The organism is Dellaglioa sp. BT-FLS60 (assembly GCF_054941065.1).
In genome coordinates this window covers 230687-286211 of the sequence record NZ_JBSOLI010000036.1, presented here as the reverse complement: position 1 = coordinate 286211, position 55525 = coordinate 230687, and the positions used below count along the sequence as shown (strand labels likewise).

74 protein-coding genes (1 of these 74 only partly in view) are annotated in these 55525 nt (G+C 35.0%); 69 read left to right on the top strand and 5 right to left on the bottom strand.

The features are described 5' to 3' along the window. The 37 genes from fusA to rpsI all read left to right on the top strand — a co-directional run. On the top strand, positions 1 to 745 hold the 3' end of the coding sequence (gene fusA / locus ACVQ8P_RS08745; RefSeq protein ID WP_462298823.1) for an elongation factor G. The gene continues 1349 nt to the left of window position 1, outside the view; the window shows 745 of its 2094 coding nt (coding positions 1350-2094); its start codon lies beyond the left edge, outside the window; the stop codon is at positions 743 to 745. A gap of 344 nt (positions 746 to 1089) precedes the next feature. Next, the gene (gene rpsJ / locus ACVQ8P_RS08740; RefSeq protein ID WP_057974643.1) at positions 1090 to 1398 is read left to right on the top strand and encodes a 30S ribosomal protein S10; all 309 of its coding nucleotides are present in this window, start codon (positions 1090 to 1092) and stop codon (positions 1396 to 1398) included. A 45-nt stretch (positions 1399 to 1443) separates the two neighbouring features. After that, on the top strand, positions 1444 to 2076 hold the full coding sequence (rplC, locus tag ACVQ8P_RS08735) for a 50S ribosomal protein L3 (RefSeq protein WP_462298822.1): 633 nt from the start codon (positions 1444 to 1446) through the stop codon (positions 2074 to 2076). 20 nt (positions 2077 to 2096) lie between these two features. Continuing rightward, the gene (gene rplD, locus ACVQ8P_RS08730) at positions 2097 to 2720 is read left to right on the top strand and encodes a 50S ribosomal protein L4 (protein WP_462298821.1); all 624 of its coding nucleotides are present in this window, start codon (positions 2097 to 2099) and stop codon (positions 2718 to 2720) included. Further along, entirely contained in the window at positions 2720 to 3004 is a 285-nt protein-coding gene (gene rplW / locus ACVQ8P_RS08725; protein WP_462298820.1) for a 50S ribosomal protein L23, read from the top strand. Before rplD ends, rplW begins: the two co-directional genes overlap by 1 nt. A gap of 31 nt (positions 3005 to 3035) precedes the next feature. Next, entirely contained in the window at positions 3036 to 3869 is an 834-nt protein-coding gene (rplB, locus tag ACVQ8P_RS08720; protein WP_462298819.1) for a 50S ribosomal protein L2, read from the top strand. Between the two features lie 42 nt (positions 3870 to 3911). After that, complete coding sequence (gene rpsS / locus ACVQ8P_RS08715) at positions 3912 to 4193, top strand: 30S ribosomal protein S19 (protein ID WP_462298818.1); 282 nt, start codon at positions 3912 to 3914, stop codon at positions 4191 to 4193. Between the two features lie 14 nt (positions 4194 to 4207). Continuing rightward, complete coding sequence (gene rplV, locus ACVQ8P_RS08710; protein ID WP_462298817.1) at positions 4208 to 4561, top strand: 50S ribosomal protein L22; 354 nt, start codon at positions 4208 to 4210, stop codon at positions 4559 to 4561. A gap of 13 nt (positions 4562 to 4574) precedes the next feature. Next, positions 4575 to 5231, top strand: coding sequence for a 30S ribosomal protein S3 (gene rpsC, locus ACVQ8P_RS08705; RefSeq protein ID WP_057974636.1), 657 nt, complete (start codon positions 4575 to 4577; stop codon positions 5229 to 5231). 3 nt (positions 5232 to 5234) lie between these two features. After that, positions 5235 to 5669, top strand: coding sequence for a 50S ribosomal protein L16 (gene rplP / locus ACVQ8P_RS08700; RefSeq protein WP_462298816.1), 435 nt, complete (start codon positions 5235 to 5237; stop codon positions 5667 to 5669). Further along, a complete protein-coding gene (gene rpmC, locus ACVQ8P_RS08695) occupies positions 5659 to 5853 on the top strand; it encodes a 50S ribosomal protein L29 (RefSeq protein ID WP_057974634.1) in 195 nt (64 codons plus the stop codon). The genes rplP and rpmC overlap by 11 nt, the downstream gene beginning before the upstream one ends. Before the next feature lie 25 nt (positions 5854 to 5878). After that, the gene (gene rpsQ / locus ACVQ8P_RS08690) at positions 5879 to 6145 is read left to right on the top strand and encodes a 30S ribosomal protein S17 (RefSeq protein ID WP_057974633.1); all 267 of its coding nucleotides are present in this window, start codon (positions 5879 to 5881) and stop codon (positions 6143 to 6145) included. Between the two features lie 52 nt (positions 6146 to 6197). Further along, entirely contained in the window at positions 6198 to 6566 is a 369-nt protein-coding gene (gene rplN / locus ACVQ8P_RS08685; protein WP_057974632.1) for a 50S ribosomal protein L14, read from the top strand. A gap of 32 nt (positions 6567 to 6598) precedes the next feature. After that, positions 6599 to 6907: a 50S ribosomal protein L24 gene (gene rplX, locus ACVQ8P_RS08680; protein WP_462298815.1), complete on the top strand. Its 309-nt coding sequence runs from the start codon at positions 6599 to 6601 to the stop codon at positions 6905 to 6907. Positions 6908 to 6934: 27 nt separating this feature from the next. Next, positions 6935 to 7477, top strand: coding sequence for a 50S ribosomal protein L5 (gene rplE / locus ACVQ8P_RS08675; protein WP_462298814.1), 543 nt, complete (start codon positions 6935 to 6937; stop codon positions 7475 to 7477). Positions 7478 to 7495: 18 nt separating this feature from the next. Next, positions 7496 to 7681: a type Z 30S ribosomal protein S14 gene (locus ACVQ8P_RS08670; RefSeq protein WP_057974629.1), complete on the top strand. Its 186-nt coding sequence runs from the start codon at positions 7496 to 7498 to the stop codon at positions 7679 to 7681. Between the two features lie 33 nt (positions 7682 to 7714). Continuing rightward, positions 7715 to 8113: a 30S ribosomal protein S8 gene (rpsH, locus tag ACVQ8P_RS08665; RefSeq protein WP_057974628.1), complete on the top strand. Its 399-nt coding sequence runs from the start codon at positions 7715 to 7717 to the stop codon at positions 8111 to 8113. 30 nt (positions 8114 to 8143) lie between these two features. Further along, positions 8144 to 8680: a 50S ribosomal protein L6 gene (gene rplF, locus ACVQ8P_RS08660; RefSeq protein ID WP_462298813.1), complete on the top strand. Its 537-nt coding sequence runs from the start codon at positions 8144 to 8146 to the stop codon at positions 8678 to 8680. 53 nt (positions 8681 to 8733) lie between these two features. Next, positions 8734 to 9090, top strand: coding sequence for a 50S ribosomal protein L18 (gene rplR, locus ACVQ8P_RS08655; protein WP_462298812.1), 357 nt, complete (start codon positions 8734 to 8736; stop codon positions 9088 to 9090). A 19-nt stretch (positions 9091 to 9109) separates the two neighbouring features. Then, on the top strand, positions 9110 to 9610 hold the full coding sequence (gene rpsE, locus ACVQ8P_RS08650) for a 30S ribosomal protein S5 (RefSeq protein ID WP_462298811.1): 501 nt from the start codon (positions 9110 to 9112) through the stop codon (positions 9608 to 9610). Positions 9611 to 9622: 12 nt separating this feature from the next. Further along, positions 9623 to 9805 carry a 50S ribosomal protein L30 gene (rpmD, locus tag ACVQ8P_RS08645; RefSeq protein WP_057974624.1) on the top strand — a complete coding sequence of 61 codons (183 nt, stop codon included), beginning with the start codon at positions 9623 to 9625 and terminating at the stop codon, positions 9803 to 9805. Between the two features lie 45 nt (positions 9806 to 9850). Then, positions 9851 to 10285 carry a 50S ribosomal protein L15 gene (gene rplO, locus ACVQ8P_RS08640; RefSeq protein ID WP_462298810.1) on the top strand — a complete coding sequence of 145 codons (435 nt, stop codon included), beginning with the start codon at positions 9851 to 9853 and terminating at the stop codon, positions 10283 to 10285. Continuing rightward, positions 10285 to 11580 (top strand): preprotein translocase subunit SecY, encoded by a 1296-nt coding sequence (gene secY, locus ACVQ8P_RS08635; protein WP_462298809.1) that lies wholly within the window; start codon positions 10285 to 10287, stop codon positions 11578 to 11580. Before rplO ends, secY begins: the two co-directional genes overlap by 1 nt. Before the next feature lie 76 nt (positions 11581 to 11656). Then, positions 11657 to 12319, top strand: coding sequence for an adenylate kinase (locus tag ACVQ8P_RS08630; protein WP_462298808.1), 663 nt, complete (start codon positions 11657 to 11659; stop codon positions 12317 to 12319). A 196-nt stretch (positions 12320 to 12515) separates the two neighbouring features. Then, positions 12516 to 12734, top strand: a complete 219-nt coding sequence (infA, locus tag ACVQ8P_RS08625; RefSeq protein ID WP_057974621.1) for a translation initiation factor IF-1 — start codon at positions 12516 to 12518, stop codon at positions 12732 to 12734. Positions 12735 to 12769: 35 nt separating this feature from the next. Continuing rightward, on the top strand, positions 12770 to 12886 hold the full coding sequence (rpmJ, locus tag ACVQ8P_RS08620; protein ID WP_057756760.1) for a 50S ribosomal protein L36: 117 nt from the start codon (positions 12770 to 12772) through the stop codon (positions 12884 to 12886). A gap of 24 nt (positions 12887 to 12910) precedes the next feature. Continuing rightward, positions 12911 to 13276, top strand: a complete 366-nt coding sequence (gene rpsM / locus ACVQ8P_RS08615; protein ID WP_057974620.1) for a 30S ribosomal protein S13 — start codon at positions 12911 to 12913, stop codon at positions 13274 to 13276. A gap of 28 nt (positions 13277 to 13304) precedes the next feature. Next, positions 13305 to 13694, top strand: coding sequence for a 30S ribosomal protein S11 (rpsK, locus tag ACVQ8P_RS08610; protein WP_057974619.1), 390 nt, complete (start codon positions 13305 to 13307; stop codon positions 13692 to 13694). A gap of 85 nt (positions 13695 to 13779) precedes the next feature. Further along, entirely contained in the window at positions 13780 to 14718 is a 939-nt protein-coding gene (locus ACVQ8P_RS08605; protein WP_462298807.1) for a DNA-directed RNA polymerase subunit alpha, read from the top strand. A 27-nt stretch (positions 14719 to 14745) separates the two neighbouring features. Next, positions 14746 to 15126, top strand: a complete 381-nt coding sequence (gene rplQ, locus ACVQ8P_RS08600; protein WP_057974617.1) for a 50S ribosomal protein L17 — start codon at positions 14746 to 14748, stop codon at positions 15124 to 15126. A 257-nt stretch (positions 15127 to 15383) separates the two neighbouring features. Further along, positions 15384 to 15875, top strand: a complete 492-nt coding sequence (locus ACVQ8P_RS08595; RefSeq protein WP_462298806.1) for a GNAT family N-acetyltransferase — start codon at positions 15384 to 15386, stop codon at positions 15873 to 15875. Between the two features lie 112 nt (positions 15876 to 15987). Continuing rightward, positions 15988 to 16833 carry an energy-coupling factor ABC transporter ATP-binding protein gene (locus tag ACVQ8P_RS08590; RefSeq protein WP_462298805.1) on the top strand — a complete coding sequence of 282 codons (846 nt, stop codon included), beginning with the start codon at positions 15988 to 15990 and terminating at the stop codon, positions 16831 to 16833. Then, positions 16809 to 17690 carry an energy-coupling factor ABC transporter ATP-binding protein gene (locus tag ACVQ8P_RS08585; RefSeq protein WP_462298804.1) on the top strand — a complete coding sequence of 294 codons (882 nt, stop codon included), beginning with the start codon at positions 16809 to 16811 and terminating at the stop codon, positions 17688 to 17690. The genes ACVQ8P_RS08590 and ACVQ8P_RS08585 overlap by 25 nt, the downstream gene beginning before the upstream one ends. After that, entirely contained in the window at positions 17674 to 18477 is an 804-nt protein-coding gene (locus ACVQ8P_RS08580; RefSeq protein ID WP_462298803.1) for an energy-coupling factor transporter transmembrane component T family protein, read from the top strand. The genes ACVQ8P_RS08585 and ACVQ8P_RS08580 overlap by 17 nt, the downstream gene beginning before the upstream one ends. A gap of 12 nt (positions 18478 to 18489) precedes the next feature. Next, positions 18490 to 19254 (top strand): tRNA pseudouridine(38-40) synthase TruA, encoded by a 765-nt coding sequence (gene truA, locus ACVQ8P_RS08575; protein WP_462298802.1) that lies wholly within the window; start codon positions 18490 to 18492, stop codon positions 19252 to 19254. Positions 19255 to 19456: 202 nt separating this feature from the next. Beyond that, positions 19457 to 19900, top strand: a complete 444-nt coding sequence (rplM, locus tag ACVQ8P_RS08570; RefSeq protein ID WP_462298844.1) for a 50S ribosomal protein L13 — start codon at positions 19457 to 19459, stop codon at positions 19898 to 19900. 13 nt (positions 19901 to 19913) lie between these two features. Beyond that, positions 19914 to 20306 carry a 30S ribosomal protein S9 gene (rpsI, locus tag ACVQ8P_RS08565; RefSeq protein ID WP_462298801.1) on the top strand — a complete coding sequence of 131 codons (393 nt, stop codon included), beginning with the start codon at positions 19914 to 19916 and terminating at the stop codon, positions 20304 to 20306. A 257-nt stretch (positions 20307 to 20563) separates the two neighbouring features. Here rpsI and ACVQ8P_RS08560 read toward each other — a convergent pair whose 3' ends face one another. After that, the gene (locus tag ACVQ8P_RS08560; protein WP_462298800.1) at positions 20564 to 20872 is read right to left on the bottom strand and encodes a helix-turn-helix domain-containing protein; all 309 of its coding nucleotides are present in this window, start codon (positions 20870 to 20872) and stop codon (positions 20564 to 20566) included. Between the two features lie 443 nt (positions 20873 to 21315). Here ACVQ8P_RS08560 and ACVQ8P_RS08555 point away from each other — a divergent pair, with 443 nt between their 5' ends. From ACVQ8P_RS08555 to ACVQ8P_RS08495, 13 genes are all read left to right on the top strand, one after another. Then, entirely contained in the window at positions 21316 to 23172 is a 1857-nt protein-coding gene (locus tag ACVQ8P_RS08555; RefSeq protein WP_462298799.1) for an AAA family ATPase, read from the top strand. A gap of 16 nt (positions 23173 to 23188) precedes the next feature. After that, entirely contained in the window at positions 23189 to 23770 is a 582-nt protein-coding gene (locus ACVQ8P_RS08550) for a hypothetical protein (protein ID WP_462298798.1), read from the top strand. A gap of 102 nt (positions 23771 to 23872) precedes the next feature. Continuing rightward, positions 23873 to 24238, top strand: coding sequence for a hypothetical protein (locus tag ACVQ8P_RS08545; protein ID WP_462298797.1), 366 nt, complete (start codon positions 23873 to 23875; stop codon positions 24236 to 24238). Between the two features lie 497 nt (positions 24239 to 24735). Continuing rightward, complete coding sequence (locus ACVQ8P_RS08540; protein WP_462298796.1) at positions 24736 to 26223, top strand: DUF6287 domain-containing protein; 1488 nt, start codon at positions 24736 to 24738, stop codon at positions 26221 to 26223. Positions 26224 to 26359: 136 nt separating this feature from the next. Further along, on the top strand, positions 26360 to 28237 hold the full coding sequence (locus ACVQ8P_RS08535; protein WP_462298795.1) for a glycoside hydrolase family 2 TIM barrel-domain containing protein: 1878 nt from the start codon (positions 26360 to 26362) through the stop codon (positions 28235 to 28237). Then, positions 28221 to 29177, top strand: a complete 957-nt coding sequence (locus ACVQ8P_RS08530) for a beta-galactosidase small subunit (protein ID WP_462298794.1) — start codon at positions 28221 to 28223, stop codon at positions 29175 to 29177. Before ACVQ8P_RS08535 ends, ACVQ8P_RS08530 begins: the two co-directional genes overlap by 17 nt. 155 nt (positions 29178 to 29332) lie before the next feature. Then, a complete protein-coding gene (locus ACVQ8P_RS08525) occupies positions 29333 to 30172 on the top strand; it encodes a PRD domain-containing protein (protein ID WP_462298793.1) in 840 nt (279 codons plus the stop codon). A 182-nt stretch (positions 30173 to 30354) separates the two neighbouring features. Further along, entirely contained in the window at positions 30355 to 32232 is a 1878-nt protein-coding gene (locus ACVQ8P_RS08520; protein ID WP_462298792.1) for a beta-glucoside-specific PTS transporter subunit IIABC, read from the top strand. Between the two features lie 15 nt (positions 32233 to 32247). After that, the gene (locus ACVQ8P_RS08515) at positions 32248 to 33708 is read left to right on the top strand and encodes a glycoside hydrolase family 1 protein (RefSeq protein WP_462298791.1); all 1461 of its coding nucleotides are present in this window, start codon (positions 32248 to 32250) and stop codon (positions 33706 to 33708) included. A 618-nt stretch (positions 33709 to 34326) separates the two neighbouring features. After that, a complete protein-coding gene (gene abc-f, locus ACVQ8P_RS08510; protein ID WP_462298843.1) occupies positions 34327 to 35805 on the top strand; it encodes a ribosomal protection-like ABC-F family protein in 1479 nt (492 codons plus the stop codon). Between the two features lie 223 nt (positions 35806 to 36028). After that, complete coding sequence (locus ACVQ8P_RS08505) at positions 36029 to 36172, top strand: hypothetical protein (protein ID WP_057974603.1); 144 nt, start codon at positions 36029 to 36031, stop codon at positions 36170 to 36172. 72 nt (positions 36173 to 36244) lie between these two features. Continuing rightward, complete coding sequence (locus tag ACVQ8P_RS08500) at positions 36245 to 36871, top strand: endonuclease III domain-containing protein (protein WP_462298790.1); 627 nt, start codon at positions 36245 to 36247, stop codon at positions 36869 to 36871. 65 nt (positions 36872 to 36936) lie between these two features. After that, positions 36937 to 37206: a hypothetical protein gene (locus ACVQ8P_RS08495; protein WP_462298789.1), complete on the top strand. Its 270-nt coding sequence runs from the start codon at positions 36937 to 36939 to the stop codon at positions 37204 to 37206. A 77-nt stretch (positions 37207 to 37283) separates the two neighbouring features. Here the strand turns inward: ACVQ8P_RS08495 and ACVQ8P_RS08490 are convergent, their stop codons facing one another. Continuing rightward, the gene (locus tag ACVQ8P_RS08490) at positions 37284 to 38456 is read right to left on the bottom strand and encodes an MFS transporter (RefSeq protein ID WP_462298788.1); all 1173 of its coding nucleotides are present in this window, start codon (positions 38454 to 38456) and stop codon (positions 37284 to 37286) included. A gap of 557 nt (positions 38457 to 39013) precedes the next feature. Between ACVQ8P_RS08490 and ACVQ8P_RS08485 the strand changes: the two genes are divergently transcribed. From ACVQ8P_RS08485 to ACVQ8P_RS08400, 18 genes are all read left to right on the top strand, one after another. Next, positions 39014 to 39229, top strand: a complete 216-nt coding sequence (locus tag ACVQ8P_RS08485; protein ID WP_462298787.1) for a helix-turn-helix transcriptional regulator — start codon at positions 39014 to 39016, stop codon at positions 39227 to 39229. A 1-nt stretch (position 39230) separates the two neighbouring features. Then, the gene (locus ACVQ8P_RS08480) at positions 39231 to 39668 is read left to right on the top strand and encodes a hypothetical protein (protein WP_462298786.1); all 438 of its coding nucleotides are present in this window, start codon (positions 39231 to 39233) and stop codon (positions 39666 to 39668) included. A gap of 31 nt (positions 39669 to 39699) precedes the next feature. Beyond that, on the top strand, positions 39700 to 40404 hold the full coding sequence (locus ACVQ8P_RS08475; RefSeq protein ID WP_462298785.1) for a hypothetical protein: 705 nt from the start codon (positions 39700 to 39702) through the stop codon (positions 40402 to 40404). A gap of 134 nt (positions 40405 to 40538) precedes the next feature. After that, on the top strand, positions 40539 to 42290 hold the full coding sequence (recQ, locus tag ACVQ8P_RS08470) for a DNA helicase RecQ (RefSeq protein WP_462298784.1): 1752 nt from the start codon (positions 40539 to 40541) through the stop codon (positions 42288 to 42290). Positions 42291 to 42310: 20 nt separating this feature from the next. Next, a complete protein-coding gene (locus tag ACVQ8P_RS08465; RefSeq protein ID WP_462298783.1) occupies positions 42311 to 42772 on the top strand; it encodes an ASCH domain-containing protein in 462 nt (153 codons plus the stop codon). A gap of 5 nt (positions 42773 to 42777) precedes the next feature. Beyond that, positions 42778 to 43158 carry a VOC family protein gene (locus ACVQ8P_RS08460; protein WP_462298782.1) on the top strand — a complete coding sequence of 127 codons (381 nt, stop codon included), beginning with the start codon at positions 42778 to 42780 and terminating at the stop codon, positions 43156 to 43158. Positions 43159 to 43275: 117 nt separating this feature from the next. Continuing rightward, positions 43276 to 44235 (top strand): Gfo/Idh/MocA family protein, encoded by a 960-nt coding sequence (locus ACVQ8P_RS08455; RefSeq protein ID WP_462298781.1) that lies wholly within the window; start codon positions 43276 to 43278, stop codon positions 44233 to 44235. Positions 44236 to 44615: 380 nt separating this feature from the next. Next, on the top strand, positions 44616 to 44939 hold the full coding sequence (locus ACVQ8P_RS08450) for an amidase domain-containing protein (protein WP_462298780.1): 324 nt from the start codon (positions 44616 to 44618) through the stop codon (positions 44937 to 44939). Between the two features lie 35 nt (positions 44940 to 44974). Next, the gene (locus tag ACVQ8P_RS08445) at positions 44975 to 45223 is read left to right on the top strand and encodes a hypothetical protein (protein ID WP_462298779.1); all 249 of its coding nucleotides are present in this window, start codon (positions 44975 to 44977) and stop codon (positions 45221 to 45223) included. A gap of 16 nt (positions 45224 to 45239) precedes the next feature. Further along, positions 45240 to 45875 carry a hypothetical protein gene (locus ACVQ8P_RS08440; RefSeq protein WP_462298778.1) on the top strand — a complete coding sequence of 212 codons (636 nt, stop codon included), beginning with the start codon at positions 45240 to 45242 and terminating at the stop codon, positions 45873 to 45875. A 290-nt stretch (positions 45876 to 46165) separates the two neighbouring features. Continuing rightward, positions 46166 to 46522, top strand: coding sequence for a hypothetical protein (locus ACVQ8P_RS08435; RefSeq protein ID WP_462298777.1), 357 nt, complete (start codon positions 46166 to 46168; stop codon positions 46520 to 46522). Positions 46523 to 46782: 260 nt separating this feature from the next. Continuing rightward, the gene (locus ACVQ8P_RS08430; RefSeq protein ID WP_462298776.1) at positions 46783 to 47400 is read left to right on the top strand and encodes a hypothetical protein; all 618 of its coding nucleotides are present in this window, start codon (positions 46783 to 46785) and stop codon (positions 47398 to 47400) included. 357 nt (positions 47401 to 47757) lie between these two features. Next, entirely contained in the window at positions 47758 to 48516 is a 759-nt protein-coding gene (locus ACVQ8P_RS08425) for a primase C-terminal domain-containing protein (protein WP_462298775.1), read from the top strand. A 116-nt stretch (positions 48517 to 48632) separates the two neighbouring features. Then, a complete protein-coding gene (locus ACVQ8P_RS08420) occupies positions 48633 to 48764 on the top strand; it encodes a hypothetical protein (RefSeq protein WP_462298774.1) in 132 nt (43 codons plus the stop codon). Beyond that, entirely contained in the window at positions 48743 to 48877 is a 135-nt protein-coding gene (locus ACVQ8P_RS08415) for a hypothetical protein (RefSeq protein ID WP_462298773.1), read from the top strand. The genes ACVQ8P_RS08420 and ACVQ8P_RS08415 overlap by 22 nt, the downstream gene beginning before the upstream one ends. A gap of 102 nt (positions 48878 to 48979) precedes the next feature. Then, the gene (locus tag ACVQ8P_RS08410; RefSeq protein WP_462298772.1) at positions 48980 to 50785 is read left to right on the top strand and encodes a glycoside hydrolase domain-containing protein; all 1806 of its coding nucleotides are present in this window, start codon (positions 48980 to 48982) and stop codon (positions 50783 to 50785) included. Between the two features lie 25 nt (positions 50786 to 50810). Beyond that, positions 50811 to 51272 carry a DUF805 domain-containing protein gene (locus ACVQ8P_RS08405; protein WP_462298842.1) on the top strand — a complete coding sequence of 154 codons (462 nt, stop codon included), beginning with the start codon at positions 50811 to 50813 and terminating at the stop codon, positions 51270 to 51272. Positions 51273 to 51452: 180 nt separating this feature from the next. After that, entirely contained in the window at positions 51453 to 52028 is a 576-nt protein-coding gene (locus ACVQ8P_RS08400) for a recombinase family protein (protein WP_462298771.1), read from the top strand. Between the two features lie 55 nt (positions 52029 to 52083). Here ACVQ8P_RS08400 and ACVQ8P_RS08395 read toward each other — a convergent pair whose 3' ends face one another. The 3 genes from ACVQ8P_RS08395 to ACVQ8P_RS08385 all read right to left on the bottom strand — a co-directional run bounded on the left by ACVQ8P_RS08395 (position 52084) and on the right by ACVQ8P_RS08385 (position 55150). Next, positions 52084 to 52404, bottom strand: coding sequence for a hypothetical protein (locus ACVQ8P_RS08395; protein WP_462298770.1), 321 nt, complete (start codon positions 52402 to 52404; stop codon positions 52084 to 52086). A 43-nt stretch (positions 52405 to 52447) separates the two neighbouring features. Further along, a complete protein-coding gene (locus ACVQ8P_RS08390) occupies positions 52448 to 53080 on the bottom strand; it encodes a hypothetical protein (RefSeq protein ID WP_462298769.1) in 633 nt (210 codons plus the stop codon). Between the two features lie 270 nt (positions 53081 to 53350). Further along, the gene (locus ACVQ8P_RS08385; RefSeq protein WP_462298768.1) at positions 53351 to 55150 is read right to left on the bottom strand and encodes a DUF262 domain-containing protein; all 1800 of its coding nucleotides are present in this window, start codon (positions 55148 to 55150) and stop codon (positions 53351 to 53353) included. A gap of 274 nt (positions 55151 to 55424) precedes the next feature. Between ACVQ8P_RS08385 and ACVQ8P_RS08380 the strand changes: the two genes are divergently transcribed. Further along, complete coding sequence (locus tag ACVQ8P_RS08380; protein ID WP_462298841.1) at positions 55425 to 55523, top strand: putative holin-like toxin; 99 nt, start codon at positions 55425 to 55427, stop codon at positions 55521 to 55523. Positions 55524 to 55525: the final 2 nt, after the last annotated feature.

Below are 55525 nucleotides of genomic sequence, written 5' to 3'. Positions count from 1 at the left end.
TTTAATCGCTGGGATGGGTGAATTGCATTTGGATATCATCGTTGATCGTATGAGACGTGAATTTAACGTTGAAGCTACTGTTGGTGAACCACAAGTTGCCTATCGTGAAACATTTACAAAAACGGTTTCTGCGCAAGGTAAATTCGTTCGTCAATCTGGTGGTAAAGGTCAATATGGTGATGTTACTGTTGAATTCTCACCTAATGTAGAAGGTGGCGGTTTTGCATTCGAAGACGCTATCGTCGGTGGGGTTGTTCCTCGTGAATATATCCCTTCAGTTGAACAAGGTTTGAGAGAAGCTATGCAAAATGGTGTTCTTGCAGGTTACCCACTTATCGATGTTAAAGCTAAATTGTATGATGGATCATACCATGATGTCGATTCTAATGAATCAGCATTTAAGGTAGCTGCCTCAATGTCATTGAGAAATGCTGCTAAGAGTGCTGGTGCTGTCATCCTTGAACCAATGATGAAAGTTGAAGTTGTTGCTCCAGAAGATTACTTAGGTGATGTTATGGGACACGTAACTGCTCGTCGTGGACGTGTTGAAGGTATGGAAGCTCGCGGAAATGCACAAGTTGTTAATGCAATGGTTCCTCTTTCAGGAATGTTTGGTTACGCAACTACTTTACGTTCTTCTACACAAGGCCGTGGTACATTCACAATGACATTTGATCATTATGAAGCTGTACCAAAAGCAATCCAAGAAGAAATTATGAAGAAAAATGGAACATCTGCTGATTAGTTAGTTGTTTTAAATTTTTAAGAGAAGTTATCGTTTAACGGTAACTTCTTTTTTTGTGTTAAAATAACAGTTGAAAATAAAAAGAGTTTTTAAAAAAGTGAATTATGATTAAACAATGAGAAAGTTTGAAAAAAAGCAAGAAAGCACTTGCCATAGGGCTTTATCTTTAGTAATATAGATAAGTACCCAAAAACAGATGGCGTAGTTCGCCCTGTGATAGGGTTTCATAGAATGAGCTAAGATGTGCAAGATTGCGACACGCCCGGCAGCTTTGCCACGCAAGGCGTGCCGGTCACTTGCACGGAGCTAGTCTTATTTTTAAAATAGACGAAGGAGGGAACAAAATGGCAAAACAAAAAATTCGTATTCGCCTAAAAGCTTACGAACACCGTATTTTAGATCAATCTGCTGACAAGATTGTTGAAACTGCAAAAAGAACAGGGGCAACAATTTCTGGACCAATTCCATTGCCAACAGAACGTACATTATACACAGTTTTACGTTCACCACATAAGCATAAAGATTCACGTGAACAATTCGAAATGCTTACACATAAACGTTTGATTGATATCGTTAACCCAACACCTAAGACAGTTGATTCATTGATGAAACTTGACTTACCTAGTGGCGTTGATATTGAAATCAAGCTATAAAACCGAGTTACAAAAATAAATTATAAACATATTGGAGGTGTACTTATGACTACAAAAGGAATCTTAGGAAAAAAAGTAGGTATGACACAAGTTTTTACTGATAATGGTGAATTGGTACCAGTTACAGTTATTGAATCTACACCAAACGTTGTTTTACAATTGAAAACAATTGAAAACGATGGTTATGAAGCAATTCAATTAGGCTACCAAGACATGCGTGAAGTATTAACAAACAAACCTGCTAAAGGTCATGCAGCAAAAGCAAATACTACTCCTAAGCGCTTCGTTCGTGAAATTAACGATGTCGTGCTTAGTGAATATAAAGTAGGCGACGAAATCAAGGTTGATACTTTCTCAGCTGGAGACGTCGTTAACGTCACAGGTACGTCTAAGGGACATGGTTTCCAAGGAAATATCAAACGTTGGGGACAATCACGAGGTCCTATGACTCATGGTTCACGTTACCATCGTCGTCCTGGTTCAATGGGTGCCGTTATTAACCGTGTATTTAAAGGTAAGAGATTACCTGGTCGCATGGGTGGCAAGCGCGTAACTGTCCAAAACTTGGAAATTATTCGTGTTGACGTTGATAGCAATGTTATCTTGATTAAAGGTAACGTGCCAGGCGCAAACAAATCAGTAGTAACAATTAAAAACGTCATTAAAGACGCTAAATAACAGGAAGGAGGAATTTCAAAATGCCAACAGTCGCATTATTAAAACAAGATGGTACTAAAAATGGTGAAGTTGAATTAAACGATGCTATTTTTGGAATCGAACCTAACGACAATGTCATTTTTGACGCCGTAATCATGCAACGTGCATCTTTACGTCAAGGAACTCATTCAGTTAAAAACAAAAGTGCAGTTTCAGGTGGTGGTAGAAAACCATGGCGCCAAAAAGGAACAGGTCGTGCTCGTCAAGGATCTATCCGTAGCCCACAATGGCGTGGTGGTGGTGTCGTATTTGGCCCTACTCCTCGTTCATATAGTTACAAATTACCTAAAAAAGTTCGTCGTTTAGCTCTTAAATCAGTACTTTCACAAAAAGTATTAGATGGTAGCGTGGTTATGGTCGATGCACTTAGCTTCGAGCAACCAAAAACAAAAACTTTTAAAGAAGTTTTAAGTAACTTAGATATTAATAAAAAAGTATTAATAGTTCTTGAACCTGGCAATGATTTCGTTGCTTTAGCAGCTCGTAACTTACCAAATGTTACAGTAGTAGAAGCTAAAGGTGTTAACGTTCTTGACGTTATCAACAACGACAAATTAGTCATGACTCAAGCAGCTCTTTCTCAAGTAGAGGAGGCTCTTTCATAATGGAATCAAGAAATGTTATCTTACGCCCAGTCATCACCGAAGCAGCAATGGACAGAATGGCTGATAAGGTTTACACATTTGATGTTGATACTCGTGCAACTAAAATTGAAGTTAAAAAAGCTATCGAAGATATTTTTAGCGTCAAAGTTGTTAAAGTAAATATCATGAATGTTAAAGGTAAGTTGAAACGTCAAGGTCGCTATGCTGGTTATACTAAAAAACGTCGTAAAGCAATCGTTACTTTAACTGCCGATTCAAAAGAAATTCAATTATTCGAAGAATAATCTAAATTTTTGTAAATAGGAGGAAAACAACGTGGGAATTAAAAAATTCAAACCAACCACTAACGGCCGTCGTAATATGACTGGTTCTGATTTTTCAGAAATTACTAAATCAACTCCTGAAAAATCATTACTAGAATCAAAAAGCAGAACTGCTGGCCGTAACAACTATGGTCGCATTACTGTTCGTCACCGTGGTGGTGGTCATAAACGTCAATACCGTTTGGTCGATTTCAAACGTGTTAAAGACAATGTAACAGCAACTGTTAAAGCAATTGAATATGATCCAAACCGTTCAGCTAATATTGCATTAATTCAATATACTGATGGTATCAAATCATACATTATTGCTCCTAAAGGATTAGAAGTTGGCATGATGGTTCAATCTGGTAAAGAAGCAGATATCAAGGTTGGTAACGCATTAGCTCTTCAAGATATCCCAGTTGGTACAATTATCCATAATGTCGAATTGAAACCAGGTAAGGGTGGACAACTTGCTCGTTCAGCCGGTGCTTCAGCACAATTACTTGGTAAAGAAGGCAAATACGTTCTTGTTCGTTTGACATCAGGCGAAGTTCGCATGATCTTATCAACATGTCGCGCATCTATCGGTGCTGTTGGTAACGAACAACATGAATTAATCAAAATTGGTAAAGCTGGTCGTGCTCGTTGGGCTGGTAAACGTCCTACAGTTCGTGGATCAGTTATGAATCCTAACGATCATCCTCATGGTGGTGGTGAAGGTAAAGCACCAATTGGTCGTCCATCACCTATGTCTCCTTGGGGTCAAAAGACGATGGGTTACAAAACACGTTCAAAGAAAAACCAATCAGACAAATTTATCGTACGTGGACGCAACAAGAAATAATTTGCTTGTTGCTTAAGCTATATTCCGGAAGGAGGATTCACATTGAGTCGTAGTCTAAAAAAGGGACCATTCGTCGATGAACATTTGATGAAAAAGGTCGAAGCACAAACTGATCAAGAAAAGAAAACAGTTATCAAGACATGGTCACGTCGTTCAACAATCTTCCCTAACTTTATTGGTCTAACTATCGCTGTATATGATGGACGCAAACACGTTCCAGTTTTTATGCAAGAAGATATGGTTGGTCATAAGTTGGGTGAATTTGTTCCAACACGTACTTTCCGTGGTCACGGATCTGACGATAAGAAAACTGCAGTTAAATAAAGGAGGTTATACACATGGCTGAACAAGTAACATCAGCAAAAGCAACCGCCAAAACTGTTCGTATTCCAGCGCGTAAAGCTCGCTTGGTAATCGATCTTATCAGAGGTAAAAGTGTTGCTGAAGCTATCGGTATCTTGAAATTTACTCCAAGAGCCGGAAGCCCAATTATTGAAAAAGTATTACTTTCTGCTGTAGCTAATGCAGAAAATAATTTTGATTTAGATGGTGAAAACTTGGTTATTACTGATATCTTTGCTAACGAAGGACCAACGTTAAAACGTTTCCGTCCCCGTGCTAAGGGATCAGCATCACCAATCAACAAACGTACGAGTCACATTACAGTAGTTGTATCTGAAGCTACAAAATAAGGAGGGATAACGCGTGGGTCAAAAAATAAATCCAACGGGATTACGTGTAGGTATCATTCGTGATTGGGATTCAAAATGGTATGCAGAAAAAGATTTTGCAAACTACCTTCATGAAGATTTACACATCCGTAAATACATTCAAGAAAAATTAACCGACGCTTCTGTCTCTATCGTTGAAATCGAACGCGCTGCAAAACGTGTTAACGTTTCAATCCATACTGCTAAACCCGGTATGGTTATCGGTAAAGGTGGAGCTGAAGTTGAAAAACTTCGTAAAGAATTAAATGATTTAACAGGTAAACGTGTGCATATCAACATTGTTGAAATCAAACGTCCTGATTTAGATGCTCAATTAGTCGGCGAAAACGTTGCGGAACAATTAGAAAACCGTGTCGCATTCCGTCGTGCTGTTAAACAAGCTATGCAACGTACAATGCGTTCTGGTGCTAAAGGTATCAAAGTTCAAGTTGCTGGTCGTCTTAACGGAGCAGATATGTCTCGTGTCGAAAGTTACTCAGATGGTACCGTTCCATTACATACCTTAAGAGCAGACATTGACTATGCTTGGGTTGAAGCAATGACCACTTATGGTAAATTAGGCGTTAAAGTCTGGATCTACCGTGGTGAAATCTTACCAGCTAAGAAAAACGCTGTGAAAGGAGGGAAATAACCTATGTTAGTACCTAAACGTACAAAATTCCGTCGTGAATTCCGTGGTAAAATGCGTGGGGAAGCTAAAGGTGGCAAAGAAGTCGCTTTTGGAGATTACGGTTTGCAGGCTCTTGAATCATCATGGATCACTAACCGTCAAATCGAAGCTGCCCGTGTCGCAATTAACCGTCATATGAAACGTGGTGGGAAAGTATGGATTAAAATTTTCCCTCATAAATCATATACTGCAAAAGCAATTGGTGTTCGAATGGGTTCTGGTAAAGGTGCTCCTGAAGGATGGGTAGCTCCAGTTAAACGTGGAAAAATCATGTTTGAAGTTGCCGGTGTTACTGAAGAAGTTGCTCGCGAAGCTTTACGCTTAGCATCAAACAAACTTCCAGTGAGAACTAAAATTGTAAAACGTGAGGAAGTAGGTGGCGAATCACATGAAGGCTAAGGAAATTAATGAATTAACCACTGCTGAAATGATTACCAAAGAACAAGAATTTAAAGATGAATTGTTTAACTTACGCTTCCAATTAGCTACCGGTCAATTAGAAAATACCGCACGCTTAAGTGAAGTTCGTAAAACAATTGCTCGTATCAAAACGGCATTACGCCAACAAGAATTAAACAAGTAGATTACGAAAGGGAGGCCATTTACGCATGAGTGAAACTCGTAACCAACGTAAAGTCTATCAAGGACGTGTTGTATCCGACAAAATGGATAAAACGATTAGTGTTCTTATCGAAACATACAAGACACACAAAACCTACGGTAAACGTGTGACTTATTCTAAAAAATTCTATGCACATGATGAAAACAACGAAGCAAAAATCGGCGATATTGTTCAAATTATGGAAACTCGTCCATTGTCAGCAACTAAGAGATTCCGTTTATTAGATATCGTTGAAAAAGCAGTTATTGCTTAAGCATAATTGCCATTCGTATTTCTAATTTGCTATTGAAAGGAGGACACTTACTGTGATACAAACAGAAAGTCGTTTAAAAATTGCCGACAATTCAGGCGCAAAGGAAATCTTAACTATTAAAGTTTTAGGTGGATCAAAGCGTAGAACTGCTAATATCGGTGACGTTATTGTTGCTACTGTTAAACATGCAACACCAGGTGGTGTTGTCAAAAAAGGTGAAGTTGTTAAAGCTGTAATCGTACGTACAAAATCAGGTGCTCATCGCGCTGACGGTTCATACATCAAATTTGATGAAAATGCTGCCGTTATCATCCAAGATGACAAAAGCCCTAAAGGTACACGTATCTTTGGACCTGTTGCACGTGAATTACGTGATAACAATTTCATGAAGATTGTTTCTTTAGCACCCGAAGTATTATAAGAAATCCATCGGAAAACAAGGAGGTGCGCTAAATGTTCGTCAAAACTGGTGATAAAGTTCAATTAATTGCAGGTAAAGATAAAGGTAAACAAGGTACTGTTACTAAAGTTTTCCTTAAACAAGACCGTGTGATTGTTGAAGGTATCAATATTGTGAAAAAACATCAAAAACCTAGCAACTCGAATCCACAAGGTGGCATCGTGGATATGGCAGCACCAATTCACGTTTCAAACGTGATGCTTGTCGACCCTTCTACAAACGAACCAACTCGTGTTGGCTTTAAAGTTGTAGATGGCAAGAAAGTTAGAGTTTCTAAAAAATCAGGTGAAACTGTTAAGTAGACCTATTGAAAGGAGGACACTTTCTTCATGACTAACCGTTTAAAAGAAAAGTTCACTAATGAAATTACACCATCTATGATGGAAAAATTTAACTACACATCAATTATGCAAACACCTCAAGTTGATAAAATTGTTATCAACATGGGTGTTGGTGATGCTGTTACAAATGCTAAGAATTTAGATAAAGCAGTTGAAGAATTAGCTTTGATCGCTGGTCAAAAACCTTTGGTTACAAAAGCTAAAAAATCAATCGCTGGCTTCCGTTTACGTGAAGGTATGCCAATCGGTGCTAAAGTTACTTTACGTGGCGAACGCATGTACGATTTCTTAGACAAATTAGTATCAGTTTCATTACCTCGTGTGCGTGATTTCCGTGGTGTTAGCAATAAAGCCTTTGATGGCCGTGGTAACTATACTTTAGGTGTTCGCGAACAATTAATTTTCCCAGAAATCGATTTCGATGATGTGGATAAAGTTCGTGGAATGGATATCGTTATTGTTACAACTGCTAATACTGATGAGGAATCAAAAGAATTACTCACACAATTAGGTATGCCGTTTTCTAAATAATAAGGAGGTTACAAAGCTTTGGCTAAAAAATCATTAATTGCAAAGAACAAACGTCCAGCAAAATTCTCTACACAAGCTTATACACGTTGCGAACGTTGTGGTCGTCCACATTCTGTTTATCGTAAATTTAAATTATGCCGTATTTGTCTTCGTGACCTTGCTCACAAAGGCCAAATTCCTGGTATGAAAAAAGCTAGCTGGTAAATCTAAAAGACAAGTTAAAGGAGGGTAAACTCAATGGTCATGACTGATCCGATCGCAGACTTTTTAACTCGTATCCGTAATGCAAATATGGTACGGCATGAGTCTTTAGAAGTGCCTGCTTCAAAAATCAAACGTGATATCGCTGAAATCCTTAAAAATGAAGGTTTCGTACGTGATATCGAATACATCGATGATGACAAACAAGGAATTATCCGTGTGTTTTTAAAATTTGGAAAAGACAATGAACGTGTAATCTCTGGTATCAAACGTATTTCAAAACCAGGATTACGTACGTACGTTCAAGCTGATGCAGTTCCTAAAGTATTAAATGGTTTAGGAATTGCAGTTATCTCAACATCAGAAGGTGTGATGACAGATAAAGATGCACGCGCCAAACAAATTGGTGGCGAAGTCTTAGCATACATCTGGTAATCAATTAATTCGTAAGGAGGTGTCACTCGCGTGAGTCGTATAGGTTATAAAGAAATCGTTCTTCCTGCTGGTGTAGAAGTTACACAAGAAGGTCAAATGGTTACAGTAAAAGGCCCCAAAGGTGAATTAACTCGTAAGTTTTCTAATGCAATTACAATGCATGTTGAAGGCCTTTCAGTTAAATTTACTCGTGAAAGTGACGATAAAAGCACTCGTGCCTTACATGGTACAATGCGTGCCAACGTAAACAACATGGTTCTTGGTGTTACAGAAGGTTTCAAAAAAGAACTTGAGTTGATTGGTGTTGGTTATCGTGCACAATTACAAGGGAAAAAATTAGTATTAAATGTTGGTTATTCACATCAAGTGGATTTTGAAGAACGTGCAAACTTAAAAGTTGAAGTTCCTGCAAATACAAGTATCATTATTTCAGGTATCAGTAAACAAGAAGTTGGCGATCTTGCCGCAGAAATTCGTGCCGTTCGTCCTCCAGAACCTTATAAAGGTAAAGGAATTCGTTACGTTGGCGAACATGTTCGTCGTAAAGAAGGTAAAACAGGTAAATAATGCTGCTTAGCATTACTTACTTTGTTTTTGAATAAAATCAAGAGGTGAAAATTGTGATTACAAAACCAGATAGAAATAAAACACGTTCAAAGCGTCATTTACGTGTTCGTGGTAAGATTTCTGGAACTGCAGAGTGCCCACGCTTAAACGTATTCCGTTCAAATAACCACATCTACGCTCAAGTAATTGATGACGTAGCGGGTGTAACGCTAGCAAGTGCCTCAACAATTGATAGTGAAGTAACAGGCGATAGCAAAGTAGCAAAAGCTACTGCTGTTGGCGCATTAGTTGCTAAACGTGCTAATGACAAAGGTATCAAAGCTGTTGTTTTTGATCGTGGCGGATACTTATACCATGGACGCGTTGCTGCTTTAGCTGAAGCAGCTCGTGAAAATGGATTAGAATTCTAAGAAAGGGAGGAAATAGTTTATGACTTTCATTGATCCAACTCATTTAGATTTAGAAGATCGTGTTGTTGCGATTAACCGTGTTACTAAAGTTGTAAAAGGTGGACGTCGTCTACGTTTTGCTGCATTAGTTATCGTCGGTGATCACAATGGTCATGTAGGCTTCGGTACAGGTAAAGCTCAAGAAGTTCCTGAAGCAATCCGTAAAGCAGTTGAAGATGCTAAAAAGAACTTGATTGACGTACCTATGGTCGGTACGACACTTCCTCACGAAGTTCTCGGTCAATACAGTGGTGGACGCATTATGCTTAAACCAGCTGTTGAAGGTTCTGGAGTTGCTGCTGGTGGTTCAGTTCGTGCCGTTATGGAACTTGCTGGAGTATCAGATGTAACAAGTAAATCATTAGGTTCAAATACACCAATCAACGTTGTTCGCGCAACAATGGCTGGTTTAAAGAAAATGAAGAGTGCTGAAGAAGTTGCTGCATTACGTGGCGTTTCTATTCAACACTTAGCTGATTAGGAGGACTAAAACATGACAGATTTGAAAATTACATTAAAACGCAGTGTCATTGGACGTCCTCAAAATCAACGCGAAATCGTTAAAGCTTTCGGTTTACACCGTATTAGCAGCTCTGTTATTCGTCCTAACGACGCAGTAACACGAGGCGTTATCGCAAAGATTTCTCATTTAGTGGACGTTGAAGAAGTAAAATAATATCAACATCTTGTTTGAAGTTTAAAATAAGGAGGTGCCAACCCTATGAAATTACATGAATTAAAACCTAGTGAAGGTTCTCGCTCAATACGTAACCGTGTCGGACGTGGAACATCTTCTGGTAATGGTAAAACTTCTGGCCGTGGTCAAAAAGGTCAAAAAGCCCGTAGTAAAGTACGTTTAGGTTTTGAAGGTGGACAAATGCCTTTATTCCGTCGTATGCCAAAACGTGGATTTAACAACTTCAACCGTAAAGAATATGCAGTTGTCAATTTAGATAGCTTAAACAAATTCGAAAACGGTGCTGAAGTAACACCAGCTTTACTTGTTGAATCAGGTATTGTTAAGAACGAAAAATCAGGAATTAAAATTTTAGCTTCCGGCGAACTTAATAAGAAATTAACTGTTAAAGCAGGTAAATTCTCAGCTGCTGCTAAAGAAGCTATTGAAGCTGCCGGTGGTCAAACAGAGGTGATCTAATGCTTAAAGTGATGAAAAATGCATTAGCTGTGAAAGAAATCCGTCAAAAGATTTTTTTCACTTTATGTGTTTTAATTGTCTTTCGCTTAGGTACTTTTATAACAGTTCCTGGAATTAACCATGCTGCAATTGCTAGTGCAACAAGTAGTAACTTAGTTAGTCTTCTTAACACATTTAGTGGTGGTGGATTAACTAACTACTCAATTTTCGCAATGGGGGTTTCACCCTACATTACTGCTCAAATTGTTATTCAATTACTACAAATGGACATTGTTCCTCGTTTTGTAGAATGGAGTAAACAAGGTGAAGTTGGTCGTCGTAAATTGAATCAAGCTACGCGTTACCTAACAATTGTTTTGGCGTTTGTTCAATCTGTAGGTATTACTGCAGGTTTAGACTCATTGAGTAGTTTAGGCTTGGTTAATAATCCAAGTACGGAAACATATGTTGTCTTGGGTGTTATTTTAACAGCTGGAACAATGTTTACGACTTGGTTAGGTGATATGATTACTGAACGAGGTATTGGAAATGGTGTTTCCATGTTAATCATGGCAGGTATTGTTTCTCGTATTCCGGGTGGTATTAAACAGATTTTTAATGAACAAATTTTCCAAGCTGATAAAGGTGATCTTTGGGGGGGCATCTTGTTCATAGTTATCTTGTTCGTTGCAATCTTTGCAATTGTAACTTTTGTAACATATGTTCAACAAGCTAACTACAAGATTCCAATTCAATACACAAGACGTGTAGCTGGTGCGACAGATAATTCTTATCTGCCACTTAAAGTGAACGTTGCGGGTGTTATCCCCGTTATTTTTGCGAGTTCGTTCATTGCAACTCCTCAAACTGTGCTTTTGGCATTCCAAAGCTCACAGGGTGATACGACTTGGTACCAAGTACTGAGTCAAGTTTTCAACATGCAAACAACGTATGGTGCCATTCTATATACTGTATTGATTGTCTTGTTCACATTCTTCTACGCTTTCGTCCAGGTAAATCCTGAGAAACTCTCAGAGAACTTACAAAAACAAGGAAGTTATATTCCAAGTGTTTGGCCTGGTAAAGCAACAGAAAAATATGTTTCAAAATTATTGATGCGATTAAGTACGGTTGGTTCATTATTCTTAGGATTTGTTGCTTTAATTCCATTATTAGCATCGAGTTTGTTTGGATTAGATGAATCAGTTGGTTTAGGTGGTACTAGTCTGTTAATTGTTGTTGGGGTTGCACTTGAAACCATTCGTCAATTAGAGGGTATGATGATGAAACGTAAGTATGTTGGATTCATTAGATAATCGATAAAATACAAATTTTAAACTGAGGATTAGGTTAGGCTGATGCCTAGCCATTTCTCATATTAGGAGGATATTCATGACGAAAATGAACCTGATGTTAATGGGTTTACCTGGTGCAGGTAAAGGAACACAAGCTGAAAAGATTGTCGACGTTTTCCACATCGCTCATATCTCTACGGGAGACATCTTCCGTGCAGCAATGAAAAATGAAACACCAATGGGACTTGAAGCTAAAAAGTATATTGATCGCGGTGATCTTGTTCCTGATGAAGTCACAAATGGCATTGTCAAAGAACGATTAGCCGAAGATGATATTCAAGACGGCTACATGCTCGATGGTTTTCCAAGAAATATGGCGCAAGCTGTTGCCTTGGACGAAATTGGCAAAGACCTTGGGAAACCTCTTAATGCAGTCATTGACATTCATGTCGATCCTGAATCACTAATTGAACGTTTAACTGGTCGTTACATTTGTCGTAATTGTGGTGCTACTTATCATAAAATTTTCAACCCTACAAAGGTTGAAGGAACTTGTGATCGTTGTGGTCATCATGAATTTTATCAACGTGAAGATGACAAGCTTGAAACGGTTAAGAACCGTTTAGAAGTTAACATCAAAATGAATACACCATTATTAGATTTTTATGAACAACGTCATCTATTGTATACAGTAGATGGTAACCGTGATATTGAAGATGTATTTGCAGATATTGAAACGATTTTAAACAATCTTAAATAATCTTAGTATTCCGCTGCAAAGTAATTGTGCCGGAGTGGCTAACTTGCATCTGAGATAGCGGTATGATAGAATAATTCCGGTTTATCTTTTCAGGAGGATATTTGCAATAATATCTTGATAAGAACGGGTGAGAGTATCTAATTCTCACCATTTTTACATGTAAAGTTAAAACACGATTTTAAGGAGGTACATTTACGTGGCGAAAGAAGAAGTAATTGAGATTGAGGGTACGGTCCGTGAAACGTTACCCAATGCGACTTTTCGAGTAGTACTTGAAAATGATCATGAAATTTTAGCTCATGTCTCAGGTAAAATCCGTAAGAACTATATTCGTATTTTACCCGGTGATAAAGTGACGGTTGAAATGTCTCCTTACGATTTAAGTAAGGGTCGTATTACTTATCGCTTTAAATAGATTGTACTTCAAAAACTTTTAGGAGGTATAATTCAATGAAAGTAAGACCATCAGTAAAACCAATGTGTGAACATTGTAAAGTTATCAAGCGCAAAGGTCGAGTTATGATCATTTGCAGCGCAAATCCAAAACATAAACAACGTCAAGGATAATAAAAATTAGGAGGTGTAATTGTTATGGCTCGTATTGCAGGTATTGATATTCCACGTGATAAAAGAATCGTGGTAGCATTAACTTACATTTATGGAATCGGTAATACAACTGCTGCTAAGATCTTGGTAGAAGCAGAAGTATCAGAAGATATTAGAACTCGTGATTTAACAACTGACCAAGAGGATGCAATCCGTAAAGTTGTTGATCAATTCAAAATTGAGGGTGACTTACGTCGCGAAATCAGTTTGAATATTAAACGTCTCCAAGAAATTGGAACGTACCGAGGCATGCGTCATCGTCGTGGTTTACCAGTTCGTGGACAAAACACGAAAAACAACGCTCGTACACGTAAAGGCCCAGCTACATCAATTGCAGGCCGCAAGAAATAATTATTAGATTAAGGAGGTAATACTATTTATGGCAACTAAGAAAGTTTCTCGCAAACGCCGTGTTAAAAAACATATTGAAGCCGGTGTTGCACATATTCATTCTACTTTTAACAATACACTTGTTATGATTACTGATGTTAACGGTAACGCCGTTGCATGGTCATCAGCTGGTGCATTAGGTTTTAGAGGTAGTCGTAAATCTACACCATTCGCAGCACAAATGGCAGCAGAAGCTGCAGCTAAAGGCTCAATGGAAAACGGTATGAAAACCGTTGAAGTAGCTGTTAAAGGCCCTGGTTCTGGCCGTGAAGCCGCAATTCGTGCTTTACAAACAACTGGTCTTGAAGTAACTGCAATTCGCGATGTTACTCCAGTGCCTCATAATGGATGTCGTCCTCCAAAACGCCGTCGTGTTTAACGTGGATTAATATTCATTACGGAGTTGAACTTCATAATGTTTTCACTAGATTACACGTTACGTTTTGAAAGGGGTAAAGATAAGAATGATTGAATTTGAAAAACCAAATATTCATAAGATAGATGAAAGTCCTAACTATGGTAAATTTGTTGTAGAACCACTTGAACGCGGTTATGGTACGACATTAGGTAATTCACTTCGTCGGATTCTACTATCTTCCTTACCAGGCGCATCTATTACTAATATTCAAATTGATGGTGTTTTACATGAGTTTTCAACTATTGAAGGCGTATTGGAAGATGTTACTCAAATTATTTTGAATATTAAGAAAGTTGCTTTGAAGTTAGCTGCTGATGAAGACCAAGCCATCGAAATTGATGTGAAGGGTCCCGCAGAAGTTACTGCCGGTGATATCATTGGAAACAGTGATGTTGAAGTATTGAATCCCGACTTGTACATTTGTACAGTCGCAGAAGGTGCATCTTTTCATGTTCGCATGAACGCTAGCAATGGTCGTGGATACGTATCTGCTGATCAAAACAAAGCGGAAGATATGCCAATTGGCGTATTACCAATTGACTCCATTTATACCCCAATCGAACGTGTGAACTACCAAGTAGAAAAAACACGTGTTGGTCAAAAAGATGATTATGACAAATTGACACTTGATGTTTGGACGAACGGTTCAATTACACCAAGCGAAGCCATTAGTTTGTCGGCTAAAATTTTAACTGAGCATTTGACTTTATTTGTTGATTTAACCGACGAAGCAAAGAACACTGAAATTATGGTTGAAAAAGAAGAAACCCATAAAGAAAAAATGCTCGAAATGACGATTGAAGAACTCGATTTATCGGTTCGTTCATATAATTGTTTGAAACGTGCTGGTATCAACACGGTTCAAGAATTAACGAATAAATCTGAAGCCGACATGATGAAGGTCCGTAACTTAGGCCGTAAATCATTGGAAGAAGTCAAAGCTAAATTAGCTGCGCTTGATTTATCATTACGTCATGATGACTAATATTATATAGAGGGAGGGAACCTATTCATGAGTTACCGCAAATTAGGACGTACAAGTTCTCAACGTAAAGCAATGTTACGTGATTTAACAACAAGTCTTATTATCAACGAACGAATTGTGACTACTGAAGCTCGCGCTAAAGAAGTACGCAAATCTGCCGATAAAATGATTTCTTTAGGTAAACGTGGTGATTTGGCTTCACGTCGTCGTGCTGCTGCTTTCGTAAGAAACACAGTTGCTGACGTGAAAGAAGATGGTGACGATGTCACTGTTCAATCAGCATTACAAAAATTATTTTCTGATGTAGCTCCTCGTTACGCTGAACGTAATGGTGGATACACTAGAACTATGAAGACAATGCCTCGTCGTGGCGATGCCGCACAAATGGTTATTATTGAATTAGTATAATTCGTTACTAGATAATTTTTCACTTTGATTGATGATTAAAAACAAACGTTATGATGATGGAGCAATCTTAGTCTAGTTTGAAGGTTTTTCACATTTGTGAATTGCCGGTCATCCTTCATAGTGATTTTTTATTTTCTAATGAGATTGTTAAAAGGGTTCAGAACGCATTCAAACAATGTGTTCTGAACCCTTTTTTTATGGATTGAAATCTAGTATGATAACTATTATTCTTAATTCACACTTAGGAGGAAATGGTTATGACTGGCGATACAATTAGAATTGTTCATTATGAGAGACAATATTTGTCTGAAATCATCGCTTTATTTAATCAAACGATTCAAGATGTAAATCGACAAGATTATTCTCAGTTAGAAATCAATGAATGGAAACAATCTCATCCTAATCTCGACGAGTGGCATAAGCGGTTGAAGCAGTCCTACACGTTAGTTGCCATCAAAGAGTCAAAAATCGTTGGATTTGGCAACAGTGAAGTAACGGGGCACATTGATATGTTGTACGTTATGAGCCGAATGATTAAGCACCATATTGGCACGTTGGTATTAGAGGGATTAACCAGTTATCAAAGAAATGAGTTACAACTAGCTGAACAAACGGTGGATGCTTCAATTACTGCAGTCTCCTTTTTTGAAAAACAAGGATTTAAAAGTCAAAACAAACAGCATCATTATCGACATGAACAAGATTTAATTAATTATCACATGTCGAGATTAATTAGTCCTTTAAAATGAGAGCTATAGATAAAATAACCATGCTAATAAAAGTATAAACAGACTAAGATAATTTTTGCCTGTGATATAATTTAAATCGTAATCTATTTTGCGAAGTGTGAGGACAGAGATAATGACTGAAGTAATTAAAGTTGATCATTTAAATTATCAATATGAAACACAAAAAGAGACGAATGAAATGGCCCTTAAAGATGTGTCCTTTACGATTAATAAAGGAGACTGGGTCGCTATCATTGGTCATAATGGTAGTGGAAAAAGTACGTTATCAAAAAATATCAATGGACTACTCGCACCGCAATCAGGTGAAATCACAGTTGCTGGCCTTGTTTTATCAACAGAAACGGTTTGGGATATTCGTCGTAAAATTGGCATTGTTTTTCAAAATCCGGATAATCAATTCGTTGGGGCGACTGTCGAGGACGATGTTGCGTTCGGTTTAGAAAATAATGGGATTGAGCGTTCAGACATGCAGATCCGAGTCAAAGATGCCCTTGAACGTGTGGATATGTGGGAATTTGCCGCTAAAGAACCTGCGAGACTCTCTGGGGGACAGAAACAACGGGTCGCAATCGCTGGAATTGTCGCTCTAAGACCAGAAGTCATCATCTTGGATGAATCAACCAGTATGCTGGATCCAGAAGGCCGTGATGAAGTTTTGAGCCTAATTCACCAACTCAAAGATGAGCGGGGGCTAACTATCATTTCAATCACACATGATATTAATGAGGCAGCGAGTGCTGACAAAATCATGGTGATGGATGAAGGCCAGCTCGTAAAACAGGGGACTCCTGCCGAAATTTTCGCACTTGGCGAGCAATTAGTCGATATGGGCTTGGATGTTCCTTATCCAGAACGGTTAAAAGTCGCACTTAAAAAACGTCATTTTGAAGTTCCAGATGATTATATGACAGAGGAAGGCATGGTGGATTGGTTATGGCAATTAAATTCAACGAAGTAGCCTTCACCTATCAAAAAGGGACCCCTTTTGAAAGTCGAGCCTTGCATGACATTAATCTTGATATTAAAGAAGGATCGTTTACGGCAATTGTCGGGCATACCGGTTCTGGTAAGTCGACATTACTACAACATCTAAATGGGTTATTGAAGCCAACTGAAGGGCAAATCCAAATTGGCGAACAAGTGATTACGCCAGAAACATCTAACAAAGCATTGAATGATTTGCGTAAACAAGTTGGCATTGTTTTTCAATTTCCAGAAGCACAACTCTTTGAAGAAACGGTCATTAAAGATGTGGCATTTGCGCCTAAAAATTTTGGCAAAACGGAAGTAGAAGCGGAGGCAATCGCCGCAAAAATGTTAGCATTAGTTGGTTTGCCAGAAAGTATCTATCAACAGTCACCGTTTGACCTTTCAGGCGGACAAATGCGTCGGGTAGCGATAGCTGGAATTTTGGCTATGGAGCCTAAGATCCTTGTTTTGGACGAACCAACGGCAGGTTTGGATCCCAGAGGCCGTGTTGATATGATGGCGATGTTCGAAAAACTGCATCGTGAACAGAAACTCACTGTTATTTTAGTAACGCATCAAATGGATGATGTGGCGAATTATGCAGATCATGCGATTATTATGTCGAAAGGCACAATTATCAAATCAGGGACGCCGCAAGATGTTTTTGCGGATCCAGATTTCTTATTAAATAATCATTTGAATGTGCCAACAACAACGCTGTTTTCTAAAAAACTAATTCAAAAAGGGTTTAAATTTAGTCATATGCCTTTAACAGAAGCTGAATTAGCCGACGACCTTGTCTCATTACTGAGTCAGCAGAATGGAGGCCATGACGCTAATGAATAAATTGATTTTTGGACGTTACATAGCAGGTGATTCACTTGTTCATCGATTGGATCCTCGAGCTAAATTAGTCTTAAGTTTTTATTTTGTCGGGATTATTTTTATGGCGAATAATTGGCAAAGTTTCTCGATGCTTTTGGCCTTTACACTTGGCTGTATCATGGCTTCAAAAATTAACATGAGTTTCTTTTTGAAGGGTGTTCGCCCGCTCATTTGGCTGATTATTTTTACCGTTGCTTTGCAGATGTTATTCTCAAGTGGTGGACAAATGTATTGGCATTGGGGGATTTTTAAAATTTCAGAGTTTGGTGTCACAAATGGGTTATATATTTTTTGTCGCTTTATTTTAATCATTTTCATGTCGACGTTATTGACTTTATCAACGGCACCCCTTCAATTAGCGGATGCGATTGAATCGCTGTTGAAGCCACTCAAAGTCATTAAATTTCCAGTCTATGAAATTGCCTTAATGTTATCAATTGCCTTACGATTTGTCCCTACATTGATGGATGAAACGGAAAAAATTATGAATGCGCAACGTGCTCGAGGGGTGAACTTTGGACAAGGGTCATTAATCAAACAAATGCAGTCCATTATTCCATTATTAATTCCACTATTTGTCAGTTCATTCAATCGTGCCGAAGATTTAGCGATAGCCATGGAATCGCGTGGCTATCAAGGTGGTGAAGGTCGAACGAAGTACCGTATTCTCAAATGGCGGACGACTGATACCATGGCCTTTGTTCTATTTGCCATCGTCACCGTCGCATTAGTCTACCTCAAAAATTAAGGATGAATAAATATGTCAGTACGTTATAAAATTACCGTCGCTTATGATGGCGCAGCTTTTGCCGGGTTTCAACGTCAACCGAACCAACGGACTGTTGAAGCTGTGTTGGAAAAAGCAGTCACCATTATGAGCAAGTCAGAGGTTCCCGTTAGAATCTATGGGTCAGGCCGGACGGATGCCGGAGTTCATGCGTTAGGACAAGTTTTTCATTTTGACTTCATGCATGAAATTCCAGAAACTAGTATGGTACGAGCGTTGAATAGCTTATTGCCGCTAGATGTTCAGGTAAAAAAAGCAGAGCTAGTTAGTGATGATTTTCATTCACGTTTTAGTACACATGGAAAACGATATATGTATCGTGTGTCACAAGGTGAGTTCACTGATCCTTTTAAACGTTTCTATACAGGACATTATAAATATAAAATTGATCTTGCCAAAATTGAAGAAGCGTTGCCAGATTTAGTTGGTGAACATGATTTTTCTAGTTTTGTGGCGGCTGGTAGCCAGGTGACCAATCATGTTCGGACCATTTATGAGGCAACCGTGAGAGAAGATAAAGAAAATCATGAAATTATTTTTGAATTTTATGGTAATGGATTTCTTTACAATATGGTGCGGATTTTAGTCGCAACACTCCTAGAAATAGGGAACGGTCGGCGTCCGGTCCATGATATTTTACGATTATATGACGTTAAGGATCGACAACAAGCTCGAGAAACGGCTCCAGCCAGTGGATTATATTTAAAAAAGGTTTATTATCCGGACGAATTAGGGTAAACTAGTAGTTATTGACAATATGAATACTAAGGCAATTTTAAATCTGAAAAGGTGTTATTTATTTGTGGGATGTCCATAAATTAGATTGACAAATTGACTTTTAATAGTTAATATTATAAATGGTATTGTTTGCCCCACTGATAGGCCCCGGAAACTTATTTGAGTGTCAAACAAACAACATGAAAAAACGGAGGAAACAATCGTGCGTACAACTTATTTAGCAAAAAAAGGCGAAATAGAACGTAAATGGTATGTTATTGATGCAACTGATATTTCTTTAGGTCGCTTATCAACTGTCGTTGCTTCTATCTTACGCGGTAAAAACAAACCAACATTCACACCTAATGTGGATACTGGTGATAACGTTATTGTTATCAATGCAGAAAAGGTTGGTTTAACTGGTCGTAAAGCGGACAGAAAATTATACCAACATCATACAGATCATCCAGGTGGTTTAAAGACTCGTACTGCTGGTGATTTCCGTGCCAACGATCCTGAAAAATTAATTGCTTTCTCTGTTAAAGGTATGCTTCCAAAAGGTACTCTTGGTAAAGAACAAGCATTGAAATTACATGTATATCGTGGTGCAGAACATGATCAACAAGCACAACAACCAGAAACTTTAGATATTACAAACTTAATTTAAGGAGGCAATTGAAATGGCTCAAGTCGTATATTCAGGAACAGGTCGTCGTAAAAACTCAGTAGCTCGTGTACGTTTAGTACCAGGTACTGGTAAAATTACTATTAACAACAAAGCAATTGAAGATTACATTCCATTTGCTAACTTACGTGAAGTTGTCTTACAACCATTTAACGCTACAGAAACATTAGGTAGTTATGATGTTTTAGTTAACGCTAATGGTGGTGGCTTCTCAGGTCAAGCTGGCGCAGTTCGCCATGGTATTGCTCGCGCATTACTTACAGTAGATCCAGATTTCCGTCCCGCTCTTAAATCTGCAGGATTACTTACACGTGATCCTCGTATGAAAGAACGTAAGAAACCAGGTCTTAAGAAAGCTCGTAAAGCAAGCCAATTCTCAAAACGTTAATATATTCGTATATCAAATTTTGGAACACTTCACAATGTATATTGTGGGGTGTTTTTTTTTTGCAGATATTAGTAAATTATTTAAAATATATTTTCTATAATTTATTTGGATAACATAAAGTACTCAATATTAAGGGTTAACTCTTAATATTGAGTACTTTATTGATTAATAATCATTAAATTTTATTTTAATAAAATTATTTTAGTGCTAAAGCATTTTAAAAATAATAGTATATGGGAAAAATAAGATATTTCTTCTTATTTATTAAGAATTTTATTTGCTCGTTCAATTAAGGTAACAAATTGTAAAATACTTTCCATTTGTTCATCTGTTAGACCACCCATTTTAAATGGCAAATCATCAGAAATACCAAGTAAATAATCAGCAGACGTATCCAATATATCGCAAATTTTTACAAGGGTTTCAAGTGATGGATAAGAAAGTCCTTGTTCGTACGCAGAAATAGTTCCTTTGCTAACAGTTAAACGTATTGCCAAGTCTAATTGTGTAAGTCGTTTTGATTTTCGAATTGCTTTTAATTTTTCTCCAAAAAAATCTATAGTCATATAGTTATCACCTCAGTACAAGAATATCAAAAATTAATACACGTTATGCCCGTACCAAGTGCATGCTATATTGTCAATTATATGGTGTTATGATATTATTACTGGTACAAAGTATTATTTTTATTGGTACTTTAATAAAAGCTTGTTGATATAAACAGCTGAATAAAATAAAGAAGATGGCATTATAGAAAAATATGATAAAAATAAAAGGAATTTATGTGGCTACTCAGAAATATTTAATTTTTATTAATATTGAAAATAAGATGATATGTGAGACTTTGATAACAGAGCTGTAAAGAATATTTGATAAATATATTTTGTGTTAAATAATAATTTTCTTTTCATTCTTTTGATATTTATTAAATAATGTACTTTGTATTTTATCTATTTTCTAATGATATATAGATAAGTGTTTTTGGCATAATAAAAGGAGATTGTGAGTAATGGGAAATAATAAAGTATATACAATTGGAAGAAGATTAGGAACTAAACCGAAAGAATACGCCTTTTCAGAGATAGAAGATAAATTAGAAGATGGGGATACAGTTGTCCTTAATTCAGATATCATTGATGTTGTTTCAATTCATGCACAGATTACGATTGATGGGAATGGACATACTTTTTATGTACCGGAGGGTAAGTCGGGAATAAATTTACATAATCATTGTAAAATTGAAAATATCACTATGATTCTTGGAGAAAATCGTAGTGGAATTACATCACGAGTGTCTGGGTTAGAATTAGACTTAGAAAATTTTACAGTGGTACATGAATCATCAGAGAATTTTAGTAGTTCACTTAGTGTGTGGAAACTTCCTCTGAGTAAATTGATTTGTAATAACGTAATAATTGATCAAGCACAGATACGTACTAGAGAATTAAGTGGAGATAGTTTAACGCTTGGTTCCGCAGAATTAGACGAAAGTGATATCATGTTTAAGGAAAATGAAAAGTGGTTAGCAGTTAAAATAGATTTAGGAACTTTAAATGCTATAAATACTGATCTCGGGATTTCAGGAAGGATTCAAGTGCTCAATGCTTTAGAGGTTAGTGTAACCACATATGATAAAAATGATAAAATGTTAATAGATAAATTTACAATGGATATGGGTCTTGATCCTGATGGATTTTTAACAAATGAATTAATTGATGGCTTGAAAATATACGGAAATACTATAATAAAACAGGTTAGTACGCCTGAAGGTAACTACGATAGGTATGAGGAAGTTGCACGATTATTTTTGATTAATCCTAATAAAGATATAGTAGTAAATATAAGTGGTGAGTGGTCCATTATTAATAAGTGGGTAAATCGTGTTAATCGTGGAAATATAAACTTTAGAAATTATGAAGATAAAACATCTTGGTTTTTTTATGATGAGAGCTCACAGGTAATGCTAGTGGATGCGAAAATTAAGCGTAAGAATAAATTTACGCCTACTCCTAAACAACCTAAACCAGTACCTAAACCCAAACAGAAATCAGCACAAAATAAACTTGATGAAATGATTGGTCTCACAGATGTTAAGAAAAAAGTTAAAACATACATAGCTACAAGTATTGTTAATGAGATGCGGAAAAAAAAGGGTGAACCGGTTAATGAAAGTAGTTTGCATTTAATTTTTAGTGGAGCGCCTGGAACAGGTAAAACACAAGTCGCAAGATTACTAGCAAGAATCTTATTTGAAAATGAAATTATTTCAAAACCTGATATAAAAGAAGTAACTGCAAAAGATATGATTGGAGAGTACACAGGACAAACATCTCCTAAAACGCATAATCTAATAATGAAGGCTAAGGGTGGAATTCTTTTTATTGATGAAGCTTATGAATTGGATCCAGAGAGTGGTAATGCGGGTACTTATAAAAGAGAGGCTATAACAACACTAGTTAAAGATATGGATGATTATCGATCGGATTTGATAGTCATTATGGCTGGTTACACTAAAAATATGGGGAAATTATTACAATCTAATCCAGGATTACCCAGTCGATTTGTTAATAAAATAAGTTTTCCAGATTATAGCGCTGAAGATTTGTTAGCAATCACTTATGTACAACTTGGGCAACAAAAACAGAAGTTAGATGATGATGCTAAAGTAGAACTTGAAAATTATATTTTGAAAGCTAAACAAAATAATCAAGTTGATGGAAACGGGCGTTGGGTTAGAAATATAATACAATTTATTAGTCAAGCTCGTGACGTTCGGATAGTTTCAGATGGAACTCTAAAAACTGATCCAGAAGCATTTAATAAAATAAAATTAACGGATGTTCGTGAAGGAATAGAAAACATTTAATATTGGAGGAAGTATTATGACTTTAAGAGACAGAGCTGGAAATGAGTACGAACAAGTATCAAGCAGTAGCACGTCAGACGATGCGACGGGGTGTTTCTTGCTGATAGGAGCTGTTATAGTGGGGATTATACTGGTAATATTAGCATTACCAGTTGTTGTTATTTGGAAAATTCTTATAAGGGGATTTTTGAAAGATAAAAATCAAAAATATAATATAATAATAAATTCATTAAATGGATTTAAGCGGTGGACAATAATGATTTGGATAACGCTTGTTTATGCTACTCCGTATATTGAGGGTTATTTAACTTCTAATTACATGAATAGTTTTTTTAATACTAGGACTTCTTTTTATATAAGCTTGATAGCCATGGTATTAATTGCTATCAATGCGTATCTATTAAAAAATAAAGGCTTAAATCCATGGACTGGAACGGAAACTGTAAAATACCAATCTGTAACTCGTGCTATTGGTCTTTCTGAATTTATCCTTTTAGGAGTATTTGCTGCACTGATTCCTTTTTCTTTAACGGCAGCAGCTATAGCAGCCTTGATAGCAACCATTGTAGGTTATTATGTAATTGAAAATTTCTTTTAAAAATTAAATTCAGAAATAGAACTAAGTTTTGAGCTTAAAATGTATTTAGATGGGAATGCTTCTAAAAAGAAAGTCTGCTTAAATAAAATTTGGAGAGAATAAATGAAAAATAAAATTATTATGGGATTTATGATCGTACTGGGAATGATCACTCTTTCGGCATGTGGTTCAAGTACCTTAGATGGAAAATATACGTATAAATCAAATACGTATATTTTCAAGAATAATACAGTTGAACAAACTGTGGATGGAAAAATTGCTGGACCGGCGGGAACGTATACAGTTTCAGGTAATAAAATTAAAATGAAACTTGCAGGTATTACTACGGAGGCAAAACTTATAAATGGTAAAAAAGCATTTAGTATTATTAGCTTACAAGCTAGACCACACGGGGAAAATATATTAACGGCTAAAAATAGCAAAAACGGGTTAAAAGAAATCCTTAAACGTAAATATATTAAAGAATAATTAGTGCCCTTTTTAGTATTTACTTTAGTTATATTGATTATGAAAAAGTAGAATTAAATTACATTTAACACTCTTGAGTAAACTTAAACTATTCATAAAAAGGCTTACACGATTTTGGATAGAAAACCCAAAATCAAATTAGGCGATATCACGCGACGGCAATAGTGTTACATGATAAAAAATCATTCGGTCCATCAAATGGTTAAGGGGCTTAGTAAAAGGGACAACATACGATAAAAAATAAATTTAGCGGCATTAATTGTGAACTTTTAATAAAAAGTTAAATATGTAATAAATGATAAGAGACCTATTTCCTATACTTTGAAGGAAATTGCCCCCTTATTTTAATAGAGATATGCAGGATGTAATTTCACAATTAAATTATGTTGTTATTAATAGCTATAATCTATAGTATAAACATGAGATGCTAGTCGATAGGTTGTTTTTTTACAGATCAACGTACTTATAAGAATTAATAAATTACGGGGGTAATAGGGATGAAGAGTAAAAAAGTTATATGGATTGTAGCAATTATAGTTATTTTGGGTGGTGCATTTTACATATATAATCAGAAGCAAGAAAATGGGCCAAAGATAGAGGAACAATTAAAAGGAATAGATAAAAAGAAAATTGCTTTTAATAAAGAAAAAAATGAGAGTAAACAATTCAAAGATTTAGAAAAACTTATCAAAGAGGCAGATGAATATAAAGCAGGAACAAAAAAGAATAAAAAAGTAATAAAACGGTATGATGATTCTATCTATCAAGCTAGAAAATTGTTGATAGATAAAAATGAAAAAAGTTTTGAAGATAGTAAGATAACAAATATTGCTGAAGCAACAACTAGAGATATTACGATAAAGGAGAACACATTAAAGGTACTTTCTAAAAGAGTAGAAATACAAGATTTGACTGTTTATAATAAAAAAACGCTTAAAAAAGTTAAATCAAAGATTAGTCAGTTAAAGAAAACATATGAGAAAAAAGTTAATACGTTAAATCAGTCAAAAGAACAAGTAAAAGAACAAGAATCTGTAAAACCCAAAGCTACCAGTCCATCGATGAATTTATCACAGATTCAGCAAGGGAATTATACGAGTTTATTGGGTAATTGGGAAGAAGTAGCAGTATCTACTAACCATCAGAATGGAGAAGGGTCTACTTGGTCTGCCGGAGTGGGTGAAAAACTTTCAGTTAAAGCTAGCGAAATTATTGATGGGTCAGCAATGAAATTACAGGGAAATACATTAATAGATAATAATGGTAACGTAGCTTTGAAATTTAAAGAACAAAACGGGTATTTAACAGCAGATTCCGATGATCAAATGGCTACAATATTATGGAATGTTTCTTTTTATCCTAAAGGTGTAGCAATGGCTAATACTGGAGATAGTGCCCCTACTTCTATTGATAATTCAAAGGATCGAGTTGTTATCTGGACAAGTAACAATAGTTACCAACAGGTTTTTGAAAAAAATAAAGAGAGCGCTTCTACTACTAAAACAAGTATGAAGACTAGTTCCACAGATACAGTTAAAATGGATACTAATAAAATTGAAGCCGGTAATTATTCAAGTATCAAGGGAACCTGGAAAAATAAACGTGGTCATACAATTAATGTGACCGATAATGTTATGAAATTTACAGATATTACTGGTTTTAATCAAGCCGGAAATATAAAACATTTAACAGTAAATATTCCTGAGTATAATTTAGCAAACGGGAAACCAGAATTAGCAGGACTCTACAAAAGTGGTGATGAAACAAAATATAAAAAAGAATTGAAAGCAACTATGACGGATGAAGTGTTAAAGTTAAAAGGAGTAGTTGATCGATCGGGTTTAAATATTTTATTTTTACCATCAGGAAAAATGGGCGACTTATTGGCAGGAAGTATTGATAAAGATAAAATTGTAGCAGTTTCATCACAAGAGGTATTATCTGCACGAGTCGCTGAGTCAGATGTTTATTATAAAGTTAATTAAAATTTAGTTACTTTAATAATCTTTAATTTTTAGTCGATACAACTATGTGTCGGCTTTTTTGAGTTATTTTGACATTAAGAGTTTAAGTGATTATACTTTTTAATGAAAGCGTTTTAAATTAAACGGAGGCTATATAATGATACCAAAAATTGAATGGCTAGATACACCAACGGTTTTTCGAGTTGGTCAGTTACCAGCACATAGTGATCATCGATACTACGCAAATGAATCAGAATTAGCACTTCAAAACAGTTCTTTTGAACAATCTTTGAATGGGACGTGGCAATTCAGCTATAGTCCCAATTCAGCGAGTCGTCTGAAAACGTTTTATCAACCGGATTTTGATGCGAGTCAATTTGATTCAATCAAAGTTCCACAACATATTGAATTAGCGGGGTATGAACAATTACACTATATTAATACGATGTATCCGTGGGAAGGGCATGAATACCGACGTCCTGCGTTTTCAGAGTTTAATCAGGATCATTATACCGGAATGTTTAGTGAAGCTGCGTATAATCCAGTGGGGTCTTATTTGAAACATTTTGATTTAGCATCAGCACTTCAAAATCAACGCGTTATCTTACGTTTTTCAGGAGTCGAACAGGCAATGTATGTCTGGTTAAACGGTCATTTTTTAGGTTATGCAGAAGATAGTTTCACGCCATCTGAATTCGATTTAACCCCTTATTTAAAAGCAAAAGATAACTGTTTGGCGGTTGAAGTTCATAAACGAAGTTCTGCAGCTTTCATTGAAGACCAAGATTTCTTCCGTTTCTTCGGGATTTTTCGTGATGTCACCTTATTAGCGCAACCAGTGACTCACTTAGATGATTTATGGGTCATTCCTGATTATGATGTTGAACATCAAACTGGGGAATTAGCGTTACAACTTCACTTTAGTGGACCGAAACAACGGGTAAAAGTGACTTTTAAAGACCATGAAACAATTTTATTTAGTGATGAATTGGTGAGTGATTCAACTGTTAAACACCATTATGATTTAGACAAAATCGTGACGGCTTGGCAGAATGAACGGCCTTACTTATACACTTTACAATTAGAAGTTTTAACGTCTGATGGACAATTAATCGAAATCGTTCAGCAACCCGTTGGATTTCGTAAAATCGAGATTAAGAACCGCGTGATGTTATTAAATGGTGAACGTTTGATTATTAATGGTGTTAATCGACACGAATGGAATCCTGAAATGGGACGGACGATTTCAGATGCTGATGAAGCATGGGATGTAGCCTGCATGCAACGCAATAATATCAATGCAGTCCGGACATCGCATTATCCAGATCGGTTATCTTTTTATAATCGTTGTGATGAAGCTGGTATTTATATGATGGCTGAAACAAACTTAGAATCACACGGATCTTGGCAGAAGATGGGAGCAATCGAACCGTCTTGGAATGTACCAGGATCAGTTGATGAGTGGGAGCCAGCAGTTTTAGACCGTGCTAAAAGTAATTTTGAACTCTTTAAAAATCATCCCTCAGTTCTATTTTGGTCATTGGGTAACGAATCATATGCTGGGGATGTCTTGGCGAAGATGAATGACTATTATAAACAACGAGATTCAACCCGATTAGTGCACTATGAAGGTGTTTTCCGTGCGCCTGAATACAAGGATGTTATTTCGGATGTTGAAAGTCGGATGTATGCGACGCCGACAGAAATTAAAGACTATTTAGATAATGAGCCACAAAAACCGTTTATTTTATGTGAATATATGCATGATATGGGCAATTCACTAGGTGGGATGAAATCATATATAGATTTGTTGCAACAATATGAGTCTTATCAAGGTGGCTTTATCTGGGACTTTATTGATCAGGCTTTATTGGTTAAAGATTCTGTGACAGGTCAATCTGAATTGCGTTACGGTGGCGATTTTGATGACCGACCATCGGATTATGAATTTTCAGGTGACGGACTTGTTTTTGCAACACGAAATGAAAAGCCAGCCATGCAGGAGGTTAAATACTACTATGGAACAGACAAATAAACAGTTAGCTGTGATTTACGGGGATGTGACACTTGGCTTAAAAGGAGAGGATTTCCATTATATTTTCTCGTATCAAACGGGTGGTCCTGAATCTTTTAGAATTCAAGGCAAAGAATGGCTTTACCGCTCACCAAAACCAACTTTTTGGCGAGCAACAACTGATAATGATCGTGGCAGTCACTTCCCATTGGAATCAGGGATGTGGTTGGCGGCAGATCAGTTTATTAAATGTGAATCGGTTACTGTGGCGATTAACAATCAGCCGATTAAGTTGCCGATTGCGCCTGAAAATAATCGTTATACGAATTATGAGGTTGCTGAAAAAGTCGCAGTGAGTTACACCTACAAGACAATTACTGTGCCACAGACTCAAGTGGTTGTGACGTATACAATTGAGCCATCTGGTAAAATGAATGTCGCAGTCGCCTACAAAGGACAAGCCGAGTTACCAGCATTACCTGTTTTTGGCTTACGATTTGTCATGCCAACACCAGCAACTCGTTTTACTTATCAGGGGCTGTCAGGTGAAACGTATCCAGATCGAATGGCGGGTGGTATTCCAGGTCAATATGAAGTCCAGGGGTTGCCTGTGACGCCATATTTAGTGCCACAAGATTGTGGGATGCATATGCAAACGGATTGGGTGACGGTTTATCGACAGGCTGTATTAGATAATCGTGTTCAGCAGGTACCTGAAACTGGACTAAAATTTAGCGCGATTGATCAGCCAATTGCGTTTTCATGCTTGCCATACACGGCTGAGGAGTTGGAGAATGCGACCCATCATAGCGAATTACCAGCAGCACACCGAACAGTCCTATCGATTTTTGGTGCCGTTCGAGGTGTGGGTGGGATTGATAGTTGGGGTAGTGATGTTGAGGCTGGATATCAAATTGATGCGGCTAAAGATATTGCCTATCAGTTTGATATTGAATTTTAAATTTAGTAATTTAAAATAATTATTGACAGCGCTTTCTTTCACTGCTATGATGAGTACATCAGATAAGGATTGTAACTGATTCGATCAGGCATTACCTACTGATAGTCATTTTATATGGCTATTGGTAGGTAATTTTTTTATGAGGAGGGCATAAAATGTATTTCATCAAGAAAATAAATAATAATGTTGCATTAGCAAAAGATGAAAATAATATTGAGTGGATTCTTCTTGGAAAAGGAATTGGCTTTGGTAAGGAAGTTGATAGCTCGATTGAAGCAAAAGAAATTGATCGTCGATTTAAAGCGCAGGGTGAACTTGAAAATCATCAAAGTATCTCCAATATCATTAATCAAATTGATGGTAATACGTTACAGCTTGCTACAGACGTGAGCGACCAAGTAGCTGAATATTTAGGAATTATATTTAGTAACTATAACTATTTAGCATTGGCTGATCATCTTAATTTTGCACTAGAGCGGACTAAACAAGGGAATAATTATCCAAATGAATTTCGTTGGGAAGTTCAGAGCTTGTATCCTAAAGAATATAAGGCAGCTGAAAAATCATTAGATTATATTAAAGAACGAACCAATATTGAATTGCCGAAGAGTGAATTGACTTTCTTTACATATCATTATGTTAGTGCGCAAAACAAAGAAACGCCACTGGAAGATACTATTGAACTAACTGCAATGGTTAATCAAATATTGGAAATTATTAGTTATCATTTTCAAATGAAATTAGATAGTAGCTCTATAAATTATGCCAGATTTTTAACACATTTAAGATATTTTATGATTCGTCAATTGAATAATGATATCAATAGTAAAGAATTAGATCCGATGATTAGTACTGTCATTAAAGAAAAATATCCACGAGCTCACCAAGCAGCAGATAAAATTAGACTATATTTAAAAACAAATAAAAATTGGGATATTTCGAATAACGAAATGATGTACTTAACGCTACATATTTGGCGTTTGACAAGAGAATAAACAAGTATTTAGGATTGTAACTGATTCGATCAGGCATTACCCAAATATTTTTCAAAGACTAGTAACAAAATTAGTAATCTTTGAAAAGTATTTGGGTGTTTTTATTTTCAGGATTTTGGCCAGAGACTGGAAATAACTTAAATATGAATATATTTCTAGAGTTAGAAAGGAGATTTAATGGGATGAGTAAAAATGCAGAAATTGCTAATGAAGTCATTAAAAACGTTGGTGGTAAAGAAAATATCGGAAATGCATGGCACTGTGTTACTAGATTAAGATTTAATTTGAATGAAAAAGATGCAGTAAAAATAGATGAAATTAAAAAAATTAAAGGTGTTATGGGGGCTCAATTTTCAGGTGATCAGTTTCAAGTCATTATAGGGAATAGCGTTGAAGCTGTTTTTGAAGAGGTTGATAAAAAATTGGATGGTATAAGTTCAAGTTCTTCAAAGAAAAGAAGTGATGGTCCTAAAGAAAGTATTATTTCAAGAGTGATGGATATTATTTCTGGGATTTTTACGCCAATAGTTCCAGCTTTAGCAGGAACTGGTTTAATTAAAGGAATATTAGCGTTAATAGTTACGTTAGGATGGGTTTCAGATACAAGTGGACTTTATCAAGCTATATATATGATTTCAGATAGTGTCTTTTATTTCTTACCATTTTTCATTGCCGTTTCGGCTGCTAGAAAATTTAAAACTAGTGAATATTTAGCACTTTGTGTAGCTGGTGTTATGCTGTATCCAACTATGATTAGTGGTGTGGCTGCATTAGCGACTGGTGGGCCAACAGCAATAAAATTATTTGGTGTTTTGTCCATTCCATATGTTAGCTACACTTCATCGGTTATTCCGATTATTTTAGCTACGTGGTTTTTGACCTACGTTCATAATTGGGTAAAAAAGTGGATGCCAAATATGATAACGATGATGTTTACACCGATGGTGACACTATTTATTGTTGCACCAGTGACATTAATCGTATTAGGACCACTAGGTACTTATGCAGGTAATATTCTTGCAGTTGCTATTTCATGGCTGTTCATTCATGCGGGGCCATTTGCTGGAATTGTATTAGGAGCAACATTTCCGTTGATTGTTATGACAGGAATGCATTATGCTTTTATACCAATAGTAATGAATAACTTTAATACTTTTGGTTATGATAAAACAATTATGCCGCTTAATTTTGTGACAAACATGGCACAAGCAGGTTCGGTTTTTGGGGTTGCAGTTCGTGCTAAGAATAAGGAAACGCGCCAATTAGCTGTTTCATCAGGATTATCAGCTTTATTGGGAATAACAGAACCCGCGATGTATGGAATTAATTTAAAATTTAAAAAGCCGTTTTATGCAGCTTTAGCTGCTGGTGGAATTGCTGGCGGAGTTGTTGGTTTCTTTGTAGTTAAAGCATTCTCAATATCTGGTTTATCGGGGTTAACGTCTTTACCAGTCTTTATTAGTAAAACAGATCCAATGAATGTTATTTATCTTATATTAGGATTGACTTTAAGTTTTGTACTTGCATTTGTATTAACAATCATATTTGGATTCGAAGAAGAGTCTGAGAAAGTTGAAAAAAAAATCAATATTGATGAAAAAATTGAACATTCAATTTATGCTCCAGTTCAAGGTGAAGTTGAGTTGTTATCAAGTGTAAATGATCCTACATTTGCGCAAGGTATCATGGGCAAAGGAATGGCGATTATTCCAACATCAAATGAGATTGTTGCCCCCATATCTGGAGAAATTATGATGTTACCAGATTCAAAACATGCGATTGGTATTTTGGGTAATGATGGTACAGAACTACTTGTTCATGTTGGAATTGATACGGTTGAATTAAAAGGACAGTTCTTTAATCCAAAAGTTAAAGTTGGTGATAAGATTGAAATGGGACAGCTTATTATGACAGTTGATTTTGAAGAAATAAAAAAGGCTGGTTACGATCCAACAGTTATGATTATTGTGACGAATACAGCAGGATTTTTAGATGTTTTACCTATGAATGAATCAGGAATTATTTTTCCAAAGGAACAGTTGTTGGTTGGTATTAAATAAAAGGAGATGTCAATTATGTATAAAACAGATTATTCAAAAGGTTTTAAAGATGACTTTTTATGGGGTGGCGCAACTGCGGCAAATCAATTAGAAGGTGGTTGGAATGTTGATGGGAAAGGAATAACAACTGCTGAAGTTACTCGTAAGACTGAAGATAGAATGGAGTTAGTATTTAACGAAGTAACAAAGGAATCAATTGAAGAAGCTATGGCTGATAAGACAATAGATAATTATCCAAAGCGCAGAGGTGTGGATTTTTATCATAATTATAAAGAAGATATTAAATTATTTGCCGAAATGGGATTTAAGGCATACCGGATGTCGATGGCATGGGCACGTATCTTTCCTAATGGAGACGAAATAGAACCTAATGAGGCTGGATTAGCCTTTTATGATCGTGTATTTGATGAATTGGCTAAATATGATATAGAACCGGTGGTGACACTCTCACATTATGAAATGCCACTTGCACTTACAATTAAACAGAATGGTTGGGCAAGTCGTGATACTATTGATAGTTTTACACATTATGCAGATGTTGTATTTCAGAGATATCATGATAAAGTTAAGTATTGGTTAACGTTTAATGAAATTAATGCAGGAACTTTTGGCTTTATGGGAACCGGTGCAATTGATAGTACTTTGACTGAAAAGGAACAATTACAAACTCGCTATCAAGCATTGCATCATCAGTTTATCGCTAGTGCGCTTGTTGTTAAACAAGGACATAAAATTAATCCTGAATTTAAAATTGGGAATATGCTCGCAAGAATGCAAACTTATCCACTAACACCAAATCCAAAAGACGTTCAGGCAGCTCAAGAAAATGATAATTTAAATTTATTTTTCACGGATGTTCAAGTTCGTGGAGAATATCCTGAATATATGAATCGTTACCTCAGTGAGAATGGTGTAGAATTGCATATGCAACCAACTGATGAAACAATTCTTAAAGAAGGAACAGTTGATTTTATTAGTTTTAGTTATTACATGTCTATGGTAACTTCAGCAGATAATGTGGGGGATAAATCAGTTGGAAATATACTAAATGGTGAAAAAAATCCTTATTTAGAGACAAGTGATTGGGGATGGCAAATTGATCCAATCGGTTTACGGGTAACTTTAAATGAAATGTGGAATCGATATAGAGTCCCATTATTAATTGTTGAAAATGGGCTAGGGGCAACAGATACGTTAGAAGCTGATGGTAAAGTGCATGATGAATATCGAATTAAATATCTACATGAACACATCATTCAAATGAAAGAAGCCGTGATGGATGGCGTTGATTTGATGGGCTATACAATGTGGGGATGTATCGATTTAATTAGTGCTTCAACATCAGAAATGAGCAAACGTTATGGATTCATTTATGTTGATCAAGATGATGATGGTAATGGTTCGCTGAAACGTTACAAGAAAGATAGTTTTGATTGGTACAAACAAGTGATTGAAACGAACGGTAGTGAATTATAAGCAAAGAATAAAAGGTTTTGTTTTTGAAAACTAAAGTTCTAAGCTCTTCGTTAACTGTTGTTGGTGAAATTGTCATTGAGAAAGCTGTTATTTAATAACAGCTTTCTTTTTTTGTAATGAATTGTTAAATGATCTAGGATAAAATATTTAATAAGGCGTGTTAACCTCAAACTTTTAAAAATCTTTTATTTTAGGTGATTTGGCTGTCTCGACAATTTCTATTTTATGATGAAAAATGACTTATTTTAACTAGGTGTTGCACTTTAATTGTAAATTTATCAATAATAAAGTGTGTTGAAGATATCTAATAGTTAGTTGATTAATTTGCCTATTTGTCGTAAATATAGTAATCTATAACCAATCAATAAACAGGGAGTGTGAAGAACATTGAAAAATACAAATCGCTAATCGAATAACTGTCGGCTACGCATGGGCGAAGTGTGTCTATTTATGCATGTTGACTATTCAAACGGTTTGCAATTTCAATTCTTTTTCACATCTTAAAGAGTCATTTTTTTGATGCGTCATGATTGAAGAGCATATAACTGTATGCTCTTTTTTTGTGGACTCAAATTGAATAGGTTAACGGTCGACCTCACAAGAAATGAGGTAATTATCATAGGAACAATACAAATTGAACAATTAAGTTTTCAATATGACGGCCAATTAGCGCCAATTTTTAAAAATGTTGATTTACAGTTAAATGCGAGCTGGAAGTTAGGTCTAATTGGTAGAAATGGTCGTGGGAAAACGACTTTATTTCGAATTTTACAGAATCAACTGCAGTACCAAGGTAGGATTAGGACTGACCTAGAATTTCAGTATTTCCCGCAAACTATCGCAAGACCTGAAGAAGCCGTTTGGTTGGTGATTAAAAGCATCACGGATTTAGAAGATTATGATCAATGGAAGTTTTTGATTGAAATGGATAAACTTGGGTTGCCCGAAAGTCTTCTGACAGACTCATTTAATCAATTAAGTCCAGGGCAACAAACCAAGCTATTATTAGCTAGTTTATTTGTTGGTGGAGGAAAATTTCAATTAATTGATGAACCGACCAATCATCTAGACGACACTGGGCGACAGGTGATTGCTGAGTATCTTAGGCAGAAATCAGGATTTATTGTGATTAGTCATGATCGACATTTTTTAAATACCGTGATTGACCATGTCATCTCTATCGACCGAGCTAAAATAAGTCAGTTTAAAGGGAATTATCGGACATGGGATGAAGAAAATACGGCGCGCAACAATTGGGAATTTAATGAAAAAGAGAAATTACAACGTGATATTAAACGTTTAGAAGGTGCCTCTCGGAAAAAAACAGGCTGGGCTAATCAGACGGAAGCCAAAGTATCTAGTGCGACTGATCGTGGCTTTATCAGTCACAAGTCTGCGAAATCAATGAAGCGGGCATTGAGTATCAAAAAACGCGCTAATAAAGCAGTCGATGAGAAAAAAACATTACTTAAAAATATTGATGTGGCGGAACCTTTAACGTTAAATTTTGAAAGAATAGTGTCAGAAAAGACGTTACTAGAAGTAATCAATTTTTCAGCCATGCGGAATCAAATGCGAGTTAACGAGCCGGTTAATTTTAAAGTAAAAACTGTAGATCGAGTGATTATTCAAGGTAAGAATGGGTCTGGTAAATCAAGTACGATTGCCGCAATTTTAGATCATTTAGATTACCAAGGGCAACGCAGATTGGCAGCCCCTTTAAAAGTCAGTTGGTTACCACAGGATTTTGCAGGGTTAGCTGGTTCTTTACAAGCATTTGCGGCAGAGAAGGCTGTTTCTTATTCTTTGATGTTGGATATGTTAAGAAAATTAGGTTTTGAACGTGACGAGTTTGTGAAAGACATTAGTCAAATGAGTATGGGGCAAAAGCGGAAAGTAGCGCTAAGTCGTTCACTGGTTGAACCAGCAAATTTGTATATTTGGGATGAACCGTTGAATTATTTAGACGTCATTACGCGGCAACAAATTCAAGATGTTATTATGATGGTTCAACCGCCAATGCTAATGATTGATCACGATAAAGAATTTGTCGAAGCAGTTGGGACACAATTTATTGAAATTGTGCATAAAGATTGAACTTGGCACTTTTCCATGCGTCTATTGATATAAAGTGAGTCGTAATGATATAATGTTAAAAGCATAGCTATTTTAATCGGGCACTGATTAGTGAATTATACAGGATTAAAATAGACACAGGTTGATGATTAAGAAATCAACTGTATTTGAAGGCATTTATTCAGTATATGAATCTTTAACTTTGAAAAAAATTGTTAATTAATAGAGCGAGGAGGAAACACTGATGGCTGATAAAGCAAAGACAGACAGAGAAAAAATGTTAGAAATTATTAAAAAGAAACAAACTGATGGTGGTAACTTTAACAAAAAAGCAACTGCTCGCAATGATCGTACTAAGATGCGTAAGGGTCCTAAGATATTTAAATAAAAGGATAATAGTAAGGACATTTCCTGTTAGTAGGGGATGTCCTTTTGTTGTAAATTCAGAAAGGAGACGGTAATGAAAACAGATAAAGACATTATAAAAGTGCTTAATCGTTTGGCAGACCACTATGGGCCACAAAATTGGTGGTCAAACGAAAATCCAATCTCAGACTGGGTAACAATGATTCTCATTCAACAATCAACCGGTGTGAACGTTGAAAAAGCGATGAATAAATTAGCCGGTTATTTAACCGTTGAAAAGCTGCAAGCGATGGACATCGAAGACTTACAAGAACGCATTCGGTCAGCGGGATTCTACAAACAAAAAAGTGCCTATATCAAAAACCTAATCAATTGGTTTGCTGAACATGACGCTAATTTTGACTCTTTTAAAGAGGTAACAACACTAGATTTACGTAAGGAACTCTTAGCGATTAAGGGAATTGGTCCGGAAACAGCGGATGATATTTTATTGTATACGTTTGGCAGGAATGTCTTTATTGCGGATCAATATGCCATGCGCTTATTTGGCCGCATAGGTTTTGGCGAATATAAAACCTATGCAAAAATGCAGGCAGATTTTACAAGTGCCGCTGAAAAAGTACCACTTAACTTATGTCGTGAATGGCATGCGGTGATTGATGAACATGGAAAAGCATTCCGCAAAGATAAGGATTTGGATGAAAGCTGGCTCATTGCGTAGTGATAGATTGAGGCTACTATGATATTAAAGGGTGTGTTCAAATTAAACGACTTGGAGGAATTAACATGGCTTATTTATATTCATTGATTATTGGAATTGTTTTTGCAAATGGGATTCCTCATTTTATTAAAGGGATTACGGCGCAACAATGGGATGTTCCTTGGAAAAAGCCAGCCAGTGCGCCAACAAATATTGTATGGGCGATAATCAATTGGTTAATTGCTGTCGTTATTTTTTCTTTAACGATGCCGACATTAACGGCAACTCATTTTGCACTATTTTTTATTGGTATGGGAATAACTGGTTATTTGTTAGCGAATCATTGGTCAAAATAAATTGCTATTAAATGGTAAAAGTTAGATGGGAAATGTGAGATTATAGGCTAAGTGCTAATTTTTATTAGATTGCATCATTATGGCCCCTTAGTTTTATTGGAATAATAAGGTAAATAATTAACTATGGCAATCACAAATAATAGGCTACATAGTCCACCAACTATAGTAGTTACCTGGTAGCTTTTTGATAGCAAACTAATCATTAATGAACCAATAGTCAATAAGAAAGACGAAAATAAATTAATAGTAGATAACACAGTAGCTCGAATCTGATCTGTAGCAATATGTTGTACGTTACTTTCTAATAAAATAATCCATGCTTCGAATAAAATATTAACGACAATGAGCCCTACTAATATAAACGGCTTGTAGTCACTAATAATGAGAAATGAGAAAAATAAACTAGTGAGTAAGATGTAAAGAACTAGCTTGTTTTCGGAAACCTTTTTTGTGAAATCATATATTTTAAAAGATAACAATGCCCCTAATAATGATATAATTCCGAAAATTGTTGATATCCAAGGTGTTGATAGATTAATTTTATTTAAAATAATAGGACCATATTGATAACTCAAGGTTACTGCGGCATCCGCAAAACATATAGTTGTTAAAAGTCTTTTAAATAGCCAATTATTTTTATAGAAAGACCAAATCAAAGAAAAAAAGTCTTTTTTAATAAATGATTTTTTTGATAATGAATCTGACTTGTTGGTAGTTTTAAAGGTTGTATCATCGATACCTATAGCTGCAATTAACGCTAAGCAACGTAGTACAATGCCACTGATAAATAATAATGGCCATGAATATCCAGCTAACCAACCGCCTAACATATTACCAGTGGCAATTGCTAATATCGAATAAGTATTAAAAATTCCAGCGTATTTTAAATATTCCTTCTTTTCATGTTTAGGAATTGAATCGTATAATATTGAAACATCGGTCCCTGATAGTAATGACAATCCAAGTGCGAAAAGAATAAAACACACATAAATTACGAAATGTGAATGAAAAAAATAACCAAATAAATAGAATATACAAAGAATTTCACCGATTATTAAAGTCTTTTTATGACCGATATTATCTGAAATGATCCCTGAAGGTAACTCGAAAATAACCTGACAAGCTGTGAATAGACCTTCTAATAAACCAATTTCTACTAAACTCCACCCCTGTGATTGTAAATAAATCATCCATACTACTAGTTCTAACATAACATTTGAGAATATATCGTAAATTAATATTTTTTTCATTTGATATCCTTACTAGGAAAAATTTATAAATATTTTCTACTAAATCATTGCTAGACATAATAGCTATAAAAATTTTTAACTCCTTGTTTTCTAATTGTATTCTAATCATAATACAATTATTTTGTAATTTATTCAACATTTATTTAATTGTATGATCAAAAGGAGACTGGCAGATTAGTATTAGGTATCTATTGGTTCTGTGAAGACCTGATAGTGAATAAAACGTGGATTGTAGTAATTTTTATATGGTATCCTAAATCAGTAGAAAAATGGTGGCTATTCTTGAGGAGAGGTGACACTTATTAAAATAAGTAGTCAATCTAGGAAAGAGAAGCCTTTTAACAGTTCTATGTGAGAAATCCTGTTGACGCAAGGCTTCTTTTTCATATCTGTGTAGCATAAATAGTATATTTTAGAAAATGACACATTACTGAAATGATTGTAGAGCCAGAACTTTCCAATTTGGAGGGTTCTTTTTTGATTGACTTTAAAAAGCAATCGTCGTAATATGAAGTTAGCTTCACATGAAGTTCATTTCACATCAAGAGGTGTTAATAATGCAAAATAAAGTTAAAAAGTATCGAACGGAACGTGAGCTAACGCAAGAACAGTTAGCTGAAAAAGTTCAAGTTTCCAGTCGAACGATTATTTCACTTGAAAAAGGGAAATATAAACCATCCATTATGTTAGCGTATCGTTTAAGTGTGTTGTTTGATTGTCAGATTGAAGACTTATTTCAATTAAAGGAAAACTTAGCATTGGAGGAGAGTTAAGATGAAAATTTATAGTTATCGACATTTTTTTGTGGGATTATTTTTTTTGGTTATGGGTGTTGGGTCCGTTTGGACAATCAATCTAAATTTTAAAGACACATTTGATTGGTTAGAGTTAGGGAAATCACTTTTTTACATCATTATTGCATTTGGAGTTGCAGTAGCAGAATTTTATAAGGCTTTTTTTAAAAAAGGGTTAAAAAAAGCTCAGTTAGAGGAAGAAGATGAACGAAATCAGTATATTAAACAATCTTTGAATGCGATGATTGGGAAAATTGCGTATAATATGATTTGGGGTTTATCAATCATTTTTGCTATTTTGTGGGCCATTTTTAAAATTAATACGTTAATGTGGTTAGCAATTGTTTTTTCAATGCTGTTCACAACATTGATGTTCATTTCGATTGGACTAGCGTTTTACTATGAAAAAAAGTTTTAATAATCTGAATAGATAATAGGTGAGATTTAACATGAGAAATAATATATTAATTTTTATTGGCTTTTTATTAGTCCTTTTTCTTGGTATTTTAGGATTTAAGACGTTGATTGAAGTTAAAGATACACAGCCAGTTGAATGGGCAGAAGTCTTACAAATTCAACCAGCTGGAAGTCTTGAATTAACAAAGAAACATAAGATTAATGCGGGAACAAATGGGCTACCTGTTCAAGCTAAAAAAGTGGTTGGTGGGGCGGCAATATTGCCACATAAAAGCTATTATGTTCCCGCTGATTGGACTGTTGGCAAAGGGTCAAAGAATACAGCTAATACGCGAATTTTGTTTCATTTAAAAAAGACTAATTTAGGAAAATCTAGTGTCCAAATAAATACAGCGGATGCTTATTCTGGTGGCGTGATACCTGCGACGGTACCTGTCAAAGTAGGGGTAATTCAAGATGCCCTACAGAAAAATCGTGGGACCTTTAAGAAAACGTCGACTGTCAGAATTGGGCAAAACAGTTGGTACTTAAGTGTTATTCTTGAGCCTAAAACGAATTCGATTGACTACATTTATTATCGAATTGAAGATACAGAGAGTGTCACTGATTCAACGATTGTAGTCGATTATAGTGCCAAGCTCAGGGCAGCGCAACGAAATCCTGAGATGCTGAAAATTAATTTAAGTCGGGTTGAAGCAGTGATTAACACATTTTCTAAAACATCGGTGGCATCTTGATTTATTAACAAATCCGTTCCAACTAAGGTGCCTCTCAACTTGAGAAGGCATCTTTTTCATATCTCCAAAATAACCTATGCTATAATTTAGTTAGAGAGAATCATCGAGGAAAATGAGCAGAGAGAAAGGACCCTATGAATCCACAATCAGTTTTAAAAGAAAAATTTGGTTACGATAATTTTCGTCAAGGTCAACAAGAAGTCATTGATGGCATTTTGGCCGGCGAAGACGTCTTAGCCATTATGCCGACGGGTGGCGGGAAGTCACTATGTTACCAAATTCCGGCACTTATCTTAGATGGTTTAACGTTAGTTGTTTCACCTTTAATTTCATTAATGAAGGATCAGGTTGATGCTTTAAATGAAAATGGGATTCCGGCAACATTTATTAATAGTACGTTAGATTATATGGAAGTTCGTGAACGCTTCAATCAAGCAGCACGTGGTGACGTTAAATTGCTGTATGTCTCACCAGAACGATTGGATTCTAATGATTTTATGGCAGAGTTATCACAGTTGAAGATTGATCTCGTCGCAATTGATGAAGCGCATTGTATTTCACAATGGGGGCATGATTTCCGACCTAGCTACTTACGTTTGACGGAAACGATTCAGCGACTAAGTTCAAATCCGACGATTATCGCACTAACGGCTACGGCAACAACACAGGTAGCCGCTGATATTATGCAACGTTTAGCAATCACGCATGAAGTTAAAACGGGATTTTCACGTGAGAATTTAGCTTTTCAAGTTGTTAAAAATCAAAATAGTGATCGTTTTTTACTTGATTATTTAAAAGCGCAGAAGCAACAATCTGGTATTATTTATGCCAGTACGCGTAAAGAAGTGGAACGGTTAACGAAATTAATTAAAAAAGCTAAAATTAAAGTAGCAATGTATCATGGCGGTATGAAGGAAGACGAACGCCGTCAGAATCAGGAAGATTTCCTGTATGATCGGGTTCAAGTTATGGTTGCGACGAATGCTTTTGGTATGGGGATTGATAAGAGCAATGTCCGGTTTGTTATCCATGACCAAATTCCGGGTAGTTTGGAAGCTTACTACCAAGAAGCGGGGCGTGCCGGACGTGATGGGTTACCCAGTGAAGCCATTTTACTTTTTAATTTAAAAGATGTTCAAATTCAACATTTTTTCATTGATCAATCTGAAATGGATGACGTTAATAAAAAACATGAATATTTGAAATTACAAGAAATGACGCAATATGCGAATACGCAACAATGTTTACAACAAACAATTGTCAACTATTTTGGCGATGAAGCGCCAGAGTGTGGCCGTTGCAGTAATTGTTTAGACACACGAGAGGCGCAGGATATTTCGATCGATGCGCAAAAAGTATTATCATGTGTTAAACGAATGGGTGAACATTTTGGTAAGGGGTTAGTTGCGCAAGTTTTGACTGGTTCAAAAGTGCAAAAGGTCATGCAATTTAGATTCGATGAATTACCAACTTATGGGCTAATGAAGGACCAATCACAAAAAGAAGTTTCCGGGTTAATTGACTACTTGGTTGCATCAGGTTTCTTACAAGCTTCAAGTGGGCAATATCCAGTTTTACAGCTTGCGGTAGATGGTGTTGGGGTTTTGAAAGGTGAAACTAAAGTTACCCGTAAAATGGCCGTTAAAGTTAAGCAGGCATTACCAGAAGATAATGAGTTATTTGAAGAGTTAAGACAATTACGACGAGAACTGGCAGAAGAACAAGGTGTCCCACCATTTGTTATTTTCTCGGATAAAACGTTGTATTCAATGTGCGAGATCATGCCAGAAACGTTAACAGATATGTTAGATGTTAAAGGTGTTGGTGAAAGTAAGTTGGAAAAATATGGCGAGTTATTCTTAGATATTTTAAACGCAGAAGATTAAATTCTTGAAGGAGAGTTCACATGACAATTTATGATTATTGGCAAGCATTCAAAAAAGCAAACAAGATTGAACATGACAATTATGATGCCTGGGCATTTGGCAATACAAAAAAGCAATCGTTGGAACTAGGACAATTAGTCTTAGATGGTCTTAAAACGGCAACGTCATCAGCTTATGGACTATATTTTGATGAAGAACCATTGCCTAAAGTTGGCGATTATAACGTGATTGTGGATTATAAAGATAATCCAATGGCGATTACAAAAACGACTAAAGTTTACGTTACACCATTTAACGAAGTTACTGAAGAACATGCTTTCCTTGAAGGTGAAGATGACCGAACTTTGGCTTACTGGCGCAGCATTCATGAACCCTTTTTTGAAGAAGATTTAGAAAGTGTTCACAAGAAATTTGATGAAAAAACGCCTGTTTTATGTGAAGAGTTTGAATTAGTTTTTCCAATTGAAACGCCGGAGGCATAAAATGAATGAAAATTGAACATATTGGCTTATGGGTGAAGAATCTAGAAGGGATGCGTGATTTTTATGTTACGCATTTTCAAGCAACTTTTGGTGAACGTTACGATAATGTGACCAAAGGCTTTTCATCTTATTTTATGCGTTTCCCGGATGGTCAAGAGCGGTTGGAAATTATGACGAGAACGGATATTACAAAGCAGTATTCTGCTGGATTTGGCTATGCTCATTTGGCATTTTCTGTCGGGAGTCACGCAATGGTTGACCAGCTAGTTGCTGATTTGAAAACGGCTGGGATTGACGTTATTAGTGGGCCTCGGACAACGGGTGATGGCTATTATGAAGCTGTTATTTTGGATCCCGAAGGAAATCAGATTGAGATTGTGGGTTAAGTAATGACATTCACTTTGTTGAGTGTTATTTTTTTGCTTAAAATTAAGGTTGGCGCCTAGTAGGTTAGTCATTTATAATAAAATTTGAAAACGTTTAAAAAGAAATGAGGAATGATAATGAATTTTGGCATAATTGGCTACGGAAATATCGCAAAGCGATTTTTTAGAAGTATTCAATATACGCAAAATGGGCAAGTGACGGCTATTGGTTCGAAGTCATTAGATAACGATGTCGTGTTTAAAGCAGAGAATCCAAAGATAAGCGTTTATGATTCTTACCAAGCTGTTTTAGAGGATGACACGATTGATGGCGTTTATATTGCGTTACCTCATATCTTGCACAAAGAGTGGTCATTAAAGGCGTTAGCGCTGAAAATACCAGTTTTATGTGAAAAACCGGCTGTATTAACAACAGTGGATATGAAAGAGATTGAAATGGCGTCAATTGAAAATCAAACCTTATTCGTTGAGGCATTCAAAACCAAATTTAACGTCGGAATGACACATTTAAAAGAAGACCTAGTGCTAATTGGCCCCATTCAAACGGTATCTGCAAACTTTTGTTCCAACGCAATTCCAACACAAAAAGCAACTTCATATTTATTACAAAAAGGGCAGGGTGGCGCATTAAATGATATTGGGACTTATCCAATTGGCTTTGTGTTAGACATTTTAGGCACTTCTATTTTGAAGATTGAACCCACGTTGGCAATGAAAAATGGAATTGATGAAAGTTTCTCGGCAACCCTCTATTTTGAAAATGGGAGTCAAGCATTTATTGAGGGCGCAATTAATGAAGCTAAAGAACGCGTAGCTATTATTACTGGAAAGCAAGGGCGTATCACGATTCCAATGTATAATAGAATTCAAGATTATATGATTGAATTAAATCAAGGGCAAGCGATTGAACGTGAGTATTCTATTGTTGGGGATGATATGACACTTGAAATTCAGGGCTTTATTGATTTATTTGAAGCAGGAGCCAGTGTCTGCGACAGGCATAGTTTACAGGATACGATTGATATTATTCAGGTGATTGAGGAGATTAGGGCTGAGGGCGGAACTGTTGAGTTTTAGGTGAACTTGTATCCGGTAAATGTTTCAGGGCTATTAACCTTTACAGATATAGATTTTGGATAAAGTTTAAATTTTCCGACTAACGATTGGAATAAGATTGATTAAATTTTCGTACCGCAAAGTCAAAATCCATATACGGGTAAAATAGATAATTGGTTAAGAATTATTCAAACAAAAGATAATTATACATATGTAGCATCGAATGAATCGAGTGAAGGAAACGACAAATTTGCAATGATGACATTGGCTTACAGTGTAAGTACTAAAATTGATGGAATTACTAAAACATTTAATTCAGTTAAAACGTCTTTAATCAATAAACATGATGTTATTATTCATTACTATAAAAAGGGACAAAAATTAAAATCGCAAAAGATAAAGTGATTTCTGTTGATGATGTTAAATGTAGGACTTCGGTATTTACAAGTGGTCATACAGAAAAACAGACAGTGTACGCTGCGAAAAGACGTGGGACGAGGAAAAAGGCATTTTATTATGAAAGAAAACATTGGAATCATGTGAATCATAAATACGGATTTGGATTTAGCTCAGATTGCACAAACTATGCTTCACAAATTATGAATGTAAAATACAAGAGAAGTAAGAATTTAAGAAAAAATCGGGACGTGTTAATTCTACCAAGGCATGGTATTTATATAATTACTTTTATTTTCATAAGTATACAAGTAGTTGGACGGCGGTAGGATCGTCGTGGACACATTGGACAAAGTATAAAAGAATGAGTCATGCAACTTATAAGATACAAAAATCTATCAGAAAGCATGCTAAAGAGGGTGATATGATTCAATTTTATGATAAAAAAGATAAATGGTTTCGTACAGTAGTTGTACATTATAAAACCAACCATAAAGTTTATTATACAGCTCACTCGGATTCTCATCTTCATAAAAGGTTAAGAAGAGCTAATGTTGGGCGTCACGGTCGAAGTAAAATTATTAAATATCGACTGATTCATACAAAAATGTAAGGGAGTTCTAATTAAGATGATACAAGCAAAAGCACTGAAAAAAACTTTCTTTATTTTGTTGATTTTGGGTTGGATGATTAACTGTTTATTTGTCGGTATGGGCGATATGATGGGCGGGTTTGATAATGGTTGGCAGTATCTTAGATCAATATCATATATTTCAACGATTACGATTACTCTCAGTGGTCTAGGATTAATAATATTGTCGATTAGATTCTTGATGACTAAAAGGGCTACAAAAAATGTACAAAGATATGTTATTCTTCTTTATTCAATAAGAATCATTGGTGTAATATTTGATGGATTATTATGGTCCTATGGTGACGGACAACTGAGGATGACCTATCAAACAATAATAGTTCTTGGAGTACGGCTAATAATAATGCTCGCTATACTGGGAGGACTTTTATGGAGTCAAGCACCAACGAGGGTGGTTATTAATCGTCAATTAATAATCAAGATAATAGGCTATATTTTGTTCCTAATTATTTGTATAATAGCTATTAATACAGGCGTGTCACTAGCAACCGGTGGAGGAATACATGACGATTTAACGATTGACTTTTTTTCGAAAGAAATAGTATTTTGGTATCCAGCAGATTCGTTAATTGGAAAATTTATAGTTGGATTACTAGCTGTTATGCATTTATAAAAGGTAAAGAAGACTAAAATTTCAGTCTTCTTTTTATTTGTCTTGGTATTGCTTAGATTATTTTGCTATACTGGAAAAATTGTACAAAACATTATAAAACTAAATACAAAATTTATTATACAAGCGATATTAGTAAACATGTTCATAAAAGCTAATAGTGTCAATGCTCGTTACGGACGTAATAAAATCACTAAATATCGTGTTATTCATATGAAATTTTAAGAGAAGAGAAAAGAATGAAATTAAAAATATTAAAAAGATTGTTTTATATCGTCCTAATTTTAGTCTTAATGATGAATTCTTTGTTCACTGATGGTGCTTGGTCGGATGGTGAGCATTATCTGATAACATTATCTGCAATATCAAATTGGACTCTTTTGATTAGTGGATTAGGCCTAAGTGGAATACTCATTAGATTAATGAATACAGCCAAATACACACGTAAAATACAAAAATATGTCACTATTTTCTATGTTATTAGAATTATTGGTGCGATGCTCGACGAGATAATGTGGGCTTATGGTGATGGATTTCTTTATATAACTTATCAGATAATTATTGTCCTTGTAATTAGGTTTATATGTATGATGTTTATATTGGGAGTCATATTGCGTTCATCAGGTTTAAAACCATTAATTACACCTTGACAGTTATTCATTAAAATAGTGAAATATAGTATTGGAATTTTGTTATGTTTGATTGTTATTCTTACAGCGATCTCATTAATAACTGGTCAGAGATTAGATGAAATTTTTTATTATGATTTATTTGCGAAGAAAGGCAAAGACCTCTATTGGAATGTTACGGATACAATATGGGTAAAATTAACAGCATTAGATAACGCGTTGTTTATTCTATAGGGTAAAATTAATTAATATTTATAATAAAATGTAGAGGTGTTAATAAAATGATACAAGCAAAAGTAATTAAAAAAACTTTCTTTGTTTTTCTAATTTTGGGCTGGATGAGTAGTTTCGTACTTGATGAGCCTTGGGGCGCCCTTAACTCGGACTGGCACTATCTTATTTCACTATCATATATAGAAACTTTTGCTATTAATATTAGTGGTCTAGGATTAATAATATTGGCGACTAGATTATTGATGGCTAAAAATTATACAAAAAGGACACAAAGATATTTTATAATTCTTTATTCGATAAGAATTATCGGCGTAATGCTTGGTGGCTTAGCATGGTCTTCTGATACAGGCTTAACAAATCAAATGATAATAGTCTTTGGATTACGTTTTATATTAATGCTTGCGATATTGGGGGCAATTTTATGGAGCCAGGCAGTAACGAGAGTGGTTATTAATCGTCAATTAGTAATTAAAGTAGTAGGTTATATTTTGTTCCTAATTATTTTTATAATAGCTATTAATACTGGCGTGTCACTAGCAACAGGCGAGGGAATAAATAATGATTTAACGATTGATATTTTTTCAAATGAGCCAATATTTTGGTCTCCATCGGATTCGTTAATTGAAAAATTTATAGCTGGATGGTCAGCGGATGTACCTTTTTAAATAGTAAGATAAACAAAGAAGACTACTATGGCTCTTTGGCAACTGTTGTTGGTGAAGATTATTATGAAAGTTCTGATCACTTAGTGATTAGAACTTTTTTTTGTCTACAATATCTGTAGGCGTCAAACTTAACAGTTTATGGCTAAAAATTACCAGGTGTTAGCGTTGCTTGTAATTCCTTTGGTATTTTTAGAATACCTAAAGAAGATAATATTTTGCATTTTAATGATCAAATGACTTTTGATTTTGAGGTCTTAAAGCGGGTCTATGCAGTTAGAACGTGAAAAAACGTCTCCTCACGTCTCGGATAAGAGAAAAAACTTACACTTAGTACGATCAACAGAATTTCCTAAACAAATGAATGCAAAATGGTTTAGAACGCTAATAAATGCTAAAAATGTAAATGCAGGTTTAGGATTGGGAAGACATAACGCAATTTTTACAATGGCTTTAGCATGTTTCTCTTCCGAATTGTCTGAAGAGGAAACATTTAATCTTCTTGATGAATTTAATAGTAATTTAACAGCACCTATTATGGTTAAAGAATTTACACCTATTATTAAAGATGCATATTCTGGCAAGTATAAGGGTGCCTCAAAAGTATATATAGATGAGTTAGTTAATACCTGGATAGAAGATCATCAGCTTAAACAAGAATTAAAATTAAATACAAATCCACGTACCTTGTATAAATTTAAAAAGACTAGACAAGACCGTCAAAATTCTCATATTGAAGAAGGGGCATCAGATGTCCTTTTCTTTGTGAACAATCAAAGTAGGGGAGAGTTATGTATTAATACGACTCAACGTGCAATTATGGAAGCCGTTGGAATTAAAAGTAGTGACTCTTTAAATAAAGTTCTTCAGTATTTAAAAGAGCATCAAGAAGTCTATTATAAAGTGACTAAAGGTCGATATGGTAAAACGGTTATTTCGACGCGAGCAATGCTCACAAAAATGATTATGGGAAAACGAAAAGAACAAGTAAAAGAGTATATTAAAGGATTGGCAGCAATACTACCTGAAGCAGCTGAAGTCATTAGAGAGATAAGTAAACTCAACAAAACAAGAGAAATAGCAGTAGAGGAGCGGCTTTTTGAGTTAGATACTGGATGATAATTCTAATGCTCCGAACTGCCTATAATTATTTATATGTCGTGTGCCTGTTTTTCTTTCTTTTTAGCGGTATACTAATTTTGTAATCTAATAAACTTTAAGGAGCGTGATTTTCGATGGAAAAACAAGTTCGTGATGCAAAGGTTTTAGAAGTACAAAAATGGTTAAATACAACGTATAGTTCTGTAGCTGGTTATGAAAAAGTAACTGAAAATGGGAATACTGGTTGGGTACGATTTATAGTTTAAGAGAAGGACTTCAACATGAATTAGGACTTTCGCCAGTTGCGGAGGGATTTGGTGAACAAACCGAAGCCGCATTAAAGCCAATTATTAGTTCATTAAAAGTTGGGTACAAGTGAAATATTGCTAAATTAATTCAAGGTGCCTTTTGGTGTAAAGGAATAATCCCTGTAGATTTTAATACAACATTTAGTGCTGAAACATCGGCAGCCGTTGTTTCAATGCAAAAAGATGCAGGATTATCTGGCAATGGTATTGTTACAGTTGAATTTATGAAAGTATTATTTGATATGATGGCATTTTCATTAGTTGAAAATGGTGATACTCATATTCGAACAATGCAACAAGAATTAAATCATGATTATACAGCTTACTTTGGTATATTACCTTGTGATGGAATCTACCAAAGAGACACGAACACTGCTTTAATTTACGCTCTTCAAGCAGAAGAAGGTATGGATACAGATACAGCCAATGGTGCTTATGGACCAGCAACAATTGCTGCAACACCCACAGTTAATTCAGGTGAAACTGGGAAAATAGTTCGATTAATTCAGTGGGGACTTTATGTTAATGGATTTAATCAAAAGGCTGAATTTAATAGCTCATTCGATACTTATACCGCAACAGAAGTAGAAGTATTTAGAAAATTTATGATGCTAACACCTTATTCAAGTACAGCTGATTTAACTGTTATTAAAGGTTTATTAACAAGTAATGGGAATACGAGTCGTGATTCTATTGCGTTTGATACGGCAACGCAATTATCATTAGCTGAAATTAAAGCCTTAAAAGCAGTAGATTTCACTACCGTTGGTCGTTATCTAACCGGTACGGTTGGAATTGGTGATGACGCAAAAGATAAATTTTTAACGACTACTGAAATTAATAATTTGGTATCTGAAGGATTTAGTATTTTTCCTCTTTATGAAGATGGTGGTTATGAAGAAAAATATTTCACAGCGGAACAAGGGATAAAAGATGGTTATATTGCAGGAGATGCAGCAGAAAGTCTAGGTTTTGCACCTGATTCAGTTATTTATTTTGCAGTTGATGTTGACTTTCAAGAGGGTGATATTGACGGAACAGTTATTCCATATATTCAAAGGGTTCAATCGGCGTTATCGAGATATGGTTATAAGACAGGTATATATGGGACTAGGAATGTTTGTTTACATGCCAAAAGAAACGGAATTGATAATTTCTTTGTGTCAAATATGTCAACTGGGTGGAGTGGCAATTTAGGTTTTCCAATGCCTGAAGATTGGGATTTTGATCAATTTACTGAGTATACGCAAAATGGTGTTGATATTGATCAAGTTGCATCATCAGGAAAAGATCTTGGTTGTAAGAAGTTTAATATAAATACTAGTGAATTGTTGGATGATAAAATTAAAAAGTTAATTAAAACGAACTCTACGTTCAAACCAATGGCTGATGTAGAGTTTGAAATAGATAAAATCTATAGTTATTCTGCGCCAGGCATGGATATTTGGATTACGACCGCAAGTAAATGGGAAGCAAAAACAGAAAAAAATTTACTGTTTACTATTAAGAATGGGAAAATAGAAGACGCTTTTGGATCATCTGTGCTAAATCCATCTAGTCCATTTTATAATCCTTTGGAATTAATAGAGGTAGAACAGTCAGTCAACAAAACGTCTAAGCAATTAGTAAATGGAACAATTGTTTATGGGATAGCGACACGTACTGAAGAACCGAACCAAATTGGACTTAAAATAACGTATAATTTCACGATAGAGAATGGCGGAGTATCGGAAGAGGTTTCAGCGACATTTGAATTATATTATAAACAAGTTGCGGGTGAGCCATATCCGGTTAACTCTTATAATAAGCTTTTGAATTACATTGAAGATGAGGCATTCGACTTTGCGGGTGAATTATATAAATTTGCGATGAATATTGATAGGGCAGTCATAGTTATTGTCCCAATAGGAGAAGCAATAATAACATATTTAACGGATTCTTTTGGAGAACTTGTAACTAGTGTACCAATAATACCCTAATAGGTTAATTATGGAGGATAGTTAAATTTTTTTAATAAAAACGTATATAAATTTTTTTAAACATTATTTTGATTTCCGTGGAAGAAGTACGAGAATAGAATATTGGATTCCTTGGTGTATTAATGGATGTATAGATTTACTTTTGTCGTTAGGGACATATAATAGTAAATATGCATTTAAAAAATTAGAAGCATTGGTTTTACCTCAAAAAATAAGCGGTTCAGTTGTACATTCGTATGGGTTACTCCTAATAACGTTAATATTTTATTTAATCATTATTATACCAGCATTTTCAATATTATTTAGAAGATTAAATGATGCTGGTGTTCAAAAAAGATGGTATGGACTAATTATATTTGTTAAATTAGTCTGTACCATCTTCAGGGGTATGATTAGTCAAACTATTTTTATTGTGATTTTTATGATTCTTTCTTTAATTCAGTTCTATTTACTAATTAAACCGTCTAAGAATCTGTCTAATATCTGAAAATAGCCAATAAATTAAAGAAGTGACCATTATTCGTTTATAGATAATGGTCACTTCTTTTTATGGTTAGTCTTAAAACTTAATAGTTTTGTGTCTAGGGTCTGTATGTAGTATAATCGGGGTATTGTCTTGGTCTTTAAACTTAGACATAAAACAATTAAGTAAATGAGGTTAAAAGACATGAAATTTGGATATGCCCGAGTATCTACTTTAGCGCAATCTTTGGATGATCAGATAAATCAGTTGATTGTGCTTAATATTGATCAAACTAATATATATTCAGACAGATTTACGGGTAAAACGACAAACCGCCCTGCATTGAATAAACTATTGGATCAGTTGCGTAACGGTGATGAACTTGTTGTTGTGAAACTAGATCGATTAGCCCGAAATGCAAAAGAGGGCCTTGAATTGATTGATGAATTAAATAATAAAGGCATCACGGTTAATATTAAGAATATGGGCGTTTTTACTGCGGATGATACTGCAATCACTAAAATGATGAAAACCATGTTCCTGGCATTTGCAGAATTTGAACGTGCCCAAATTGTTGAACGGATGCAGAGTGGAAAAGATTATGCTAAGATGAATAATCCGGATTTCAAAGAAGGTAGACCAAAAAAAGTTCTGGGTCAACGTGAGTTGAACGTTCTAGATTTTAGAAAAACACATTCAATTAAAGAGACTGCAGATCAATACCAGGTATCTACTGGATCAGTAAAAAAGTGGCAGCGCATTGAACGTGGGTTAGAGTAGAAAAGGGAGCATACGTAAGTAGAAATAAGTTATGCGTATGCTACGATGATAAAATTTATTTGTCAAATTTTACATCTGAATTAATGATGATGATTCCATCTGAATTAATAATAGAAGATGAAAATTCATTATTTAATGATAAATTTTTAAAATCTGTAGCAGCTAGTTCTTTTAAAATATTATTTATTTTAAAAGAATACTTATTATCATTTTCAGATAGAGTATCATAAATGGTTTTTAATAAGCCAATAGAATAATTAGTATTCTTAATGAGATAAAAAGTATGTTTTTGTATTTCTTTTTCTATTTTAGTAGAAAATTGTGTTTTTAAAAGGGTAAATATATTTTTATAGTAATTTTGCATTGCTCTATCCAAATCTATTTTAATAGTTAAATCTGTTTCATCACTATATGGAGGATCAATATAGTGATGAAAATTTTGGAGTGAATACAGATTGTACTATATGGGTTCTAATATTTTTATATTGGTTGAGTACACCGTTATTTTTCAATTGAGTTGTAACAACAGCAATGTTTAATAATTGGTTTTCTACCTGTTTAATTCCTGACGGTTTGTTATTTAATGATGTTCTACTAAGTCTACCTTTATATCGTCCTTTTGCTTCAAAAAGATAGGCGTTTCCCGATATATCAATTCCAAAAAAGTCTGGGTGTTTTTTATTTTTTTTTGATGTATAGGTCATATAATTACTATCTTTTAAATGATATAAATTTGGGATATTATAAACTTTTGCAGCGACTAGTTTAGTTAATGTCATTCCCATTAAAAATGAAAGCTCACTCTTAATTGTTGTTTCTGACTTGATGTAATCATCACGTACTTTAAGATTATTATCAAAAAACATATGTACAAAACTAGTATAGTAGTCTATTCCCGCCTGGGTAAGAGCGTAATTTGATAGATTACCAAGAGTTATTGCATGGGTAATCAATTCATTTTTATATATTGAAATATCATTTGGATAATTTGGTTTTTTATTCATTTCATAATCTTTAACTGTGCTATATATGTTTAGTGGAATTTTAACCATAGAATATCTCCTATTCATGTATTATTTGTTAGTGTTTTTTGTCATAAAAGAACCTCCATAGATTATTATACAAAACGAAATAAAAATGTCCGTAAATACATCACAGGAGCAAAACAACAAATAAAGTAAACATCTAACTTTGACAGGTTAGATGTTTACTCAACTATTTAATGGTTCTATGTAAGAGGTCCTGTTAGCGCAGCTTGTTATATATGAAGCTCGCTTATAAAATTCTGCTATTTTTTAAAATGTAACTAAATTGACTATTCATCACAGACAATTATCATAGTAGAAGGTAGCTAGTTGTTTGCCTCTCTTATCTATACTATTATCTATATTATCTAAGGTGAAATCAGGATTTTTAAGTAAACAATCAATCATAACGGAAGAACTTTCTGAGTAATACTTCTTTTTCGCGGGATAATTATCTATGCCATCTTTATTAATTTCATCATGAATATAGGTTTCTAGTACGGTAAGATTACCAATATTACTTACCTTTTCATTTTCGGTTTTATATTTTTCATCGAAAATATGTTCTATTGTAAGGGCATCGTCATTTAAATCATTGTTATTATTCATGAAATTAGATATTTGACGAATAGCATACACGGCAGGGAAACTAGTAAATCCTTTTCGTGATGATGACTTTGTAAAAGTTAACTCACTAAATGCATTTAAAAAAACTTCTTTGTTTAAGTTATCTTTAAATACATCCATTAATTTATCCAATGCATTAAAGACTTCTACTGAGTTTTTGGCATTATTGATATCTGATGATGCATTTCTATATGGTACAGTAAAGAGATTTGTTCGTATATGACTATCGGTTCCCAAAAGGGCTAACTGGTAGTTTGAAATTTTAATCATATATTGATTGAGCTTAGTGTTATTTATCTTTATACTGTCTTTTTTTAAATATAACGTTAACAATAGAGGCTTAATTTGTGTGATGTTTAACTTACTAATAGCATCTAAAGCAGTATATTGCGGTTTCTTTTCTTGCCTTTGAAAATCTCCTCTGTTTGGTTTAGTGATACAATAATAAATTTTAGCAGAATAACGTAAATTTTCTAATAATTCTAAATATTTTTCTCTATCGCTAGTATTACCAAATATTTCTAAATACTTTTTATAAAGCGTTGCTCCAGATACGAGTGATTTTGGATAAACAGCCTTCCAGTAATTTAAGAAAAAATCATTAATTGACCCTGTATTACTGCTAACGATATCAAGGATTAATTGCCAATTTTCTGGTCCGTCATTTGTTAAAGTAGTACTAGATGCTAAATAACTAAATATATCATTTTTAATCAGATCAACTTGAGACAAGGGTCTACCTTTAGAATTAATGTTTTCAAAAATTTTGTAAGCTTGATCTTTTTCGTTAACAAATATTTCAGTAATTTCTGATGCTAAAAGCTGTTCTCTAATTGCTTTTAAGAAATTAACATAATTTTCGTCAAGGTTTTTATCAGCATAAAAATAGTTAGGAAAAAGTTTCAAAATATTTTTCTGACTTAAATATTTTTTCATTTTATCGTAGCACTCTTTTAAACCAAGTTCTTCTTGTGTACCAGGATCATCATTAGAATAATTAGCATCTTGAATAGTTTTAGTAAAATAAGGATAGCTAGAAAGTGTTTGAAGTTTTCTAACAGTTACTCCATCCATCTTTTTTACTAAATAACTCAACTGAGTTGTTTCAGAATAATCTTTAGCTATATTAACTTTAGTTGAAAATTCTGTAAATAAGTCTCTTAGAACAGCAAGTAATATTGTCGTAACCGTAAAACGCTGCTGTCCATCTATTACGTCAACTGAGTCATCAGTATCAGACCCCAAAAAAATCATACTTCCTATATAATATGATTGTGTATGAAATGTGACGGATGAACTTGAAGTTTTATCATCACTTTTTTCAAAAATTAATTGACTAATAATATCCTGTAAAAAAACCATATAGTCTCCACGATCCCAAGAAAAATCTCGTTGATAATCTGGGATTCTATAAACCCTAGGTGCAACTAATATATTTTTAAAACTATTGCCAATTGCTTTAAAAGCCATAAAAAAATCTCCTTTAATATTATTAGGTTAATTTAAGCATAAAAAGGACACTTTATCAATGTGAAGTGCAACAAAAAATTAACGCAAATACACCATAGGAGCAAAGTGACAAAGGAATAAAAGCGCATTAGGTAAAGTAACGTTATTAAATTTTTTGAAGGATAATATGATATAATGTATCAATAGAAAAGTGAAAAGATGGTGGCTATTCTTGAAAAGAGGTGATGCTTATGAAAATAAGTGATCAATCTAGGAAAGGAAATGCCTTTTGTCAGTGATTGATGTACTGCAGTTAATGCTAGGATTTGGAACATTTATTGTTTCATTCTTAGGATTGGTTGTCGTCATTGTAAAATTTGGACAAAAAAAATAACC

What these genes read in the sequence shown, in the direction of transcription:
- ACVQ8P_RS08400 (WP_462298771.1), top strand. Translation starts at nt 51,453, where the DNA reads ATGAAATTTGGATATGCCCGAGTATCTACTTTAGCGCAATCTTTGGAT.
- ACVQ8P_RS08445 (WP_462298779.1), top strand. Translation starts at nt 44,975, where the DNA reads ATGAGTCATGCAACTTATAAGATACAAAAATCTATCAGAAAGCATGCT.
- rplW (WP_462298820.1), top strand. Translation starts at nt 2,720, where the DNA reads ATGGAATCAAGAAATGTTATCTTACGCCCAGTCATCACCGAAGCAGCA.
- rpmD (WP_057974624.1), top strand. Translation starts at nt 9,623, where the DNA reads ATGACAGATTTGAAAATTACATTAAAACGCAGTGTCATTGGACGTCCT.
- ACVQ8P_RS08520 (WP_462298792.1), top strand. Translation starts at nt 30,355, where the DNA reads ATGAGTAAAAATGCAGAAATTGCTAATGAAGTCATTAAAAACGTTGGT.
- ACVQ8P_RS08480 (WP_462298786.1), top strand. Translation starts at nt 39,231, where the DNA reads ATGAAAATTTATAGTTATCGACATTTTTTTGTGGGATTATTTTTTTTG.
- rplO (WP_462298810.1), top strand. Translation starts at nt 9,851, where the DNA reads ATGAAATTACATGAATTAAAACCTAGTGAAGGTTCTCGCTCAATACGT.
- rplX (WP_462298815.1), top strand. Translation starts at nt 6,599, where the DNA reads ATGTTCGTCAAAACTGGTGATAAAGTTCAATTAATTGCAGGTAAAGAT.
- rpsQ (WP_057974633.1), top strand. Translation starts at nt 5,879, where the DNA reads ATGAGTGAAACTCGTAACCAACGTAAAGTCTATCAAGGACGTGTTGTA.
- rpsM (WP_057974620.1), top strand. Translation starts at nt 12,911, where the DNA reads ATGGCTCGTATTGCAGGTATTGATATTCCACGTGATAAAAGAATCGTG.
- ACVQ8P_RS08495 (WP_462298789.1), top strand. Translation starts at nt 36,937, where the DNA reads ATGGCTTATTTATATTCATTGATTATTGGAATTGTTTTTGCAAATGGG.
- ACVQ8P_RS08425 (WP_462298775.1), top strand. Translation starts at nt 47,758, where the DNA reads ATGAATGCAAAATGGTTTAGAACGCTAATAAATGCTAAAAATGTAAAT.
- ACVQ8P_RS08420 (WP_462298774.1), top strand. Translation starts at nt 48,633, where the DNA reads ATGGAAAAACAAGTTCGTGATGCAAAGGTTTTAGAAGTACAAAAATGG.
- ACVQ8P_RS08555 (WP_462298799.1), top strand. Translation starts at nt 21,316, where the DNA reads ATGGGAAATAATAAAGTATATACAATTGGAAGAAGATTAGGAACTAAA.
- rplC (WP_462298822.1), top strand. Translation starts at nt 1,444, where the DNA reads ATGACTACAAAAGGAATCTTAGGAAAAAAAGTAGGTATGACACAAGTT.
- ACVQ8P_RS08605 (WP_462298807.1), top strand. Translation starts at nt 13,780, where the DNA reads ATGATTGAATTTGAAAAACCAAATATTCATAAGATAGATGAAAGTCCT.
- ACVQ8P_RS08435 (WP_462298777.1), top strand. Translation starts at nt 46,166, where the DNA reads ATGATGAATTCTTTGTTCACTGATGGTGCTTGGTCGGATGGTGAGCAT.
- ACVQ8P_RS08385 (WP_462298768.1), bottom strand. Translation starts at nt 55,150, where the DNA reads ATGGCTTTTAAAGCAATTGGCAATAGTTTTAAAAATATATTAGTTGCA.
- rpsH (WP_057974628.1), top strand. Translation starts at nt 7,715, where the DNA reads ATGGTCATGACTGATCCGATCGCAGACTTTTTAACTCGTATCCGTAAT.
- ACVQ8P_RS08390 (WP_462298769.1), bottom strand. Translation starts at nt 53,080, where the DNA reads ATGGTTAAAATTCCACTAAACATATATAGCACAGTTAAAGATTATGAA.
- ACVQ8P_RS08500 (WP_462298790.1), top strand. Translation starts at nt 36,245, where the DNA reads ATGAAAACAGATAAAGACATTATAAAAGTGCTTAATCGTTTGGCAGAC.
- ACVQ8P_RS08525 (WP_462298793.1), top strand. Translation starts at nt 29,333, where the DNA reads ATGTATTTCATCAAGAAAATAAATAATAATGTTGCATTAGCAAAAGAT.
- rpmJ (WP_057756760.1), top strand. Translation starts at nt 12,770, where the DNA reads ATGAAAGTAAGACCATCAGTAAAACCAATGTGTGAACATTGTAAAGTT.
- ACVQ8P_RS08580 (WP_462298803.1), top strand. Translation starts at nt 17,674, where the DNA reads ATGACGCTAATGAATAAATTGATTTTTGGACGTTACATAGCAGGTGAT.
- ACVQ8P_RS08560 (WP_462298800.1), bottom strand. Translation starts at nt 20,872, where the DNA reads ATGACTATAGATTTTTTTGGAGAAAAATTAAAAGCAATTCGAAAATCA.
- rplV (WP_462298817.1), top strand. Translation starts at nt 4,208, where the DNA reads ATGGCTGAACAAGTAACATCAGCAAAAGCAACCGCCAAAACTGTTCGT.
- rplP (WP_462298816.1), top strand. Translation starts at nt 5,235, where the DNA reads ATGTTAGTACCTAAACGTACAAAATTCCGTCGTGAATTCCGTGGTAAA.
- rplD (WP_462298821.1), top strand. Translation starts at nt 2,097, where the DNA reads ATGCCAACAGTCGCATTATTAAAACAAGATGGTACTAAAAATGGTGAA.
- ACVQ8P_RS08410 (WP_462298772.1), top strand. Translation starts at nt 48,980, where the DNA reads ATGCAAAAAGATGCAGGATTATCTGGCAATGGTATTGTTACAGTTGAA.
- ACVQ8P_RS08585 (WP_462298804.1), top strand. Translation starts at nt 16,809, where the DNA reads ATGGCAATTAAATTCAACGAAGTAGCCTTCACCTATCAAAAAGGGACC.
- ACVQ8P_RS08465 (WP_462298783.1), top strand. Translation starts at nt 42,311, where the DNA reads ATGACAATTTATGATTATTGGCAAGCATTCAAAAAAGCAAACAAGATT.
- rpsK (WP_057974619.1), top strand. Translation starts at nt 13,305, where the DNA reads ATGGCAACTAAGAAAGTTTCTCGCAAACGCCGTGTTAAAAAACATATT.
- ACVQ8P_RS08550 (WP_462298798.1), top strand. Translation starts at nt 23,189, where the DNA reads ATGACTTTAAGAGACAGAGCTGGAAATGAGTACGAACAAGTATCAAGC.
- rplE (WP_462298814.1), top strand. Translation starts at nt 6,935, where the DNA reads ATGACTAACCGTTTAAAAGAAAAGTTCACTAATGAAATTACACCATCT.
- ACVQ8P_RS08455 (WP_462298781.1), top strand. Translation starts at nt 43,276, where the DNA reads ATGAATTTTGGCATAATTGGCTACGGAAATATCGCAAAGCGATTTTTT.
- ACVQ8P_RS08530 (WP_462298794.1), top strand. Translation starts at nt 28,221, where the DNA reads ATGGAACAGACAAATAAACAGTTAGCTGTGATTTACGGGGATGTGACA.
- ACVQ8P_RS08535 (WP_462298795.1), top strand. Translation starts at nt 26,360, where the DNA reads ATGATACCAAAAATTGAATGGCTAGATACACCAACGGTTTTTCGAGTT.
- ACVQ8P_RS08430 (WP_462298776.1), top strand. Translation starts at nt 46,783, where the DNA reads ATGATACAAGCAAAAGTAATTAAAAAAACTTTCTTTGTTTTTCTAATT.
- ACVQ8P_RS08515 (WP_462298791.1), top strand. Translation starts at nt 32,248, where the DNA reads ATGTATAAAACAGATTATTCAAAAGGTTTTAAAGATGACTTTTTATGG.
- ACVQ8P_RS08490 (WP_462298788.1), bottom strand. Translation starts at nt 38,456, where the DNA reads ATGAAAAAAATATTAATTTACGATATATTCTCAAATGTTATGTTAGAA.
- ACVQ8P_RS08545 (WP_462298797.1), top strand. Translation starts at nt 23,873, where the DNA reads ATGAAAAATAAAATTATTATGGGATTTATGATCGTACTGGGAATGATC.
- ACVQ8P_RS08595 (WP_462298806.1), top strand. Translation starts at nt 15,384, where the DNA reads ATGACTGGCGATACAATTAGAATTGTTCATTATGAGAGACAATATTTG.
- ACVQ8P_RS08460 (WP_462298782.1), top strand. Translation starts at nt 42,778, where the DNA reads ATGAAAATTGAACATATTGGCTTATGGGTGAAGAATCTAGAAGGGATG.
- rpmC (WP_057974634.1), top strand. Translation starts at nt 5,659, where the DNA reads ATGAAGGCTAAGGAAATTAATGAATTAACCACTGCTGAAATGATTACC.
- rplQ (WP_057974617.1), top strand. Translation starts at nt 14,746, where the DNA reads ATGAGTTACCGCAAATTAGGACGTACAAGTTCTCAACGTAAAGCAATG.
- recQ (WP_462298784.1), top strand. Translation starts at nt 40,539, where the DNA reads ATGAATCCACAATCAGTTTTAAAAGAAAAATTTGGTTACGATAATTTT.
- truA (WP_462298802.1), top strand. Translation starts at nt 18,490, where the DNA reads ATGTCAGTACGTTATAAAATTACCGTCGCTTATGATGGCGCAGCTTTT.
- ACVQ8P_RS08505 (WP_057974603.1), top strand. Translation starts at nt 36,029, where the DNA reads ATGGCTGATAAAGCAAAGACAGACAGAGAAAAAATGTTAGAAATTATT.
- ACVQ8P_RS08475 (WP_462298785.1), top strand. Translation starts at nt 39,700, where the DNA reads ATGAGAAATAATATATTAATTTTTATTGGCTTTTTATTAGTCCTTTTT.
- rpsI (WP_462298801.1), top strand. Translation starts at nt 19,914, where the DNA reads ATGGCTCAAGTCGTATATTCAGGAACAGGTCGTCGTAAAAACTCAGTA.
- rpsE (WP_462298811.1), top strand. Translation starts at nt 9,110, where the DNA reads ATGACTTTCATTGATCCAACTCATTTAGATTTAGAAGATCGTGTTGTT.
- ACVQ8P_RS08485 (WP_462298787.1), top strand. Translation starts at nt 39,014, where the DNA reads ATGCAAAATAAAGTTAAAAAGTATCGAACGGAACGTGAGCTAACGCAA.
- ACVQ8P_RS08590 (WP_462298805.1), top strand. Translation starts at nt 15,988, where the DNA reads ATGACTGAAGTAATTAAAGTTGATCATTTAAATTATCAATATGAAACA.
- secY (WP_462298809.1), top strand. Translation starts at nt 10,285, where the DNA reads ATGCTTAAAGTGATGAAAAATGCATTAGCTGTGAAAGAAATCCGTCAA.
- rpsJ (WP_057974643.1), top strand. Translation starts at nt 1,090, where the DNA reads ATGGCAAAACAAAAAATTCGTATTCGCCTAAAAGCTTACGAACACCGT.
- ACVQ8P_RS08630 (WP_462298808.1), top strand. Translation starts at nt 11,657, where the DNA reads ATGACGAAAATGAACCTGATGTTAATGGGTTTACCTGGTGCAGGTAAA.
- ACVQ8P_RS08540 (WP_462298796.1), top strand. Translation starts at nt 24,736, where the DNA reads ATGAAGAGTAAAAAAGTTATATGGATTGTAGCAATTATAGTTATTTTG.
- ACVQ8P_RS08440 (WP_462298778.1), top strand. Translation starts at nt 45,240, where the DNA reads ATGATACAAGCAAAAGCACTGAAAAAAACTTTCTTTATTTTGTTGATT.